The following is a 57,671-nucleotide window of genomic DNA, read 5'->3' as shown; positions in this document are numbered from 1 at the left end:
AAAAGGAGGAGAGTATAAATGGCGCGCTATACAGGTCCATTGTGCAGGCAGTGCAGGAGAGAGGGCGAAAAGCTCTTTTTGAAAGGAACCCGGTGCTACACCGAGAAGTGCGCGGTGGAGCGGAGGAAGTATCCTCCGGGACAGCACGGCCAGAACAGGGGCAAGCTCTCCGACTACGGCGTACAGCTCAGGGAAAAGCAGAAGGCGCGGAAGATCTACTCCATCATGGAGGATCAGTTCCGCCATTATTTCGAGAAGGCGTCGCGCATGAAGGGCATCACCGGTGAGGTCCTTCTGCAGCTGCTCGAGCGGCGGCTCGACAATGCGGTCTACCGCATGGGGTTCGCGCTCAACCGGCGCGAGGCGCGCCAGCTCGTCCGCCACGGGCATTTCCTCGTGAACGGAAGAAAGACGGACGTGCCGTCCTTCCTCCTGAGGCCGGGCGATACCGTCGAGGTCGGCGAAGGGAGCAAGCAGCTCCAGGCCATTGCAGACAGTCTCTCGATGGCCGAGCACCGGGGGTATCCCGAGTGGGTTGAGGTCGACCCCCAGGGCCTGAAAGGGAAGTTCATCAGGGTCCCGACGAGGGAGGAGATGCAGCTGCCGCTCCAGGAACAGCTTATCGTCGAGCTCTATTCGAAGTAGCCGGCGGACAGCTGTCGTATCGCGGGGCGAGGACTTCCCGGGATTCTCTAAAAGATAACAACAAATATAGAAAGACATAGGAGACCGTACTATGGATCTTGTAAAAAAGGGCTTCCAGTTGCCAAAGAAGATTAATTTCGACGAAGAGACCCTTACGAATACGTATGGAAAACTGATCGCTGAGCCCCTTGAGCGCGGATTCGGAACCACCATAGGCAACTCGCTCCGGAGAGTGTTGCTTTCATCGATAGAGGGCGCCGCGGTGACGGGTATCCGCATCCCCGGCGTGCTGCACGAGTTCTCCGCCATCAAATCGGTTAAAGAGGATGTCATCGACATCATCCTGAACATAAAGAAGCTGCGGTTCAAGGTGCACGGCGAGGGAGACAAGACCGTCACCGTAAAGGTCAAAGGCCCCCGGGTCGTCACCGGCGCCGACATCGAGAGCGACGCCAGCGTCGAGGTCCTCAACAAAGAGAGCTATATCGCGTCCGTCGATAACAACCAGACGCTCGAGATGGAGCTCTTCGTCAGGAAGGGGCGGAGCTACGCCCCGGCCGAGATGAACAAGGACGAGAACCAGCCGATCGACGTGATCGCCGTCGACTCGGTCTTCAGCCCGATCGTCAAGGTGAATTTCTGGGTCGAAAAGGCGCGGGTCGGGAGATCGACCGACTACGACCGGCTCATCATGGAGATCTGGACCGACGGCGGCATTTCGCCCGAGCAGGCGATCAGCGACGCCGCTTCGATTCTCATGGACCACCTCGACCTCTTCATCTTCGTCGAGGAGCCCCAGGCCGGCGAAGAGTCGCCCCGGACAGCGGCGGTGATCACGGCCAATCCCGCGATGAACGAGAACCTCCTGAAGAGCATCGACGAGCTCGAGCTCTCGGTGCGGGCGTACAACTGCCTGAAGAACGCGAACATCCGGACCATCGCCGACCTCGTGCAGAAGAGCGAGTACGAGATGCTCAAGACGAAGAACTTCGGCCGCAAGTCGCTGAACGAGATAAAGGACATCCTCCACTCGATGGGGTTGAGCTTCGGCATGAAAGTGGACATGAAAGAGATTGAGGGTGCATCGAAATAGTAGCGTAGAACGCTGAGGAGGGAAGGAGTACCATGCGTCATAGAGTAGCAGGAAGAAATTTCGGGAGGAGCGCGAACCAGAGGAAGGCGCTGCTGCGCGGCCTCGTCAGCTCGCTCTTCGAGCATCAGCGGATCGAGACCACCGTGGCGCGGGCGAAGGCGATCAAAGGCATCGCCGAGAAGCTCGTCACCTTCGGCAAGCGCGGCGACGTGCATGCGAAGCGGATGGTGATGTCCTATATCCCCAACCGGGCGGTCGTGGCCAAGCTCTTTTCCGAGATCGCCCCCCGGTTCGCGGACCGGAACGGCGGCTATCTCAGGATCGTGCAGACCCGCCAGCGCGTGAACGACCGCGCGCCCATGGCGATCATCGAGTTCATCGATTACGAGACCGTACGGACCACGAGCGCCGAAAAGCCTGCGAAACAGGAGAGCAAGGCCTAGCATGAACGACCTGCTGATCGGCGCGCTCATCCTCGTCGTCTGGATCGTCCTGCAGCGCTTCGTTTTGCCGCGGTTCGGCGTCCCCACCTGAGCGGCCCCGCGCAAAGGGTCGGGCGACTCGAAAAAATGTAAGTAAGCGTAACATCATAAAGAGAGCAAAGAAGAGGGATCCGCTAAAGCGGGTCCCTTTTTTATTGCTGCGGCACGGGCCGGAGAGTTTTCGCTCGTTACCTGTCCGTTCATCATGAAGGAGCTTCGGCGCATACTCTCAAAGAAATTCCGTCTTTCCCCTGAAGAGGTCGCTTCCGCACTGGACCCCATCAACGAGGCGGTCAGCCAGCATATCGAGCACACTCTCAAAATCAGGAATATCTGCCGTGACGCCGATGATGACCACGTCATCGCTTGTGCACTGGCGGCGAAGGCCGGTTATCTGGTGACGGGAGATGCCGGCCTGCTGGAGGGGCGGAGCTGCCAGGGCGTCAGGATCGTAAGCCCGAGGGATTTCGAAACATTATTCGTGTGAGGGGGGCTCAGACTTTTCTGCCCAGCTTATTAAGCTCCTGGTCGAACGAGAAGAGGCGGGCGCCGGCAGTCTTGGCCTTTGCAGAGAGGATACAATCGACAATATCAAGGGCTTGCTCCGAAAAGAGGGCGAGAGCGCTGATGAGCTCTTTCTGATCGTTGTTCGCAATACCTTTATAGTGCAGAATGTCCATAAGACTTGCCGCAGCCCTCTCTCTCGGTACCTTATATATTTTTGTCAGCACGTAAATACATTCGGCAACGACGCTTTCGAGGATAATCGCCTTTGCGCTGCCGTTCTTGACCTTATCAAAATAGCTCTTCGCTCTCTCGAAAAGAGGGAGATCATCTCTCACCAGATACCTCACGATTGCGTTGGTATCAGGAAGACTTCTTTCCGGTCTTTTCATGTACCGCTCCCTCCCATGCCCGTTCTTTCATCTGTTTCATGGACATGCCCGGCTTCACGTTCCCGGCGTATTCGCTGAGAGAGCCTGCGGCATCTCTCACCGGTTTCACCACGACAGCATCGTTGACGATTTCGAAATAGACCGTCATGGTCTTAAGCCGGTCCCGTATCTCCTTCGGGATGGTCACCTGCCCTTTCTTCGTAATTTTCACCGCTCCCGTCATCATCCGCTGGATCTCCTTACTTTCCTTACAGAGTATTACTAGTGACAATAGTAATACTTATAACAACCCTTGTCAATCCCCCCTGATGATTTTGCTGTTGCTAACCGGCACAACGGTATGGTATAAAAATCAGCACTGATTATTGTTTGCCGGCCGTACCGCGTCACCGGATGTCGATCACTCAAAGGGGGGCCTTGATGAGAGTACGGTTGCCGCATCCTGTCTGTGTCGTCCTCGGCTTTTTGCTTCTCTCGGCCGTTGCCGCTTCTGCCCAGGAGATCACCGTCTCGGGTGCCAAGGTATCCGACCCCACCAACACCGGCGCAGCAAGCGCGAGCATCCCCATAGAAGTTCCCCCCGGCAGGAATGGCATCGCTCCGCGCATATCGATTGACTACAACTCCAACAGGGGCAACGGCTGGCTCGGTGTCGGCTGGGAGCTGGAGGTGGGAGAAATCCAGCGCTCCACAAAGTTCGGCGTCAACTACGGCGCGAACGACTTCATCTATTTGAGCGGCGGCGCGTCCTCCGAGCTCGTGGCGAGACCCGAATGGGGAACCAACTATTACGGCGCCAAGATCGAAGGCGCCTTCTCGAAGCTCTATTTCAATTCCACTTCCGGCGGCTGGGAAGTCACGACCAAGGACGGCACGAAATACTTCTACGGAACTACCGCAGCTTCCCGACAGGACAACCAATATGGCGTGTTCAAATGGTGTCTCGACAGAGTGCAGGACACCAACGGCAACTACATGACCGTCTCCTACGTGAAAGACCAGGGAGAAATCTACCTCGACCGCATCGACTATACCGGCAACACCCAGGGTCTGAGCCCGACCAATTACGTAAAATTCTACCGCGAGAGCAGGACCGATGTGGCGCCGATGTATACCTCCAATGCAGAGGTGAAGACCGGCTATAGACTGAAGACTATCGAGGTTTACGGCAATGGTCAGTTGGCGAGGAAGTGCGATCTGAATTACACCTACAGCACCAGCACGAACCGTTCGATATTGGCCTCTGTTACGCACTATGGAAATGATGGGGCAACCTCACTTCCAGTAACCACGTTTACTTGGCGAGTCGGAGGAGACGGGTCCTTCGGGAGTTACCTATCGACGGGCGGACCTGGTAACTTTGCCGGGATGGCAGACGTCAATGGTGACGGGCGTGCCGATCTGATCAAGACGGACACGGGTGGAACGATCTATGTATTCCTTTCCAACGGCAATGGAACTTTCGGGAGTTACCTATCGACGGGCGGACCTGGTAACTTTGCGGGGATGGCAGATGTCAATGGTGACGGGCGTGCTGATCTGATAAAGGTCGATTCGGGAGGAACGGTCTACACCTTTTTGTCCCGGGGTGATGGGACATTTGCGAGTTATGTTTCTACCGGGGGTCCGGGCAACTTCGGCAGCATGGCCGATGTAAATGGGGATGGGCATGCAGACCTTATAAAATACACCTCGGATGGTTGGGTTTATGTTTTCTTATCGCAAGGGAACGGGACTTTCGGAAGCTCAGTTTCTACTGGCGGCCCTGGGACTCTCACCAGTATGGCCGATGTGAATGGGGATGGCCGGGCCGACTTGATAAAAACAGATTCAGGAGGGACTGTCTATACACTCCTGTCCCGAGGTGATGGAACATTCGGTAGCTATGTCCCAACCGGCGGGCCGGGAAGCTTTGCGGGTGTGGGGGATGTTAATGGCGATGGCTTTGCCGATCTGATAAAAGGAGATTCAGGAGGTAACGCTTATATCTTCCTATCCAAGGGTGACGGAGCATTTGGCAATTATCTGACTACTGGCGGACCAGGAGCTTCGCCGATAATCGCCGACGTGAATGGCGACGGACGCGCAGATCTGATAAAGAGGACTACGGATGGCTGGGTCTACGTATTTATCTCCAAAGGCGATGGGACATTCGGCAACTATATCTCGACCGGCGGGCCGGGAAACTTTGCAACAGTAGCAGATGTCTATGGTAGTGGGCGTGCTGACTTGATTAAAACAGATGCAGGGGGCACGGTCTATATGTTTCCGGCCAGCGGCAATGGGGCTCCCGATCTTCTCTCCACTGTCAACAACGGCATCGGTGGTACTACGACGATTACCTACACACCTTCTTCAGCTTATCCAAATCATCTGCTGCCGTTTGTAGTCCAGACCGTCTCCAGGATCGAGGTCAATGATGACAATGGAAACATCATGACTACGAACTACAGTTATTCGGGCGGCAGGTTTGATATGGCGGAGAGGGAGTTCAGGGGCTTCGAGCTGGTGCAGGCAAGGGTGAGGGCGACCGATACGGTGGACCTGCTCACCGAGACCTGGTACCGCCAGGATGCCCCCTTCCAGGGCCTGCCCGTTGACCAGATCGTAAAAGACTCGACCGGGAAGATTTATTCACGGGCGATCAATGCCTATCAATCATCGGTTCCCTTTACCGGCTCGTCATACCCCAGGCTCACCAAGAAGGACGACTACCTCTGCGATGGCGCTGCAACCGATCCGGCGCATCTCGAAGCGTGCAAGCATATAGTCAATGAGTTCGACTACGATGTTTACGGCAACATGACCCGAAAGCTCTTCTGGGGCGACCTGGAAGTTCCGGGCGATGGCAAGGACGAATACACCGTCTATGAGGCGGACCTCACCAAGTGGCAGTTCCGTCCGGTGCATTCCTATGTCTACGACAGCTACGATGTCGTAAAGGCCCAGGCCTGGCTCTCCTACGACAGCCGGGGCAACCTCGTCGCCAAAACAGCTTGGCTCGAAGGCGGCTCGAGCCCGGTCACCAGCTTCGACTACAACATTTACGGCAACCAGGTAGCGATCACCGACCCGATGAACAACACGAGCACCATCGAGTATGACCCTACCTACACCTACCCGGTAAAGACCACCAATCCCCTGGGCCATACTGCCTATGTTACCTATGACTACCGGACGGGCAAGCCGCTTACCAAGACCGACCCCAACGGCAATGTCGGCGCCCTCGAGTACGACGTGTTCGGCAGGCTCCTCGAGGCGGTCAGCCCCCACAACGGCGCATCGGCTGCTGCGTGGAAGGAGAGCTATTATGACGGCTTCGGCAGGGTGATCAAGACGAGGACCCCGGGGCCCGACGGCAAATACATCATCTCCGAGACCGTCTTCAACAACCGGGGCCAGGTCTTCAAGGCATCGCTACCCTATTTCGCCGATGCCTCGGGCAATGCGCTCGAGACCAGGCGGTGGACCACCTTCACCTACGATGTCCTGGGCAGGCCGGTACGGGTGGACAATCCCGACAACACCTATGTGCGTAAAGAGTACTTCCAGAACAGGACGACCCTGATCGATGCCAACGGGCATGTAAAGGTGGAGGAGAAGGATGTCTACGGCAAGCTGGTGAAGGTGGAGGAATACTCGGGCGTCTATCCCAACCACACTCTCTACGCCACCACGACCTACGAATACGACATCCTGGGCAATCTGCTGTACGTCACCGATGCCCTGGGCAACGAGACGATGGTGGTCTACGACAGCCTTTCACGCAAGATCGCCATGAACGACCCCGACATGGGCTTGTGGTCGTATCAATATGATGATAACGGCAATCTCGTATCCCAGACCGACGCGAAGAACCAGACCATCACCTTTACCTATGATGCCCTGAACAGGATCACCAAAAAGGACTACCCCGTCGAATCCACTATGGTCGATGTGGTTTATGAGTATGACAACCCCAATGTCCCGAACTCTACCGGCAGGCTTACGAAAGTTACCGATGCCTCGGGGACGGAAGAGTATTTCTATGACTCGTTAGGCCGGGCATCGAAGGTCAAAAAGACCGTCGATGGCGTGGCCTACACCACCGAGACCGCCTATGATGCGCTCGGCAGACCGGCGAGCATCAAATACCCCGACGGAGAGGTCATCAACTACACCTATGATGCGGCGGGCAACCTCACCGGCGTTCAGGGCTATGTGACGTACACCGACTTCAATGCCCTGGGACAGGCTGCCAACACCACCTATGCCAATGGCGTAACCACCGTCCAGCAATACTACGCGGACAACAACAGGCTCTACTCCATCACCACCAACAGCCCTGTAGCCGGAGGTCTCCAGAATGTCTCCTACGAGTATGACAGTGCAGGTAATATAGGGAAAATAAACGATCTCATAGACCCTAACCGTACCCAGACCTTCACCTATGACCATCTGAACAGACTCACCATGGCCGAGAGCGTCTCCTACGGGTCAACGCTCACCTACACCTACAACGAGATCGGCAATATGATGTACAACTCCCGTGTGGGCTCTTACTTCTACAGCCCCTCGAAGCCGCATGCAGTCACGCAGGCTGGGACGAATATTTACGAGTATGATGCCAACGGCAACATGACCCGCAGGCTCGGCCATACCTTTACCTATGACTATGACAACAGGGCGACACGGTTGATAGGAAATAATGGGACGGTCGATTCGGTCTATGACTACACCGGGCAGAGGGTAAAGAAAATAGTCGGGTCGAACACTACCATCTACATCGGAAAGATGTATGAGTGCAAGAACGGAAGCACCGACTGCACGAAATACATCTTTGCGGGAAGGACACGCATAGCGTCAAAGAGCACAGCGACCAGTGCTACCCGGTACTACCACGGTGACCATCTCGGAAGTACGTCGGTCATCACCGATGAGACGGGAGGTAAAGTAGCGGAATACCACTATTATCCGTTCGGCGAGACCATACCTGGCGGCTACGGCATAGCTAAGTACAAGTATACGGGCCAGGAAGAAGACCCTGAGACAGGGCTGTACTACTACAATGCAAGATACTACGATCCGGCGCTGGCGAGGTTTATTAGTGCGGATACCATAGTTGGTGATCCACGAGACCCACAGGATTTGAACCGATATTCCTATGTGAATAATAATCCTCTAAAATATACCGATCCGACTGGTCATCTTAAGCTTGGAAAGATTTTTAAGGCGGTTGTGAGTGTAGTTGTGGGTATTGTAGCTACTGTAGCAACTGCTGGCACATTGGGTCCTGTTGTAGCTGGTGCTTTAGGGGGGGCACTTGCAGGTGGAACCTCAGCAGCACTAAACGGCGGCAATATTGGGAAAGGAATGTTGTTGGGAGCGATAGCAGGGGCAGTGACAGGGGGAATATTTAGTCAAGCCGGCACGATTGCTGAGGGCTTTTCATCACTAGCAGCAAAAGCCGGGGTCCATACCGTAGCGGGAGCTATATCCGGTGGAATAAATAGTGCTATATATGGAGGAGACGTATGGCAGGGAATGATCACTGGTGCAATTTCTGCTGGAATAGCACGGTATGCCGGTGGATCACTCTATGGTGAAGGGAAGCTGCTTCCTGATAGTTTCGGTTACCAACTGGCAGGGAGAGCAGTGATCGGAGGAGTTGTGGGAGGAATTACTTCTCAAATTTACGGTGGCAATTTTGGAGAAGGATTTGTGCTTGGAGGAATAACAGCGGCAGCAGGCTTCATATTTAATGAGTGGTACCACGAAATGGCGAAAGGAGTAGCATTTGGTTTTGGGGCCGCCGGAATTGTAACGGCGGAAGTTGCTCTATTAACAGGAGAACATGCCATTCAGAATTTAGCAGGTTATAAGTTAGGGGAGCTCGGTTATGGAGTTGATAATCCTTTGTTAGAGCTCACAGTAGATAAGGCTGGCAAAGCACAGGAAATCCGAGAAGCCTTAAGTGGTAAATATGAAAAAGCAATGGAACGAATCCGTGACCGCAGTTCACGGCTGTATGAATCAGTATATGGGAGAAAACCAGCATGGGGGAAATAGTTGAATATGACTATTGGACTCGCATTGTACTTCCAAGTTTAGTTGTAATTCTTTTGCTTGCAGATACGCTGTTGTATTTTATCATTAAGGCTTATAAGCCGATGCTACCTAATAAATACTATCGCTATACGAGAGATAAGGGGTTTGTTAGACTTTTTGCATTTAAGCTAGCTTTTACAGCATTATTTTTTTATTCCATGCGAGCAGATGTACTTGGCTCAGGATATCTTCTATCTCCTGTTTTGCTCTACGGGATAGTAGTTATTCAATTATTAATTGACTTTATAAAGTGGAAATCAGGGGATAAATGGGACGGTTCTATTTAAGGGAATAAATGGGACGGTTCACACCAAGTAGGAAAAAGGGACGGTTCTATTTTTCGATAAGAAGAGAGGGGATTAAGAGATATTGAGATGCCGAGAGCCGCACGAGTAGCGCCGAATGAGTATGTGTATCATGTGCTGACGAGAGGCAACAATCGGCAGAATGTATTCAAGGGTGAAGAGGACTTTGAGCGATATGTCGAGATTGTTAAGAAGTATAAAGAGAAGTATGAGTTTAAGCTTTACCATTATGTGCTGATGTCGAATCACGTGCATCTGGTGCTTGAAACGACTGGTGACGGAGGCAGTTTGGCGGAAGTTATGAAGGGAATCAATCTCTCATATGCGCAGCATTATAAGAGAAAGTACAAGCATATCGGGCATTTCTGGCAGGACCGGTACAAGAGCATCATTGTATCGAAGGATGAATATCTGCTTGCCTGCGGCAGCTATGTGGAGCTGAATCCGGTAAGGGCAAGGATAGTCGATGATCCTAAAGAGTACCAGTGGAGCAGTTACGGAGCATATGCCTTTGGGAAGGGAGATTTGATCGTTGACGAGCATTCGATATATGAGCAGTTATCCGAGAGTGGGCCGGAACGGAGAAGGAAGTACAGGGAATTCGTGAAGGGGATGCTTATGGAACGAGAGGCGATGAGCGGTGAAATGGAAAGAAAGGTAGTGTATGGGAATGAGGATTTTGCAGCGAAGATGAAGAAGAGGTTCGCGCTCGAAGAGATAATACGGAAGAAGGGCAGGCCCAGAAAGGAAGAAAATGACGGAAAATAGAACCGTCCCCTTTTCTGGTCTAAAGAAGGTAAAAAAGATGCTCAAGGGAAAGCCTTTAGGCCTTGAAATAGTAGAGCGCAAGAGGCTGACGGAGCAAGTACTTCCGTCTGAAATAATCAGGAAAGTAGCCCGTGCGTTCGGGACTGAGGAGAGCACTATAAAAGAGAAGGGCATCAAGAGCAATAGCGCGCGAAAAGTATCGATTTATTTTGTCCAGAAATATGCGGGCTTGAATAATGAGGAGATAGGGCGGCTGTTCGGAGGCATCCATTTCAGCGCCGTAAGCAAGGCTTCGGCAGGAGTAAAGGAAGAAATAGCTCATGATAAGAGATTGGCAAAAATCGTCGAAGGGCTTGATTCAAATTTCAAGGCCTGACACCATGATTGATTACAGGTCTGTTTCAAGCTATGCCTCATCCTACATGGTACGATAACTGGCGCGACCCACGTAATGCAGGAGCGCGGGACTCAACCAGAGAGGCAACTATAAATTATTTAAGACGGTTTTTAGAGGTCATTAAAAAATAACATTATGTTAAAAAAGAGAGTTTTACTTCTTTCTGTGGGGCTAGTGGCAGGTTTCATGTTAGGTTTTTTGCTCAATGTACTGGAATTGCTTTTTCGCGTAATAATTTTGGGGTGGGGTGATAGCGCTCCGGATTGGTATGTAGAAATGTATAGTAAGATACAATATAGTGTGTTTATTTTTTCGATCATAATAGGGTTGATTGCCTCCCAATGGTATTATCACTATAAACAAAAGAGGGGGGATCATCGAGAAGAGGGGGGCCGAGAGGGTCAGACTTGAGGGGAGGGAAAAGGGGACGGTTCAGAAAAGGTAGAAAGAAAAGGGGGCGGTTCCAACAGTGTTCGGCATTGTACTTGCTATATCCAGCAGGAATGAAGCGCAGAGGATAACGAGAGCGGGAATTCATAATGACAGGGAAGAGATGAAATGATCGATAAGAGGGAACGACAAAAAATGGGCGCACCAATCCATCTACGCCTCAACAGATTGAGTGTCCCCTTACCCCACCGAAACGCTCTTCTTTGCTTCGGCCTCTTTGAGCTTCAAGAGGTAATGTTGGTGTCAGGCCTTGAAACTTGAATTAAGGGCTAAGTGGGGGGAGAGTTCATGGGAAGGCCGTTGAGGATAGAGTATCCGGGAGCGTTGTATCACATCACCAGCAGAGGGAATGAAAGGAAGGAGATATTCCTTGATGATGGGGATCGCATCAAGTTTCTTGAGATCATCGAAGAGTACTATGACCGATACGGGATACTGGTACACAGCTATGAGTGGGTAAAACGGGGTCAAACCTTCAAAAATCATTTAATGAGCGATAAAAATTTTGCAATGGAAGCGACAGTGATACCATATTGCGCCAAAAAGGATACCACCTTGTCATCAAACTTGATATCGTCGTCGCGGGAGATGAGATATGTCGCCTTCCCTTTGATGGCAGTCTCGATGACAAGGTTGTCGTCCTTGTCCCTGCAGATGGCGATATTCTCATCGAGCAGCACATGCTCCGACCGTTCTTCGATCAGAATGAGGAGTTCCTGGATATTGGTATCGGTGAGCCCGTATTTGTCCTTTATTCGGGGGCGGCTGAGGACATCGGCGAGCTCCGAGAGCATCGGCTCTGAGATAACGGCATGGAAAGCGCCTTTTGTGAAAGCCTCGCGTAATTGGGAGGGAAAGCCGAAGGGATTAAGGAGCGAGGATACCCAGATATTGGTATCGATAACAGCCTTAACGGCGGCCACGTTTTTCTTCCCTGACCTCTTCTATGGCCTGGGAAATATCCTGTTCGATCTCTTCAGAACCGTACTGAGCGGCTCTCTTGTGTATCTTCTCGATAATGCGGTTAAAGCGACTCTGCCACTCGTCAAGGGAGATTACCTTTATCGCAACCTTCTCGTGCTCTTTTACCTCTACAGCCTGGAGGGGCTTGAATACGCCGTCTTCAAAAACAGCATCTATTACCTTGGACATGGTTGGCTTGCCTCCTTTCTGAAGCACTGTCCTTTTGCACTCATGGATAAACTGTACCACATGCCTGATTTTTCTGTCAAAACAGGGGAGTATGCATGTGCCTGACTGATACGGAAGCAGTGAACTTTTATAAAATCTCCCCTCTTTGCCAAAGAGGGGAGTAAAAGAACTGTTGTCCCTCCCTTTGGGAAAGGGAAGCGAGGAGGGATTTTCAGGGCCGTTAAACTCATTACGCGTTGCGGATCGCGGATTACGATTTTTAAAGGAGGAAAGAGGGGGAGATGAAGAACAGGCTCGACTATAGACTACTCCTTGTGCTCATTACGGCGTTGGTTTTGATTCCTTCCATCAGCTCTTTTGCCGATACTACGCGGTACGAGTACAATGACTCGTCCCGCATGATGAAGGTGCAGACCGGCGGCGGGACGGCGATCATCACCGCCTCTGCAGGCCCCGGCGGCAGCATCTCCCCTGCCGGCACCATCGGCGTCAGGTACACCGACAGCCAGACCTTCACCATCACCCCTGATCCCCATTACCATATCACCGATGTCAAAGTTGACAATGTCCAGGTCGGCGCCGTATCGAGCTACACCTTCAGCAATGCCGGCGGCAACCATACGATACATGCCGAGTTTGCGAAAGATACCTATACGTTGAATGTCTCCCTGAACGATACTGCAGGCGGCATGGTCACCAGCGCTCCTGCAGGCGTCACTTGCGGCAGCGACTGCTCAGAAAGCTATGATTACGACAAGATCGTCACCCTTGCGGCCTCCCCCAATACCGGCTATGATTTCCTGGGCTGGACCGGCGCCTGCGGCGGCACGGGGACGTGCTCTCTCATAATGGACAGCAATAAGGAAGTCACCGCCAACTTCGCGATCAGGATGTACACTATAGCAGCAAGCGCAGGAGATGACGGCAAAGGCAGCATAACGCCTGCCGGCAATGTGACAGTAAACCACGGCAGCTCGCAAACGTTCGTCATTGCACCTAACGCGGGCTACAGCATTTCCGATGTGATGGTCGACGGCGTATCTCGGGGCGCAGAGGCGGCTTATACCTTCAGTGATGTTGTCTCGAGTCACACCATCACCGCCAGCTTCAGTTGCCCCAATGGCCCGGTGCGGATAAACAGCGCAACGCCGCAGTACTTCACTACCCTTCAGGCGGCGTATAATGCCGCAGTGGAAGGAGACCTTATCCAGGTGCATGGCATCACCTTCAACGAGAGCCTCATCATTAGTAAAGATATTGCCGTTGCGATCGACGGCGGGTACGCCTGCGATTATTCAACCAAAAGCGGTTTTACCACGCTCATCGGGTCGCTCCAGACCACTCTCGGTGGCGGTACACTCACGCTCAGGAACTTTCTCGTGACCGCCGGCACAACGGCAGTATCGACGACCGCAACTCCACCGGGCGGGACGTATAATATACCTCAGAACGTAACCCTGACCTGCACCGGTTCGTGCGCAGCTACCTATTACACCACCGACGGCTCGACGCCTGCGCCCTCATCGACTCAGTATACAGGGCCGATAGCGATATCCGAGAACGCTATACTGAAGTTCTTCTCCACCGACACTTCCGGCAGACGCGAGGCGGTACGGACCGAGTTCTACATTATCGACAGCTCGGCATCGCAAGGTATGGTGAAGATCAACAGCGACGCGGTTGCCACCAATAGCACCGGTGTAACCCTGAGCCTCACCTGCAACGACAGCGCGGGATGCTCGCAGATGCAGTTCAGCAATGACGGAAGCGCCTGGTCGGCTCCTGAAGTCTTTGCCTCTACCAAAGCATGGGCGCTCGCAGCAGGAAGCGATGGGATCAGGACCGTCTACGCCAAGTTCAAGGATTCCGCCGGTAACTGGTCATCCGCCTTTAGCGATACCATCGTGCTCGACACCATAGCGCCGGTGACGACCGCCTCTCTGCCCGCCGGTACGTATAACACTGCTATCGAGGTGGCGCTCAAATGCAGCGATTATGCGGGATCGGGCTGCGATAAAGTCTACTACACCACCGATGGCTCGACACCGGGCACCGCATCAGCGCAGTACACGGGAGCAATCGCCCTGAGCGCTACTGCCACCGTGAAGTACTTTGCCGTAGACCGGGCGGGCAACCAGGAAGCGGTGCAGAGCCGCACGTATACGCTCGATACTGCAGCGCCTGCAGGAACCGTTGTCATCAACGGCGGGGCGGCGGCAACCAACAGCAGGAGCGTTACCCTGACGCTCACCTGCACCGACAACGCGAGCTGCACACAGATGCATTTCAGCAACGACAACGCGGTCTGGTCCAAGCCCGAGACCTTCGCCGCCACCAAGGCCTGGACCCTGACCGCAGGCGACGAGGAGAAGACCGTCTATGCGCGATTCAAGGATTCGGCAGGCAACTGGTCGCCGCTCTCCCCCTCGATAAAGGATACTATCAGGCTCGACACCGGGGCGCCTACGACGACCGCAACACCGGCTGGAGGAGCATATTCCGCTACGGTGGATGTATCATTGACCTGTACGGAAGGCGGCAGCGGCGCAGGCTGCGACCGCACCTTCTACACCACCGACGGCTCGACGCCCACAACCTCTTCGCCGGTCTATTCCGCACCGATCGTCGTCCTTACAACGACGACTCTGAAGTTCTTCTCCATTGACTTCGCAGGCAACCAGGAGGCGGTGAAGAGCGAGACGTATGCGATCAGCCCGATACGGATTGCCAATACCGGCCACACGTACACCTCGCTCCAGGATGCTTATAATGCGGCAGCAGATAACGATACTATTCAAGTGCAGGGGACGTATCTCGTTCAGAACCTGAATGTGAACAGAAATATTGCGGTCACCCTCGACGGCGGCCACAGCAATGACTTCTCAACCAAGAGCGGCTTTACGACGCTCAAAGGCCAGGTGCAGACGTTTGCGGGAGGAGGGACGCTAACGCTGAAGAATTTCATGATCAGCTATTAAACGGTATAAATTGATATTGAAATGGAGGGAAGAGAGATGAGAAGATTGTTAGGATTATTGTTTGTCTTCATGCTTGTCGGAGTAAATGTGCATGCAGCAGATGGGGATTTGATTGTGAATGGGAAGGTGGGGGTGGGGACGACGAGTCCTGATAATGCCCTTAGCGTGGAAGGCAATGGCCGCATATCCCTCAATCATGCCACTGAGCCCAATGTTATCCTACGGACTGGTGGAACTAACAGGGCATTTATGGGAGTTGGACCTGGCATTATCAGCGGGATCGGTACTACTGAGATGGGTCTGCGCGGGGATGGCGGTATTACCTTGGGGGCGGGAAACGCAAGACATATTACGTTGACGGCGATAGGCAATGTCGGTATCGGGACGACGAATCCGATTTCACTTTTGCATGTTTCGGGTGCGGGGGCCTCTATCAGTCTCTCTGATACGAATGTATCAGGCGCCACATGGCGTATGTTCGCTCAGATCGCCAATACGACCAGGCTGTTTCGAATTCATGATGCATTTGCTGATGCAGACCGAATGGTTATTGATGCAACCGGTAAGGTCGGTATTGGGACGCTAAGCCCCTCCTACACCCTCCACGTCAACGGCTCCGCCTATTCCACCGGCGGCTGGGCAGGGTCCGATATTCGCTGGAAAGAGAATGTTCAGCCTCTAGAGAACTCTCTCGATAAGGTGCTTCAGCTTCAGGGGGTCTCTTATGAATGGCGGCAGGATATAGAGGGGAAGAACTTCGAGACAGGATCGCAGATCGGCTTTATTGCCCAGCAGGTGGAGGAGGTCATTCCCGAGCTGGTGAAGACCGATGCCGAGGGGTACAAGGCGGTCTCCTATGAGAAAATCACCGCAGTGCTGGTCGAAGCCCTCAAGGAGCAGCAGAGGCAGATCGAGGCTCTCGAAAAAGCGCTGGAAGAGATGATATCTAAGGGTAAATAGGCTGAAGCCTTGAGTGACACGGAGACGCGGGGACTCGGAGACATGGAGAAAAGAAAAAACTCCACATCACCGCGTCTCCGGCGCACCGTCTCCTGATCCCCTCCGTGCCTCTGTGGTTTTCTTTCTCGTCGAGACGGGCACTGTTCTACCCTTCGAGAAATACGTCTCGATATCCTGGCAGTGCGCCTCGTGTTCAGTCCTGAAGATATCGGGTAACTATTGCCGGGGCGTATCTCTCCATCCTGGCATTCCTGCCCTCAAAGAGCGCTGCCGGGCGCTTGTATGCCGGGATGGAAAAGGTGTCGGAGCATACCATGCCCTGTCCCGTTTCCCGTGCAATTCGTTTGTCATGTGCGCTGCATGCTCCTGCATGCATTCTGTGGTACAATAGAAGTAAACCATAGGGGGCAGGCCGAATCTTTTCGCCGGTCCCGCAGGCAGCATCTCTCGTAGCCCTCATCTTCCGCGCCACAGCCGAACCGCGTATCCGTGAAAGGGCCTTTCCATACGCCGGCAGCATCTGCACTCCGCTATAAAATTGACAAAGAGCCACCCGAAAGTTTAGACTAAACGATTGAAAATCAAGCACTAAATTATAGAGGAGGAAGAAGTGTTAAAGGCTCTCGAGGATGTGTCGGCAACAAAGAAACGGCTTAAGATAGAGATTCCCGCAGAGGCGATCGAGGCGGAGATACGGAAGGGGCTCAACGAGGCGCAGAGGAGGGCCAAGTTCCCGGGGTTCAGGCCGGGCAAGGCGCCGATGTCGCTCGTCGAGAAGAAGTTCGGCAGGGAGGTCGAGGCCGAAGTCCTCGAGCGGGTCATCCCCGATGAGTACAAGAAGGCGCTGAAAGAGGCGCAGCTGGTACCGGTGGCGCAGCCGTCCGTAGAGGAGTCCTTCGATTTCCAGAGGAACAGGCCGCTCTCGATGACCGTTACGGTAGAGGTGAGGCCCGCCGTCGAAAACCTGACGTATGAGAATATCCCGGTCAAAGAGGCGCCGGTGGAGGTGACCGAGGAAGAGGTCACTGCGGTGCTGAACAACATCGCCGAGGAGCGGGCCGCCTTCGAGGCGGTGGACGATGCGGTGCAGCAGGGAGACCTCGTCACCATCGATTATACGGCGAGGGTGAACGGTGAAGAGACCGTCGCCAAGGACGTGGTAGTCAAAATCGGCAGCGGCCCCTATCCCCAGGAGTTCTTCGACGGCCTGATCGGGAAGAAAAAGGACGGGCCTTTCGAGATCGAGGCGAGCTTCCCCGACGATTCTCCCTCGCCGTTTGCCGGCAAGCGGCCGAAGTTCGAGACGGTTGTCAAGGACATCAAGCGGCGCGTCGCCGTCTCCCTCGACGACGACTTTGCCAAGGACCTGGGCATGGAGAGTCTCGACCAGGTAAAGGCGAAGATCAGGGAGAACATCCTGGCAGCGAAGAACAGGGATGCGGACAGGGCGAAGCAGCGCGAAATCCTCGACAGGCTCCTCGAGACGCACCAGGTCGAGGCGCCCGAGAGTCTGCTTGCAGCGGAAGTGGAGGGGATGATCGCCGGCATCAGGGCCTCGGGCAAAGACGACCGCTCCGACGAGGCGCTGCGCCAGGAGCTCACGCCCCAGGCGGAAAAGAGCGTCAGGGCGACGATCCTGCTCGACCTGATCGGAGAGAAAGAGGGCGTGACGGTCTCGGAAGACGATCTGAAGGAGGAGATTATCAGCATCGCCCAGAAGTATTATATCTCCCCCGAAAATGTTATAAAATATTATGTGACGAGGGACGGCTCGCTCGAAGGTTTGAAGCACGCGGTCTTCGAGCGCAAGGTGCTTTCCCTTCTGCTGAGCAAGGCAAAACCGGAAAAAGGAGAGTAATGCATGAGCATCGTTCCCATTGTAATTGAGCAGACGGGGAGGACCGAGCGGGTTTACGATATCTACTCGCGGCTCCTTAAAGACCGGATCATTTTTCTCGGGACGCCCATTGACGATAATGTGGCGAATGTGGTGATCGCGCAGCTGCTCTTCCTCCAGACGGAAGACCCCGAGAAGGACATCCATATTTACGTCAATTCCCCGGGCGGCGTGGTTTCGGCGGGGCTCGCGATCTACGACACGATGCAGTACGTAAAGCCCGATATCGCCACCTACTGCATCGGCCAGGCGGCGAGCATGGGCGCCCTGCTGCTCGGCGCCGGGACGAAAGGGAAGCGGTTTGCGCTGCCGCACTCCCGCGTCATGATCCACCAGCCGATCGGCGGCTTCTACGGGCAGGCCTCGGACGTCGAGATCCATGCCCGGGAGATACTGAAGATGAAAGAGACGCTGAACCATATCCTCCAGCGGCATACGGGACAGCCGATCGAGAAGATACAGGTCGATACCGAGCGCGACTACTTCATGTCCGGAGAGGATGCGAAGGCCTACGGTATCGTGGACGACGTCATTGCGTCGGTCAAGGAAGCGAAGAAGAAATAATCATTACCGGGGTTGTGCAGGAGAGCGTTGCGCGGGCGTTTGCCGATGAGCTGCATATCCTGTATGCGCCGTGCTCTTGTCGGTGCGCCGGACGTGATAAGCGGTGGAGGTTCCTATGGCGAGAAAGGCGAATGATACCATACTGAAGTGCTCATTCTGCGGCAAAGGGCAGGATGAGGTCAAAAAGCTTATTGCAGGGCCCATGGTCTATATCTGCGATGAGTGCGTCGGTCTCTGCAACGAGATCATAGATGAAGAGCTGCATGTGGCCGACAAGGATTTCTCCCGGAGACTTCCCGCGCCGGTCGAGATCCACAAATTCCTCGACGATTACGTGATCGGCCAGGAGCGGGCGAAGAAGATCCTGTCCGTGGCCGTCCATAACCATTACAAGCGGATATTCCGGGGCTCCCGCTCGGAAGTCGAGCTGCAGAAGAGCAACATCCTCCTCATCGGCCCGACCGGCACCGGCAAGACGCTGCTGGCGCAGATACTGGCGCGGTTCCTCGACGTGCCCTTTACGATAGCCGACGCGACCACGCTCACCGAGGCGGGGTACGTGGGAGAGGATGTCGAGAACGTCCTGCTGAAGCTGCTGCAGGCCGCCGACTACGATGTCGAGAAGGCGCAGCGGGGGATCATCTATATCGACGAGATCGACAAGATCAGCAGGAAGGCGGACAGCCCCTCGATCACCAGGGATGTTTCGGGCGAGGGCGTGCAGCAGGCGCTGCTCAAGATCATCGAGGGGACCGTCGCGAACATCCCGCCGCAGGGCGGCAGGAAGCACCCCCAGCAGGAGTACATCCAGCTCGATACGACGAACATCCTCTTCATCTGCGGCGGCGCCTTCGTGGGGCTCGACTCGATCATCGAGCGGCGGGTCGGCAAGCGGAGCATCGGGTTTGCTACCGAGCTCGCCGCTGCACGGGACAAGAGGCCTGAAGACATCCTGGGCCTCGCCGAGCCGGGAGACCTGATCAAGTACGGCCTGATCCCCGAGTTCGTGGGGCGTCTCCCCGTGGTAGCGACGCTCGAGGAGCTCGACCAGCAGGCGCTCATACGGATCCTGACCGAGCCGAAGAACGCGCTGATAAAGCAGTACCAGAAGCTGCTCGCCCTCGACAACGTCCAGCTGAAGTTCACCGAGGGCGCGCTTTCGGCCATTGCCAAGAAGGCGATCGAGCGGAAGACCGGGGCCCGGGGGCTGCGGGCTATCCTCGAGGACGTGATGCTCGAGGTGATGTACGAGATCCCGTCGCAGAAAGGCGTCACGGAGTGCCTCATCAACGAAGATGCCATCGAGAAGCGGGAGCGCTCGATACTCGTCTACGAGGAGAAGGCGGAATCCGCGTAAACGCGTTAAGCGTAAAGCGCCACAGGATAGAACAAGAGAGGCGGAAGCGCACGGGGTTTGCAGCCACCGGCACTTCCGCCTCGTTCATTTCGAGCCGGGAACCCCGTTATCGCTGCGGACGCCGCGGGCGGCTGAGCGCTTTTTCCATGGCCCTCGCGAGCGTTTCCCGCAGCTCTTCATCAGCAATCGATGCGATGGTCTGTTCTATCCAGGTCCGGTCGGCGTCATCGAGAGGGCGGGACGGAAGGGCGGGGGGCGATGACTGTGGCGCTGTATGCCCCGGCCCGCGCCGGCGGGAGGCATAGATGCTGCCGTGCCTGAACCGGATGGTGCGGACGCCAAAGGACTGAAGACGCTTGAGCATCTCCTCCTTGAAGAATTTGAGCTGCTGCAGCCAGAGGGGGGAATCGACGGTGACGAGCAGTTCTCCCTCTTTCAGGCCGGACGGACAGGTATGGAGCGAGAGCGGCTCGCCGAAGAGCGCGGACCATTCGCGCTGGAGGGTATCGACCCTGTACCGGTCCTCGAGGCCGAGCTCCCGGAGAAGGGAGAGGAAGAGCGGACTGCCGCGGTGCATAGGATGGGCGCGGTGAGCGTTATAGCGTTGAGCGCCGGGCGCTGAACGCTATAACCCCTCGAGCGCGGTCAGACCGCTTTGACGACTTTCTTGGACCGAATGCAGCGGGTGCAGACGTAGGCGCGCTTCGTGCCGTGGTCGGTCGAGATCCTGATCCTCTGGACGTTCGGCACCAGGATGCGCTTCGTTTTATTGTTCGCGTGGCTGACGTTGTTGCCGACCGTCTTCGTCTTGCCGCAGATAGAGCAGCTCGCCATACTTTTCCTCCTTTCGAAACCCTTTGTTCGTTGCAATAAAAAGTCTTTTATGATAACATTTCATGAGTAATGTTACAAGTAAATTTGGTAAGAAGTAAGAGGTGGGAAGTAATCCATACTTCCTACCTCTTACTTCTTACTTCCCGCGAAGCGGTACGCAGCGGAAGATAGGGAGGAGAGAGAGCAGAATGTCGAGTGAAGAAATCAAGAGCACCGAACTGGCGAGAGAGCTCGGAGTAAAAGCGACGGATGTCGTGAAGGCGGCGGGAGAGCTCCGGAACATCGATTACAAGAAGGGGACGACCAATGTCAAGCTCAGCGCCGATGAGGTGGAGAAGATACGGGCGATCCTCGGGGTGCAGCAGGCCCCGCCCAGGCGCGCGCCTGCTGCTCCGGCGCCGGTAAAGCGGGCTGCCAAAGAGGAGCCTGCCAGAAAAGAGCAGAAAGAAGCGCCTGCCCGGAAGCCGGAAGTCTCCCCTGCGGGCCAGCCCGAAAAGCGGATAGCCGACAAGCAGAAGGTCGAGAGGCCGGCGGCCGAAAAACCGGCGCCTGCCGCCGAAAGACACAAAGAGCGTCCTGCCGTGATAAAGCCGCTCGAGCCGATTCCCGTTCCTGCGGAAGAGGAGGCTGCACCGTCCGGTGTGACGGCTGCTGCTGCTCCGGCTACCGCGTACGAGGAGGCCGAGCTCAAGGTCCCTGACCGCTTCAAGAAGGATATCGAGGTCGAGAAGGTCGAGAAGATCAAGGTCAAGCCGACCATGCAGAAGGCCTTCCAGGCGATTAAGAAGATAGAGCCCAAGAAGTGGGCCGACCAGAAGTCGGGCAAAAGGTATAAGGACCGGTTCACCAGGAAGTTCGACCAGCCTGCCGCGCCGCCGCCCATCACCGCTCCCCGGAGGAAGTCGATAAAGCTGGAGGAGGGGACGACGGTCAAGGTCTTCGCGGAGATGATCGGCCAGAAGATCCCCGATGTGATCAAGAAGCTGATGGAGCTGGGCTACATGGCGACGGTCAACCAGCCCGTCGATATGGACGCGGCGCTTCTCGTCGCGGAGAGCTACGGCATCAAGGTCGAGTCCGTCACCGCAGAGCAGGTCGATATCATCGAAGAGGTCGCGGAAGACCAGGCCAAGCTCTCGTGGAGGCCGCCGGTGGTCACGATCATGGGCCATGTCGACCACGGCAAGACATCGCTCCTCGACGCGATACGGAAGACGAAGGTGACCGAAACTGAAGCGGGCGGCATCACGCAGCATATCGGCGCGTACAAGATATCGCTCCAGGGGAAGGACATCACCTTCCTCGACACGCCCGGCCACGAGGCGTTTACCGCCCTCCGGGCGCGCGGCGCAAAGGTGACCGACATCGTGGTCCTCGTGGTGGCGGCCGATGACGGGGTGATGCCCCAGACTATCGAGGCGATCGACCATTCGAAGGCGGCCAATGTCCCCATCGTCGTGGCGGTCAACAAGATCGACAAGCCCGAGGCGAACCCCTCACGGGTGAAGAACGAGCTCGCCGAGCACGGCGTGGTATCCGAGGAGTGGGGCGGCCAGACCATCTTCGTGGAGGTCTCGGCAAAGCAGCGGATCGGCATCGAGCATCTCCTCGAGATGATCCTGCTCCAGGCCGAGGTCATGGAGCTGAAGGCGAATCCCAACCGCCAGGCCCGGGGCACGATCATCGAGGCGAAGCTCGACCGGGGCCGCGGCCCTGTGGCGACGGTGCTCATTCAGGCCGGTACGCTCAGGATCGGCGACGCTTTTGTGGCCGGGACGACCTCGGGCCGCGTCAGGGCGCTGATCGACGATACGGGAAGAAAGATCACCGAGGCCGGGCCGTCGACGCCGGTGGAGGTGATCGGCTTCGCCGAGGTGCCCACTGCGGGCGATGTGTTCACGAGCGTGGACGACGAGCGGAAGGCGCGGCAGATCGCCCTCGCACGCCTCCAGAAGCAGCGGCTCGCCGAGATCGCGAAGCACCGGAAGCTGACCCTCGACGAGCTCTATGCGAAGATCAAGGACGGCCAGCTCAGGGAGCTCAATCTCGTCATCAAGGGAGACGTGCAGGGCTCGGTCGAGGCGATCAAGAAGGCCCTCGAGGGAATCACCCACCACGAGGTTAAGGTGCGGGTCATCCATGCCTCGGTGGGCGGCATCAACGAGTCCGACGTGATGCTGGCGGCGGCGTCGAACGCGATCATCATCGGCTTCAATGTCCGGCCCGAGCTGAAGGCCTCCCAGCTCGCCGAGCGGGAGGGCGTCGATATCCGGCTGTACAACATCATCTACGACGCCATCGAGGATGTGAAGAAGGCGCTCGAGGGACTGCTCGAGCCGACCCTCAAGGAGAAGGTGCTCGGCAGGGCCGAGGTGCGCCAGCTCTTCCATGTATCGAGGATCGGCACGATTGCGGGTTGCTACGTGATCGACGGCGTGATACAGCGGGCCAGCGACGGCATCAGGGTGATCAGGGACAACATTGTCGTCTACGAGGGCAAGATCGCCTCTCTCAAACGCTTCAAAGAGGACATACGGGAAGCACAGACAGGATACGAGTGCGGTATCACCGTCGAGAACTTCAACGACCTCAAGATCGGCGATATCCTCGAGAACTACGTCATAGAGAAAATAGCCGCAAAACTGTAGCGTCCGTCGCGTTCAGCGTTTATAGCGTTATAGCGTTTGTCGCGCAAGAGTACGTTGGTATCGGGTCAGTTGTCGTGAAGCGGTCAGCTCCGAAAGACTCCCTTATGGTCTTTTAGCGTTGCTATAATAACCATGAATAACCATCACTATAACATGCTTTTACGCTATAAACGCGATGAACGCTATAACGCTATAGCGCTATAAACGCTGAACGCGACAAACGCTATAACGCTATAAACGCTTATGCATCCATACAAACGATCACAGCGACTGAATATCCTCCTCCGCGAAGAGATAGCCGACATCATCATGAAGAAGGTGAAGGACCCGCGGCTCGGGTTCGTCACGGTTACGGATGTCGAGCTGTCGGACGATCTGAAGATCGCGCGGGTCTTCATCAGCACGCTCAAGGACGAAGAGAGGGCCGCGGCCGTCGAGATCCTCAATGCGGCGAAGGGGCTCATCCGGAGCGAGGTGGCGAAGCGGGTGAGGGTCAAGGTGATCCCCTCCCTCGAATTCAGGATCGATACCTCCATAGCGCGCGGCGACCGCATCGACCGTCTGCTCCGGGAGATCCAGGAGAAGACGTCGCCCGAAGAGCATGACGAGGAGCGCGATGACCGGGAGCGGAAGGGCGGGGGCGATGAATCCTCCTGAAGAGCTGCTCGCTTTCCTGAAGAAGGAAGACAAGTTCCTCATAGTAACGCACCTGAACCCCGACGGCGATGCCCTCGGGTCTGCCGCTGCACTGGCGCTGGCGCTCCGGCAGATGGGCAAGGACGCCCTTCTCCTCTGCCGGGACCGCGTGCCCGAGCAGTATGAGTTCCTCCCCGAGCAGGAGCTCTTCCTGACCTTCGAGGCGGCGCGCTCGCTCCCCCTCGACCTCGCGCAGTTCAAGAACCTCATCCTCGTCGATTGCAACGAGATCAGGCGCACCGGCATGGAGAAGTCCCCGCTCGCAGGGCTCACGTTCACGACGACCGCGGTCATCGACCACCACGAGACCGAGCGGACCTTCGGCGATATCCGGTGGGTGGTGCCGCCCGTTGCAGCGACCGGCATGATGATCCACTATCTTGTCAGAGCGCTCGGGCTCACCCTGACCGAAGCGGTCGCCGTCAATCTCTACACGGCCATAGTCGTCGATACCGGCAACTTCCGGTATGAGAATACGTCCGCCGAGGTGCTCGCCGTCGCCGCAGCGCTCGCCGGGGCAGGGGCGCAGCCCCATCTCATCAACAGGGCCATCAACGAGACCTGGTCCGAGGGGCGCTTCAAGCTCTTCACGAGAATGATGAGCGAGCTCGAGCTCGTCGACGGCATCGCGATCTCCCTGGTGACGAGACGGCTGCTTGCGGAGACGGGGACCACCCCCGACGATACCGAGAGCTTCGTCTCGTTTCCGAACGTGATGCGTACGGTGAGGATGTCGATCCTCCTGAGAGAGATCGACGACCGTTATTACAAGGTGAGCCTCAGATCCCGCGGCAGCGTGAATGTCGCCCGCATCGCCGAATCCTTCGGCGGCGGCGGACACAAGAATGCCGCAGGGTGCACGATAGAGGGAGACCTCGATGCGGTAAAGGCCGAGCTCCTCAAAAAACTGGAGCAGACGGCCTCCAGCGCAGTGTAGGGCGCACTGCCGCGGCTAGAGCGCTGCGCGTTTGTCGCGCAGGTCGGCGAGCAGCGCTTCGTAGAGCTCTTCGGGGGTGATGATCGCGCCGCCGGGCCTGCCGTGGAACCGTACTTCCGCTTTCCCGTTGACAGCGAGCCGCACATCCTCGACCATCTGCCCTGCATTCAGCTCGACAGTGACAAAGACCCTCTTGCTGTCCGCCAGCCGGGAGATCGCCTGTTCCGGGAAGGGGAAGAGCGTTATCGGCCTGAGGAGGCCGACAGGATACCCCTCGCTCCGCAGCCGCTTGACCGCAGCCTGGGAGATGCGGGCGGCGATGCCGAAGGCCACGATGATCAGCTCCGCATCGTCCGTATGGCAGAGCTCGAAGCGGACCTCGCGCTCCCGTATCCTCCTGTATTTCTCCTGGAGATGGTAATTTCTCTTTTCCAGCTCCCCCTCCCCCATGAAGAGCGATTTCACCATCGAGGGCGGCCGGCCCTTGCATCCGGTGAGTGCCCAGGTCTTCTCCGGCAGCTCCGGCCTCGTGTACGGCGAGGGGAAAAAGGGCTCCATCATCTGGCCGAGAATGCCGTCTCCCAGGAGCATCACCGGGGTGCGATATTCGTCGGCCTTGTCGAAGGCGAGCATGGTGAGATCCCAGAGCTCCTGCAGGTTGTACGGCGCATAGACGAGGAGGCGGTAGTCGCCGTGGCCCCCTCCTTTGACGGTCTGGAAATAGTCGGCCTGACTTGCCGATATGTTCCCCAGGCCGGGCCCCCCCCGCTGCATGTTCACAATAACGGCGGGAAGCTCCGCTCCCGCGAGGAACGAAATCCCCTCCTGCTTCAGGCTCATCCCGGGACCGCTCGACGAAGTCATGGCCCGGGCCCCGCAGGCCGAGGCGCCGAAGACCATGTTGATGGCCGCCAGCTCGCTCTCCGCCTGGATGAAGACGCCGCCTGCCTGGGGAAGACGCCACGAGAGGTACTCCGGTATCTCGTTCTGCGGCGTTATGGGATAACCCGCATAAAAGGTGCAGCCGGCCTGCACCGCCGCCTCCGCAATCGCCTCGTTGCCTCTCATAAGGATGCGTTTCATGGTATCGATGATTATACCATTAGCAGCGCTATCGGGGAGTAACTCTTACCAGGGTGTTCATAAGTAATGGACGCGACACCTGTCATTCCGGTCGCAGCAGCTCCTCGCGGAGGTCCGGGATGACGGGGAAAGGCCTTTTTCATGATATACCCACAGGCATGCCGGAGGACCTTGAATTAATATAAACATATAAATCAGTATCTTATGGTGTCATGAGGCTGTGCGGGGGCGGGGAGTCATTGCTTTTTCGCTAAGGGGTTCTGCTATAATCATTCAACTTCAGGGCGGGGGGTAAAAATTGCTTTGGGGGGTATCTTGCGGAACCGGGTAAAAATCTTCTCAGCCCTCATAGCGCTTGGCTGTGCTGTTTTTCCTCCTTTTCCCTCGCCGGCGTCCGCCCAGTCCGAGGAGGAGCGGAACTTTCTCCTCATGTATTTCAAGGAAGAGGAGCTCATCGTCGAATCCCCCACCCGAAGCCCCAAGCCGATCAGCCAGACTGCCGAGAACGTCACGGTTATCACCGCAGAGGCGATCGAGCTCATGAACGCCCACACCCTGGGCGAGGTGTTGAATACTATACCGGGGGTCCAGGTGTTCACTACCGGCGCTCCGGGGAGCAGTGCGCCGGTGCATATCCAGGGCTCGGAGCAGCGGCATGTGACGGTCTTTCTCGACGGAGTTAATATGGGGCTGGTCTCCGACAATGTCGCCGATACCGGGGCCATACCGGTGCAGCACATCGAACGTATAGAAATTATCAAGGGACCTGCCTCTTCGGCATGGGGGTCGTCGCTCGGCGGCATTATCAATGTGATCACGAAGTCGCCGAAGAGCGACAGGGCGCTCAGCGGTACCCTCTCGGGATCGTACGGCGAGCGGGAGACCATGGATTACAGGGCAGAGCTGTCCGGCACCAGCGGGAAGGCGGGATATTACCTTTATGCCGGGAGGCTGAGCTCCGACGGGTTCAGGGCCAACAACGATATAGCGAATAACCATATATATACAAAGCTAACTTATGATATCGAACGGCATACCGCAGTCACCTTTACCCTGGGCTACGATAAGGGAGACCGGGGCGAGACCGAGTTTGGCGGGGTCGAGGTCGATAACGATTTCAGGAATCTCTTCTCGACGCTCTCGTTCCACCATGCTTTCAATGATGAAACGAATATGCTCGTATCCCTCAGGGCATCTCGTCTCGTCTTTAACAGGTTTTCGGACAGCCGGGAGGATAATTACAGGGATAAGGGGTACGGCGCGAGTATAAAGCTTACCTGGAAGCCGGATAGTCATAACGTTGTTGTCGGGATGGATTTCGACGACAGGACATTGAAATCGAATACGGTAGCTGGGGGCGAGCAAGAGCTGGAGAAGTGGGCGCTCTTTGCGAATGATACGATCACCTGGGGAAGGCTCTCCCTGACTCCGGGTGTCCGGTATGACCATACGAACACTAACGGTGACTTTTTCAGCCCGAGCCTCGGCCTCACCTACAGCTTGATGAAGAAGACTCTCCTGAGGGCTTACGTTGCGCGGGGATTTCATATCCCTCCTCTCTCCTATACGTATGCGAACACTTCCTTTTTTACACCCAATCCCGACCTCGAGGTCGAGAAGGTATGGTCCTACCAGGTCGGCGCGGAGACCGTGCTTCTTGATTCTATGTGGGTGAAGCTTTCTCTTTTCCGGCATGACATAAAAGACTTCATCACCGGACAATCGATCGCTCCTTCCCTGTTTACCTATAAAAACAGCGAGCGGAGAAGGAGGCAGGGGGTAGAGTTCGAGGTGAAGACCGTCCCAGTCTATAATACCTCTCTCTCCGCCGGCTTCACCTTTATCGCTTCGGAAGACCGAGACACCGGCGAGACGGTCCGGAATACCCCCCGTTATACATATGACTTCAGCGTGCAATACGATGACAAGAAATCAATCACTGCGTTCATGAAAGGGCATTATATATGGTGGGATTCAGCTGGAGTAGCTACACCGTCGGGACCAGTGATAGGGAACTACTCTTCATTTATTGTCGACCTTACTGTTACGAAAATACTCTATCGGCGAGAAGATCAGAGTGCTGAGCTGTTTGCGAGTGCGAATAACATTTTTAATGGCTCACAGTATTTTATAGGGTTTTATAAGAATCCAGGACGGTGGTTCGAGGGAGGGATACGCTATAAGTTCTAGGAACCATCAGGACCCTTCAGGGTCCTCATTTTGTGGAGAAAGGAGCATGACGAACATGCAGAATCGCATCGTGGTGCTCGATAAGGGAATGGACAGAGAAAGGATAACCGCGGAAAGTGCTTGCTGTGTCGGCGCTTACGTCTTTATCTATTGGTTTTAACCGAATTGTAACCATTTATCGGAGGGGGAGCATCGCCTCCCCCTACTATCTTTTCCTGATGGGGGGAAAGTAGATGATGAGAGCGGATTCTCGTGTTGTGGACAGCGGGAGAAGACGCTCCTCGTTGAATGACTGATGAAGGTATCACGATATTGTCTCACGTTTCCGTATAAGGCAGACAGCGATCTCTCGCTGTTCTTTTCGTCGAAGAAATCTTCGGCTCTCCTCGTGCCTGCCGCTGTAATCGACGATATCGCTCGCGGTGCCCTCTCGGATGAGGAGAGCGATACGCTCAAGGAGCTCGGTATTATTGCCGAGCACGATGAGCAGGCCGAGCTGCTCGGGTTCATCGAAGATATCAACGCCCTTCGCAAACGTCTCGATCTCATCGTAGTGATGAACCTCGACTGCAATCTCGCCTGTACCTACTGTTTCGAGGGCACGAGAAAGGGGCGGCTCTTCCTGTCCGCCGATACGGCGGACGCCCTTATCGCTTTCATAGAGAATTCCCTCGACGGCAAGGAAGAGCTGCGTATCACGTTTTACGGCGGCGAGCCGCTGCTCAGCCTGGAGCAGATCGTCTCGATAGCCGAACGGGTGAAGGCGCTCGCCCGGGCCAGGAACGTCAAGTTCATCCTCTCGCTCGTGACCAACGGGACGCTCCTCACCCGGAGCGTCGTCGAAAAGCTCAAACCGCTCGGGCTGAACAGCGCAAAAGTGACCCTCGACGGTCCGCGGGAGGTGCATGATGCATTCCGGCCGTTCAAGTCCGGCAGGGGGTCGTTCGACAGCATCATCCGCACTATCCATGAAATCTGCGATCTGACGAATATACAGATAGGGGGCAACTACACGAGGGATTCGTATCCCGGATTTCCCCGCCTCCTCGACTATCTCATTGAGGAGGGCCTGACCCCCGATAAGATACGCGCGGTAAAGTTCGACCCGGTCGCGCAGGAGAGCAGCGAGTATGCGCTGCCCGATTTCAACGACGGCTGCGCGTCGCTGAACGAGCCGTGGCTCTTCGAGGCGAGCGTGTTCCTGCGCAACGAGATCATGAAGAGGGGATACCGCACCCCCCGGATCATGCCTTCTCCCTGTATGATCGAGCTGAACAGCAGCTTCGTCGTCCATTACGACGGGAGCCTGTACAAATGCCCCGGGCTGATAGGCAGGCGGCAGTATTGCGTCGGGCATATAGCGGACAAAGTGGAAGAGTACCGGCAGTCCCATCATCTCGACAACTGGAAGAACGAGCAGTGCCTCGCCTGTGCGTATCTGCCCTTGTGCTTCGGCGGCTGCCGGTATATGCGGCTGGTGCGCGAGGGGAGCATGGAGGGCGTCGAGTGCAGGAAGCCCTATTTCGATGCGGTGCTGGGCGAGCTGGTGCACCAGGACGCGGAGCGGGAAAGCGGCGCCGGAACATGAGGAGAAACAGGGGGAACATGCGTTACGAGAGAGGCTCTTGTCATTGTACGGCCGGCTGCGGCAGCGCCGTCAGGACAGTGGCGCATGCCTCCGCCGTGGAGATGCTGCGGCCCTCCCGGAGTCCGGGGGCTGTCTTTCTTGACGTCCTCATCATCCTGCTGTTCTTTTCTCCGCTCTCTCTCGCCCATGCCCTCGATATCGTCGTGGTGAAGAGCGCCGGCATCAAACCCTATAACGATGCGCTGGAGGGGTTCAAGAGCGCCTGTAAATGCACGGTCATCGAGATCAATCTTTCCAAAACGGAGAAACAGGACATTGCCCGGAGAATCCTCGCCCTCTCCCCTGACGCGGTGCTCGCCATCGGCACCGACGCCTTCAGGCAGGTCAGAACGATCAGGGAGGTGCCGGTATTCTACTCCATGGTCCTTCCTTCGGAATCGCTCGACGACGCGCCGGGCAACATATCGGGGGTGAGCATGCAGATCCCTCCGGAGCTTTACCTCGGCTCCCTGCTCGAGCTCTTCCCCCATGCCCGGCGGCTCGGCATCGTTTATGATCCGAACAGTACGGGCTCTTTCGTGCGCGAGGCAGCGAGGGTCGCCCGCGATAAAGGAGTCGAGCTGGTGCTGCGCGAGGCCGGCGCACCGCGCGAGGTGCCTTCGCTCGTCGAGGGCATGAGAGACAAGATCGACCTCTTCTGGATGCTGCCCGACGCCACGGTCGTCAACTCCGAGACGGTGAACGCCATGCTGCTCTTTTCGTTCCAGCACAACATCCCGCTCTTCTCGTTCTCGGACAAATATGTCGAGATGGGGGCGCTTGCGGCATTGACGATCAGCCCGTATGACCTCGGCGTCCAGACCGGGGAGATTGCGCGGGCGGTGCTGAGCGGCCAGGCCGGGAGAGGCCCTCTCCGCGTCAATGCACGGAAAACGGTCCTCTCGGTCAACAGGAAGATAGCGAGGAAGCTCGGGATAGCGATCAGGGAGGAGGCGGTGACGCGCGGCGGGGGGCGGTTCGTGCCATGAGACGCTTTCCCGGGCTCTCTTCATTCGACGAGCTGAGAAAGAGCTTCGGGGTCAAGATCGTGAGCGCCTTTATCGCGGTCATCGCGGCGGTGCTCTCGACCTTTACCGTCCTCCTGGTCCATCACCAGAGCAGGGAGGTGAGGGATGCCCTGATCAAGGAGGGGAGAATGCTGGCGAGCCTGCTGGCGCATAATGCGAGGACAGGAGTCTTCGCCGAGAATGTCGAGGTCCTCAGGGATCTCGCTCAGGGCATGATGAACCAGAGGGACGTCGTGTCGGTCTCGATCTCGACTGCCGAGGGCCGGCATCTCTTTACCGCGGCTAAATCGCTGACTTCCGTCGAGCCGCAGGCGGCCCGCGTCGAGGGAGGCCCTGACTCAGGCATTCACGCCTCCCCGGTGCACGAGTTTGCCGAAACAGCATCAGGGCTGGTCTTCGTGCGCCCGGTAATGCTGGAGGTGTTCGACCACGCGATAGAGTCGCTCTATTTCAGCGAGGCGAATCAGGCAAAGACCGAGAGGGTTATCGGGTATGTCACGATCGTGATGGACAAGCGCACCATGAACAAGGCCATGGAGTCCATCCTGGTGCAGCATTCCACGATCGCCGTGCTGTTCATCATTTCCGGGTCACTCATCATCCTGATCACGGTGCGAAAGGTCACCCGCCCCCTGGGCAAGCTGACCGAGCAGGTGAGGCTGCTGGGGAAAGGGGAAGCGGTGCGGCAGGTGCCGATCGAGTCGGATGACGAGATCGGCAGGCTGGCCGGGGCGTTCAATACCATGTCCGAGGACCTTCGCAAGCGCGAGGAGGAGAAGGCGCTCCTCGAGAAGCAGCTTGCACAGTCCAGAAAGCTCGAGGCGGTCGGTACCCTGGCAAAAGGAATCGCCCATGACTTCAACAACCTCCTCACCACGGTCAAGGGCTCGGTGTACCTCTTGCAGAAAAGGCTCGACCGCAGCAGCCCGCTCCTCGAATATACGGGGAAGATGCAGGACTCCCTGCATAAAGCGCAGGACCTCATCCAGAGCCTGCTCATCTTCAGCAAAGGGCAGGCGGTTCAGCCGAAACCCCTCGAGCTCAACACGCTCGTCGCGCAGATGCAGACGACCCTCGTGAGCCTGGCCGGCGAACAGGTCGAGTGCAGTTTCTCCTTGTGCCCCGGGGCGATCGTGGTAATGGCCGACCGGGTCCAGATAGAGCAGGTGCTCATGAACCTCGTTACCAACGCCCGAGACGCCATGCCCGAAGGAGGAGCGGTGTCGGTCAGGACCGATGCAGTGGAGGTCCGGGCGGAAAGAGGGTATAATCATGTGCAACTGAAGCCGGGGTACTATGCGGTAATCTGCGTAGCGGACGGAGGAGCCGGTATCGACGAGCAGGTCCGGGATCGGATCTTCGAACCCTTCTTCACCACGAAAGAGGTCGGCAAAGGCGTCGGTCTCGGCCTCTCGATCGTGTACGGCATTGTCGAGCACTACAAGGGCACTATCGAGGTGAAGACCGGAGAGGGCAGGGGAACCGCCTTCACCATTTATCTACCCCTTGCCGAGACGAACCGGAAATCCGGTCGTGCCGGGGAAGAGGCGGAATGATAGAGCAGCGTGGGAGCAGCATGGCGGAGAGGGTGAAGCAGACGTGAAGAGAGTGCTTATTGTCGACGACGACGAGAACCTGAGGTCCATCGTCAGGGATGTCCTTAACGACGAGGGATTCCGGACCGAAGAGGCGCCCAACGGATTGCGCGCTCTCGCGGCCTTCAAGAGAGAGCTTCCCGATGTGGTGCTCCTCGACCTGAATATGCCTCAGATGAGCGGCATCGAAACGCTGCAGGAGCTCAGGAAAATCAACAGCCGCGTGCCGGTCATTATCCTCACCGCCTACAGCGATATCCCTACCGTCGTCGACGCCATGCGGGGCGGGGCCTACGACTTCACGGTGAAGCCTCCCGATTTCGACAGGCTCATCATTACGCTCAGGCGCGCCGTGGAAAAGCGGGACCTCGAGCTGGAGGTGCAGCGGGCGACCGCGGCGCTCGAGCTTTCCCTGGAGCAGACGTTCGGCAGAAGCGCCGCTGTCAGAAACGTCATCAACCAGATCAATCAGGTGGCCCAGACCGACTTCGCCGTCATCATCCAGGGGGAGACGGGAGCAGGGAAGTCCCTGGTAGCGAACGTTATCCACAACATGAGCAAGCGCGCCGAGGGGCCCTTCGTGCATGTCGATATCGGGCTGATCCCGGATACCCTTGTCGAGAGCGAGCTCTTCGGCTACCGGAAGGGGGCTTTTACCGGAGCGGACAGGAACAAGGTGGGCTATTTCGAGACGGCGAGCAGCGGTACGATCTTCATCGACGAGCTGGAGAACATGTCCGCCCATGTGCAGAGCAGGCTCCTCAGCGTCATCGAGCGGAAGCGGGTCTATCCTCTCGGCAGCACGGACCCTGTAGCAGTGGACGTCCGCATCATCGCCGCGACCAACAAGGACATCAAACAATGTGTCAACAGCAAGGAGTTCAGGGAAGACCTCTTCTACCGGCTCGGCGAGTTCGTGATCACCGTCCCTCCCCTCAGGGAGCGGCGCGACGATATCCCGTTTTTCATTCACAAGTTCCTGCTCGAGGCCTGCACCGAGCTTAACAAGCAGATACGGGGCGTGAGCGACGACGCCCTTGCCCTGCTCAGGGAGCACTCCTGGCCGGGCAATATAAGGGAGCTGAAAAACGTCATGAGGAGGGCGGCGCTTGCGGCGCACGGGGATACCATTACCCCTGACCATATAGCCCTCATGATCAAGCCCGAGCATCCGCATGCCCCTGCCGCCCCCCTGCTCTCTCTCAAGGAGGAGATGAGGATGCTCGAGAAGCAGCGGATACAGGAGGCCCTGGTCAAGACGGGAGGCAACAAGACGAAGGCGGCCGAGCTCCTCAAGATCAGCTATACCAATATCTGTGAAAAGATAAAAGAGTACGGTATCGGGTGACACCTCCTTCCCCGGCTATACAGAAAGTGTATAGCACTATACACTTTCTGTATAGCCGGGGATAGTCGTTTGCGGTAATAACAGTTAAAATCATTAATAAAACAATTCATAACTATTTAGCCTATCCCTGGCATCTTCCTTGCAAATACTCCAGCAGTACAGCCGCAGCCCCGTTAAACGGGAGGACCTTTTTTGAAAAGGTGCCGGTGTGCCCGGAGACTGTCTGCAGCAGGCGGTCTCCTCCGGTAATGCAGGCCTGCTCTCGAAGATGTCGAGAGGGGGGAGACTCAGGTGCCGCAGCGACGATTATTCGTCCTTGAGGTTGCCGCATCTCAGTGAGCAGGCCTGCGCTACCCCCCTTGCAGGGCATACGGGGCAAAGAGCGGGAATGGAGGAGCAATGAAGTTGCGTGGAGCGGTCATCGAGAGACCGGGAGTACACTTCGCTATCGCAGCAGTGAAAAGGTCGGTGATCGACAATAGATTCGAAGCAGGCATGACGCTGCAGCATCTGAACACGGTGTTCCCCGGTATGCATGTTGTCCTCGTGTCCCAGGACAGCCCGGAAGCGCCTGCCTACTACGGGCGGAGCGACCTCGTACAACTCATGAATGAGGTCTCATCTGACCGGATCGAGTGGCAGGAGTATACGATCGAATAATAGAAAGTACCGGGGACCGCTCGGTGAAATGGGGGGAGCGGGACGGTCCGATTTTTAACGTGCTCATACGAGCGGGGGGGGAAGTTAAAAAAGAACCGTCCCTCTCAACTATACCTCCTTGTACCGGGTATGTCAATGGTACTGCCGGCCTTGCCGCCGGATCGGGCATGTGTGTCAGGCCTGCTGCAGCAGGGATGAACAGGATGAAATAGAGGATGCCTCCCCAAGGCGAGGGGCTGTTCTGCCCGCAGGCTCAACGAGCTCAGGGCGGAACAGCCCCTTTTTTTCCCCTTTCCGTGCCGCTTCCTGATACCAGCTCGATGATCGTCACCTCCGGCGGCGCAAGGAACCGTATCGGCGGGCCCCAGGTGCCCGATCCCCTGCTCACATAGAGGCGGGAGCCGCCCGGCAGCGGAGAATAGCCGCTATGGACCGGGTAGTACAAATAGGTCAGGATACTGAAAGGAAATATCTGCCCCTTATGGACGTGGCCCGAGAGCTGCAGGTCGAACAGCCCTCTGCTCTCTTTGTCCAGGACGGGCCGGTGTTTGAGAAAGAGGGTGAACCTGTCCCGGGGGAGCCCGGCCAGGAGGCCGCTCTCCGAAACGGGACGGTATCCGCTGAACGCCTTCCCTGCGCTGTCGTCCACTCCTGCAACAGTGATAACCCCTGCTGCCGCCTCTCCTCTCAGCAGGGTGAATCCCGCCCGCTCGGTAAAAGCGATCGCCTGGTCGAGACCTGCGTAATACTCGTGGTTCCCGAGGATGGCGAACTTGCCGTACCGGGGCGTAACCGCGCCGATCATCTCAGCGAGACCGTTGAGCCGCGCGAGTTGGCCGTCCACGAGGTCCCCGGTCGATACGAAGATGTCGGGGTCTGCCTCTTTCACGAGGGCGAGTATTTTTTTCAGCCGCTCCTCCCTGACGACAAGCCCGAGGTGGACATCAGAAATCTGGACAATGGTGAGCTTTTCGACTCCCGGGGGGAGCTTTGGGGTGGTAATGACCAGACGCTCGGCGCGGATATCTTTCGCTTCGAAATAACCGTAAAGGGCGATCAGCAGCGAGAGCGACAGCGGCACGACGAGCGCGACCCTTGCCGAAGGGATGAGCAGCGAGAGGTTCTTCCTCATGATGAGCTCTTCCGCATGGATGACCAGCCGGTAGAGATCGATCGCCGCCGATACCGAACAGAAGAGGAAGAGCACCCCCATCCAGGTATAGCCGACATGTGCCATTATGCGCGCGAAGGTCTCGTATCCATGGTTTTCCGAGACACGGATGATGACCGGGGCAGCGGTCATGACCAGCATGAAGAGTGCAAGGGCAGCGGCGCCGAACACATTCAGGACAGCGGCGGCCCTCACCTTGGAGAAGGCATAGAGATGGAGCCCCCCGTAAACGACGAAGAAGACGATGAGGAAGAGTCTCATCGCGCTGCCTCGCGCGCAAGGGCGCATATCCGCTCATAGTCCTCCCTCGTGTCCATATCGAGGATGACGCCGGGGTCCTGAACGGCAACGCAGTGCACTCTTCCGGGGGCCTTACGAATGATATCTCTCAAGGTCATCTCTGTATATATCTCTTTCAGCGCGTGATACGGAAAGAGCGCCGGGTGGCCTCTCCTCTCTTCATGAACGGGAATGATGATGGAACCGGGGTGTTCGCCATGCCGCGCCACGAGCGTTCGGATGGTTGCGGGGGAGACGAGAGGATGGTCCGCCAGCGACAAGAGCACTCCCGAGCACTGATCGCTTACCGCGGCGAGGCCTGCGCGGACCGAGCCGGCCATGTCGCTCCCGGGCTGCTCATTGAGTACTATGGTCACCGGAAGGCCGCCGAGTACCCCGGCGATCTCCCCGCTCCTCGCGCCGAGCACGACGACGATGCTCTCGAGTCCTGCTTCGCGGAGCGTATCAAGACACCGCCGGATAATCGGTTTCCCTTGCAGCGGCATGAGCTGCTTCGCCTGTCCCATCCTCGTGGATGAGCCTGCTGCAAGAAGAACGGCTGCCACCTGCCGGTGCATGCTCCCTCCTGGTCTCTCTTCTCTTCTGGATTATCTGTGCCATGATGCTGACGGCGATCTCCTCGGGCGTCGTCGAGCCGATGGGAAGTCCGACGGGAATAACGACACGGTCACGCTGTTCGGGCCCGAATCCCGCCTCGTCGAGGGTCTTGAAGAGGAGCGCCCGCTTCCGCTTGCTGCCGAGGAGCCCGATATAGCCTGCCTCGGTCCCGAGCGACGCCTTCACCGCATCGATATCGTGGAGATGTCCGCGCGTGGCGATCACGATGAAGGCGGAGCGGTCGACGAGCAGCTGCGAAAATACCGTTCCGAAGTCGCTGACGACGACGGCATGCGCATCGGGGAGCCGCTCACGGTTCGCATACTCTTCCCGGTCGTCGACGACCGTAGTCCTGAAGCCCGCAAAGCGCGCGAGGTGGGAAAGCGCCTTGCCGACATGCCCTGCCCCGAGAATGACGAGGTGCGGTTCGGGAATGACCGGCTCGATGTAGACGAGGATAGTGCCGCCGCAGACGAGACCGCCGCTCTTCTCGGTGAGATCGAAAGCGACCGTCCTCGGCGAGCCGTCTGCCAGCGCCATCAATGCCGCCTGAATGACTTCCGCCTCGATGCAGCCGCCGCCCAGGGTGCCCATGATCGAGCCGTCGTCCCTGACGAGCATCTTTGCGCCCTGCTTCTGCGGCGACGAGCCGACGCACTCGACGATGGTCGCAAGGGCCGAAGGCCGGTCGTCCCGCCTGAGCCTCACTATCTCTTCATAGATGTCCATAACGACTCCCTCTCTACTATAACAAAACAGAATGTTGAACGTGGTCGTGAGGGGAGGCAGAAGGGACTGGAGCGAATAGCGGAGGTCCCTTCTGCCTCCCCTCGGCTATCGTTTGCATAGTGAAAGAGGCGGGGAGGGTAAATTTCGGAGCTTTCCAGCGATACCTTGAAGTATTAGCTAACCACGATTATAGCCTTACTGGAAAACCACCTCTGCATCTTTAGCAATAAACCTTCCAAGCCAGTGATGGTATCCCATCGCTTTGAAAGATTCGAAATTTACCCTCCCCGCCTCTGACCACCCCTGTATCTCCATGTCGTTGCTGTTCTGTTTTCGTAGCTCGTCATGTTTGTTTCATCGCCGCTTTAACGACCTCCGGCCTCATGGGCAGGCGGCGCACCCGCGCTCCTGTCGCGGCAAAGACTGCGTTTGCCACCGCCGGCGCTATCGGGGGCACTCCCGGCTCGCCGATGCCGCCCGGCTTTTCCTTGCTCCGCACGATATGCACGACGACCTTCGGCATCTCGTCCATGCGCAGCAGCGGATAGTCGTGGAAGTTGCTCTGCTCCACCCGTCCGTCCTTCAGGGTGATGGCGCCGTGCAGAGCCGCCGAGAGCCCGAAAACTATGGCAGACTCCATCTGGGCCTCGATGGTGTCGGGATTCACCGTTCTGCCGCAGTCGACGGCGCAGACGACCCTGTGCACGCGTATCTCCCCTGCCGGGCTGACCGAGGCCTCGGCAACCTGGGCGATGAAGCTGCCGAACGATTCGACAGCGGCAATGCCGAGTCCGCGGCCCTTGGGCAGCGGCGCGCCCCAGCCCGCCTTCTGCGCCGCGAGCTCGAGAACGCCTTTCAGCCGCGGGTGTTTGCCGAGCAGCGCCCTCCTGAACTCGAAAGGGTCTTTGCCTGCAGCGTGGGCAGCCTCGTCGATGAAGCTCTCGACCACGAAGCCCGTATGGGAGTGGCCGACAGAGCGCCACCAGAGCACCGGCACGCCGAGACGGGGACTGTGCAGGTCGACGAGGATAGCGGGGACCGGGTAGGGCATGTCATGGGCCCCTTCAACGGAAGTTCCGTCTATGCCGTTCTTGACCATCCCCTGCTCGAAAGGCGTTCCCGCTGCAATGGATTGTCCCACGATTGTATGATGCCAGGCGACGAGAGCTCCCTTTTTATCGATCCCTGCGGCAATCCTGTCGTACCACAACGGACGATAGTAGCCGCCCTTGATATCGTCCTCGCGCGTCCAGACCACTTTGACCGGCTTCTTCACCGCCTTTGCGACATGCACCGCCTCGCTCACGAAGTCGGAGCTGGGCGTCGCCCTCCTGCCGAAGCCGCCTCCCAGAAGCGTAGTATGGAGCATCACCTGCTCGGGCTTGAGCCCCGCTATCCGCGCAGCGGCATCCCGGTCTGCGGTCTGGAACTGGGTGCCGGTCCATAGCTCGCAGCGGTCGTCGCGCAGGTCGACGACGCAGTTCAGCGTCTCCATGGGAGCATGGGCGAGATACGGCACTTCGTACTCGGCCCGCAGCACCGTGGCGGCCTTTGCGAGCGCCTGTTCGGGGTCGCCCTCCTTCTTTGCCGCCAACCCCGGCGTCTTTGCCGTTTCGGCATACTCTGCGCGCAGCGCTTCGGTAGATACGCCTGCTCCGCTGCCCTCGTTCCAGGCGATAGCCAGGGCATCGCGCCCCTGGAGCGCGGACCAGAAATCCGCCGCGACTACCGCTACGCCCGACGGTATCTGCACCACCTCCTTTACGCCGCGTACCGCTTTCGCTTTTTCGCTGTCGAGACTTTTTACCGTACCGCCGAAGACAGGGGGGCGGGCGATTACGGCGGTGAGCATCCCGGGGATTGTTACATCGATGCCGAAAACCGCCCTGCCGGCAGCCTTGTCCGGGGTATCGAGACGCTTGGCAGGCCTGCCGATGAGCCTGAAGTTTTTCGGGTCTTTCAGGGCTGCCTTCTGGGGCGGGGTCATTCCTGCAGCCGGCTCAGCCAACGTCCCGTACGAGAATCTCCGGCCTGTCGGCGCATGGACGACAAAGCCCCTCCGCGCACGGCAGCTGGCGGGAGAGACCTTCCACATCCGGGCTGCGGCGGCAATGAGCATGGTCCGCGCCACGGCCCCTGCGGTGCGCAGCCGGTCCCACTCGCTCCAGATACTCGTGCTCCCCCCGGTCATCTGGATGCCGAAGGCGGTATGGTTGTAAGCAGGGTCCACGGGTGCGGGCTCGATGCGGACCTTTTTCCAGTCGCACTCCAGCTCCTCTGCCACCAGCATCGGCAGAGAGGTGTACACCCCCTGTCCCATTTCGGAGTGGTTGACGATAATGGTCACCGTCTCATCGCTGCCGATGCGGATAAAGGCGTTCGGTACAAAAGTCTTCCCGGAAGATGCTGCTGCGCCGGCCTCGGTGCGGGAGGGGAGCGAGAAGCCGAGGAGCAGCCCGCCGCCGACAGCGGCCCCGATCCTGAGAAAGTCGCGCCGGCTTATGGTAACGGTATCGCTCATCGCTTACCTCTCTTAGCCTCGGCTCTGGCGCGGGCCATCGCTTTTGGCGCCCCCTTCGAAGCCTTTGCAGCCTGGTGTATGGCGCGGCGGATCCGCTGGTAGGTCCCGCAGCGGCAGAGTATGCCCGACATGGCGGTGTCGATATCGCTGTTGGTGGGCCGGGGATTCGCTTCGAGCAGGGCCACGGCGGCCATCACCTGCCCGGACTGGCAGTAGCCGCATTGAGGGACATCGTCGTTGATCCATGCCCTGACCACCGGGTGCGACTCGGAAATGCCTTCGATGGTGGTGATCTTTTTCCCGGTAGCCTCTTTGACCGGTATCCGGCATGACCGTTCGGGCTTGCCGTCGATATGGACCGTACAGGCGCCGCACCGGGCGATCCCGCAGCCGTATTTGGTCCCGGTAAGCCCCAGGTGCTCCCTGAGTACCCAGAGCAGCGGCGTTTCGGGATCAACGTCCACCGTGTGCTTCGTCCCGTTCACCACGAGAGAGATCATTCCCGCCTCCTTGCGCTCCATTCGGATTTCGAACCGTTTTCCAGGATAACTGCAAGCACTATGCACATTCTATCGCCTGAAAGGAAGGGTGTCAATGTACTCATGACAGGGCGTTCCCGGCGGGGTGGCGTCCGTGCTCTATGGTAAAATACTGCATGGGCACGATAGCCGTTCTTCCGGAGCATCTCCGCAATAAAATAGCTGCCGGCGAAGTCGTCGAGCGGCCTGCGTCGGTCGTCAAGGAGCTCGTCGAGAATGCGATCGATGCCGGCAGTACCAGGATCTCGGTCGATATCACGCGCGCCGGCAGAGGGATGATCAAGGTCGCCGACAACGGGGCGGGCATGGACCGCGAGGACGCGCTGCTCGCCTTCGAGCGGTACGCGACGAGCAAGATACGCTCCGAGGACGATCTCTTCGCCCTGGCCACGATGGGGTTCCGCGGCGAGGCGCTCTCGTCCATCGCCTCGGTCTCGCGGATGAGGCTGGTCACCGGGACCAGGAGGAGCGCGGACGGCGCCGGTGTCTGCATCGAAAGCGCCGGCGGAGAGCTCGGCGCGATGAGGGACTGTCCTGCATCAGGCGCCACGGTCGAGGTGAAGGACCTCTTCTTCAATACGCCTGCCCGCCGCAAATTTCTCAAATCGGACACCACGGAGCGTTTCCATATCATCGATACGGTGACCAGGGCGGCGATCGCGCACCACGCGGTCGGCTTTATCCTCCGCATGGAGGGTAGCGAGGTGCTGCAGCTTCCCGCCGCCTCGTCGCTGCGGGAGCGGCTCCTCCAGATATTCGGTAAAGAGCTCCTCGACAGTCTCGCCGAGGCGGAGCGCCTTCACGAGCAGGTGCGGGTGAGGGCCTTTGTCAGTGCTCCTGCCGCCCTGAAGAGCAATAAGAGCAGCCAGTATCTCTTCGTAAACCGGCGGCCGATCAAAGATCAGGCGGTCACCTCCGCCGTTTACCGGGCGTACGGCGAGGCGATCCCGAAAGAGAAGCATCCCGCGTTCTTCCTTTTTCTCGAGGTCGATCCCGCTGTCGTCGATTTCAATGTCCATCCGGCGAAGCGCGAGGTGCGCTTCGAGAACAAGAGCGGCATTTTCAACGTGGTGTATCAGACGGTGCGGGCGGCGATAGGGATAGGACAGGCCGGGGAGCGCATCCCGATGCAGAGGGAGGATTGCTCCAATGGTACTGCCACTGGTGATATCGCGGGCGCCGGCAGGCCGGCGTACCGCCAGGAGCCTATCGAGGCCTCTCCACCGGCCTCAGCTCAGTCGGTCTCCGAAGAGCCGTCGTTCTATGTTGCAGACGCTGCGCCGCTTCCTTCCTTCCTCTATCTCGGCGATACGCTTGTCGCTCTGGCAGGCAGGGAGGGACTCACGGTCGTCGATTACCATGCCGCCCATGAACGGGTCAACTATGAGCGCTTTCTCAAGAGGATGGCGGGCCATTCCCTGCCGCTGCTTTTTCCCCGGCAGGTAGCCCTCCAGAGCGGAGAGTGCCGCGTAGTGCTGGAGCACCGGGAGCTGCTCCGGGAGCTCGGGCTCGACCTCGACGACTTCGGCCGCAACACGATCATTGTGCGGAGCCTGCCGGAAGTGCTCAGGGACGCGGATTTGGACGCTTTGATCGGAGATATCGCTGCGGCATTGATCGAGAAGGAGCCCGGCTCTCTCTCCGGAGAAAAGGGTGAGGATATCGATCCTCTCGACGCGGTGCGGAAGGCGCTCGCCGCCCGGTTAGCCTGCCACACCTCGATCAGGGGCAAGGAGGCGCCCGACGGCGCACGGCTTGCGCGCTTGCTGCAAGACCTCGATGCCGCGGATAACCCGCATACCTGTCCCCATGGACGGCCCACGAGGGTCGTCATTTCTTCGGCCGAGCTGAGAAGGATGTTCAGGAAGTGACCCGCTCGACCTCGGCGCCGATCTTCTTCAGTTTCTCGTCCATCCGCTCATAGCCCCTGTCGAGGTGGTAGATACGATGGATAGTGCTCTCGCCCCGCGCGCAGAGCGCGGCGACGATGAGCGACGCCGACGCCCTCAGGTCGGTCGCCATGACCGGCGCGCCTTTGAGTCCCTCCACTCCCCTTATGGTCGCCGTGCCGCCGTCGATGGCGATATCGGCCCCCATCCTCAGGAGCTCCGCCACATGCATGAAGCGGTTTTCGAAGATGGTCTCCTTGATAACGCTCGTGCCCTTCGCTATGGACATCAGCGCCATGAACTGGGCCTGCATATCGGTGGGGAATCCCGGGTAGGGAATGGTCGTGACGTCCTGGGCAATGGGGCGCTCAGGGCCGATCACCCTCACTCCCCGCTTCGTCTCCTTGAACGCCAGCCCGGTATCTTTCAGCTTCATGACCACCGCATCGAGGTGTTCGGCCCGGCAGTTCTTGAGGAGGATATCGCCCCCGCAGGCCCCGGCAATCGCCATGAAGGTCCCGGTCTCTATGCGGTCGGGAATGACCTCGTAATTGCTGATCGGCCTCAGCTCGGATACGCCCTCGATCTCGATGATGCTGTCGCCGGCGCCCTTGATCCTGGCGCCCATCGAGATGAGGCAGTTCGCGAGGTCGGTCACTTCGGGCTCGCGGGCGGCGTTCTCGAGGATTGTGGTCCCCTTCGCGAGCACCGCGGCCATCATGATATTTTCCGTGCCGGTGACCGTTACGGTATCGAAGTAGATCGAGGCGCCCTTGAGGCGGCTCGCCTTGGCGATGACGTATCCCTCCTCGAGCCGGATCTTCGCCCCCATCTTTTCGAGCGCCATGAGGTGAAGATTGATGGGGCGGGCGCCTATGGCGCAGCCGCCGGGGAGCGAGACCTTTGCCCTGCCGTACCGGGCCAGGAGCGGCCCGAGGACGAGCACCGACGCGCGCATCGTCTTCACCAGCTCGTACGGCGCTTCGAACTTGGTCAGCTTCGCGGTATCGAGGGTCGCGACGCCCTTCTTGTACTCATAGCCGGCGCCCATGTGGGAGAGGAGCTTCCCGAGCGTGGCGACATCCCGCAGGTCGGGGACGCGGGAGATGCTGTTCGTTCCCTTTGCGAGGATCGCCGCCGTGATGATCGGCAGGGCCGCGTTCTTCGCCCCGCTGATCGCGACCTCGCCCTTCAGGGGTTTCCCCCCCCGTATAATCAGTTTGTCCATAGCTCAAATCCTGCGTTCTCTAGTCGAAATCCTGGATACGTTCCGCCCAAGGCCCTCTTATCTTAGCACAATGGCTTAACGTAATGAGGAAGAGTTATAATCAGGTATGATTACCTTCGCTACGGTGCTGCAGAAGATCGTTGCCTACAACCCGAAAGCGGATGTCGAGCTCCTGAAAAAGGCGTACATCTTCTCCCGGGAGGCGCACTGCAGCCAGAAGAGGGTGGAGGGATCGCCGTACATAAACCATCCGCTCGCCGTGGCCGATATCCTCGCCGATATGAAGCTCGATACCGCGACGATCGCCGCCGGCTTTCTCCATGACACGGTCGAGGACACCGGGACCTCAACGGAGGACATCCGGGACATGTTCGGCACCGAGATAGCCTTCCTCGTCGATGCCCTTACGAAGCTCGCCAAGGTGGAGTTCCAGACCAAGGAGGACGCCCAGGCGGAGAACTTCAGGAAGATGCTCCTCGCCATGTCGAAAGACGTGCGGGTCATCCTGATCAAGTTCGCCGACCGGCTGCACAATATGCGGACCCTCGAGCACCTCCCCGAAATGAAGCAGCGCCGCGTCGCCAAGGAGACCCTCGAGATCTACGCCCCCCTCGCAAACCGGCTCGGCATGGGATGGCTGAGGACCGAGTTCGAGGACCTGAGCTTCAAGATCCTCATGCCCGATCTCTTTGCCGACCTCCAGCAGAAGGTGAAGAAGCGCAAGGAGGAGCAGGAGAAGTACATTACCGAGATCAAGAAGATCATCCTCGAGAAGCTCGACGCCGCGGGGATCCCGGCCAAGATCAAGGGAAGGGCGAAGCACTACTACGGCATCTACCAGAAGATGGGCAAGCAGAAGATCACCTTCGAGCAGGTGCACGACGTCATCGGCCTGCGAATCATTACGGATACGACCGGCCACTGCTACGACATCCTCGGCATCCTCCATTCCCTCTGGCCGCTGGTCCCCGGCAGGTTCAAGGACTTCATCAGCCTCCCCAAGTCGAACATGTACCAGTCGCTCCATACCACGGTGGTGGGGCCGGGCGGCGACCGTGTCGAGTTCCAGATACGGACAGCGGACATGAACGAAATCGCCGAAGAGGGCATCGCCGCCCATTGGCGGTATAAGGAAAAGGACAGCATCGACAAGAAGAACGCCCGGTTCATCGCATGGCTCAGGGAGCTGGTCAAGGACATCTCCGATGCGAAGGAGTTCCTCGAGGCGGTAAAGGGAGAGGTCGTCCCCGATACCGTTTACGTCTTTACTCCCAAAGGGGATATCAAGGAGCTCCCGGTCGATTCGACGCCCATCGACTTCGCCTACAGCATCCATACCCAGGTGGGGCATAAGTGCATCGGTGCGAAGGTCAACGGGAAGATCGTCCCGCTCAGGTATAAACTGAACAGCGGCGACGTCGTCGAGGTCATTACCTCGCCCGCGCACGGCCCGAGCAAGGACTGGCTGAAGTTCGTGGTCACGCAGCGGGCCAAGAGCAGGATCAAGCAGTGGATCAAGACCGAGGAGCGCAAAAAGAGCATCGAGCTGGGGACAAAGCTCCTGGAAGACGAGATGCGGCGCCACGGCCTGCCCCTGGCCACCCTGAAGTCGGAGAAGATGGACGAGATCCTGAAGACGATGAGCCTCGTCTCACTCGAGGACCTGCATGTCTCGATCGGGTACGGCAAGATCTCGGCCCATCAGGTGGTGAACAAGTTCGGGCCTGAAAAAGCGGAAGAGGCGGCGCCTCCCAAAGTGGCGAAACAGCACAAGGACGGCAGGAGCGTCATCAGCATCACCGGGATCGATAACGTGATGTACCATATCGCCAAGTGCTGTTTTCCGGTCCCCGGCGACAAGATCGCGGGATTCATCACCAAGGGCAAGGGCGTCACCATCCACCGCCGGGAATGCCCCAATCTCGAGCGGCTGGCATCCGACCACGAACGGCTGATAGAGGTGGAATGGAGCCAGAACGGCGACTTCACCTCATTGGTGAAGATCTATGTCGAGAGCATGGACAAGCCGGGCATACTCGCGAATCTCACCGCCCTCATATCGGCCGCCGATATGAACATCAACCAGCTGAAGGCGACGGCGACCCATGACAAGCGGGCGCTCCTCGAGTTCACCCTCGAGGTGAAGAGCCGCTCCCAGGTGACCGCGCTGGTCAATAAAATCTCCCAGGTGGACGGCATCCTCGGCGTACGGCGCTGACGGCGGCGTGAAGGGGAGAGGTTAGACGAACTCGATGCCGGCCCGATACAGGTCGCGGTCGAGCGCGACCGTATTCTTGACTACGCCTGCAATGCTGTTGATGCCGTCACCGATAACGGGGAAGCGGATTACGCTGCCGGGGTCGAGGGGATAGTCTGTCCGTATCCCCATGCCGGCGGCGCTGATATCGACGATCTCTGCATCGAGGTCGACCATCTTGGGCTTGAGGACATCGAAGCTGCTGACGGAGTAGGTGATGCTCCTGGCAAAGGGCCTCCGCTCGAAGCGCCGCCGCTCCATGAAGGTCTTGTCCCCATCATCCACCTCGGCGCGCTGCTGTTCGCATTCCTCCAAGAGCTGCTTGACGAGCGACCGTATGCGGGGGAGATCGAAGGGCTTTGCTATGAAGACGTACGCCTCCTTGTCGAGGATGTCCCTCGTCTCCTCGCTGATCGGGGAGCTCGACATGACCATGACCTTGCTCATCGGGTACGTCTCTTTTATGCGCTTGAGGATGTCGATGCCGTAGCTGTCGGGGAGCCAGAGATCGAGAAAGCAGATATCGTAAAAGCATGCGTTGATCTCGACGAGCGCCTCCGCGCCGTTCTTTGCGGCCTTGACCTCTACGTTGTAGTTTTTGAGGAGCTTCTCCAGAGAGTAACGAATCAGCGGCTCGCCGTCGACAATCAGTATGCGCTTCATTCGAGAGGTGGTCCCCCAATGATTGGATGGTCTGTCGGCTGACTCAAGGTGGAAACCACCGGTCATCATGCCCCCTTCTGCACCCCTTGCCGGGGCACCTTCCAGTATGCCTCATACGGCGTCCCGCCGTCCAGAGAAAAATTATGCTGTCCCTCAATAGCAAGCAAATTTTGGTCCACATATATAAGTTATTGGTACTAAATGTTTCAGACCTGCCAGAAGTGCAAGGTTTTTCGACACTCTGTCGGAAAAGCTTACACTTCTGATCGGAATAGAACAAGAATATCCAGTATTATCAATGGACATCAAGGAGGATATGCGATGCTCACCGATTCAGAGGGGGAAGACGATAAAGCTATTGAATTAAAAAGGAGTCATGGCGGGAGCGTGTGGGAATCGAACCCATGGAAGCTGGCTCCAGCATTGGGTTTGCCGGCACCGTGGCGGCTGTTTGGTGGCGGTCTTCAGTTCCACCACCTTGTTTTCCCGCTCCTGGACCTCACGGAAAGCATCCACCACTTCCCGTTTTGCATAATTTCTTCAATCGTTTTGCAACAAGCCTGTATATCTCTTTCTTATCACGTTTGCCGATACCGACTATCTCGATCACTTCTATCTGCTCACCAAACAGCCGGTAGACGATGCGATATTTCTTTCTCGCAAAGTAGAGCTTGTAAAGCCCTGTCAGGTTTATTCCGAATTTGTTTCCGAGCGGGGCGCCTAAAAAAGGGTTTTCCGAAAGAGCGTCGATCTTTTTCGTCGCTTCTTTTTTTATCGATTTATCGAGGGAATTGAAGTCTTCTGCAGCATCGGGGATGAATTCAATCCTATGCGCCATGCCTCTTCTTCAGCTTCTCCCAAGGGATATTCTTAGACCGATCATGACCCTTCAACCTCTTTTCAACCGTTTCGGCGATCTCAAAGTGCTCAAGAATCTCCTCTGCCTGCTTCAGCATTTCGTATTCCTCAGCAGAGAGTATCACTGCCGCCATTTCATTGTTCCTGAGCACATAGAGAGGCTCGCCTGTCTCGGATACTTCCCTGAGCTTCCGGGTAAGCTCTTTCTGCAATTTTGTTACCGGGATCATTTTTTCCGTTTCAACCAACATGCAGCACCTCTCACTATTGATACGTAATTATATACATAGTATTCTATGTATTTCAACATAAATCTTTCTGCCGTGTCAAGCCAAAATAGAAATGTCCTATTTTTACCAAAATAGAAATGTCCGGTTTTATGCAGCTGCTTTCTGAGGTCGTTTCCTCAACTTCTGGCGCTCAGAGCTGGTCTGGAAAAATTAGACAGGGACATAAGTGATAAAGCTGCTCTACAATAAGAGGACTAAAAGGAGCAGCGACAATGGCAAGAAGACCGAGAAGGAATCACGGAGCAGGATTCAAAGCAAAAGTAGCGCTGGAAGCACTCAAAGGGGAACAAACCCTTTCGGAGTTGGCCCAGCGGTTTGATGTGCATCCGAATCAGATCACGGAATGGAAGAAGCAGATGCTGGAGCAAGCAGAGGAAGTGTTTGCCAATGGCAAGAAGGACGAGATCGGCCCCGACGTTAAGGCCTTGCACGCCAAGATAGGGCAGTTGACGATTGAACAACCCCCTGGACATATCCGGGACATAGAGTTGAAATTAATGAACCACTTGAATTATAAGGCAGGAGTGGCGGGAGCGTGTGGGAATCGAACCCACCCTGCCGGATTGTGGCCGGCAACACTGGATTTGAAGTCCAGGAGGGACACCAGAACCCTATGCACTCCCAGTTGCAAGGATGTTGATTGAGCGGAAAGATTCAAAAGATTCAAATGTATAGTATCACGAAGGGTCCGCACGAGTCAAAAACAGCTGAGCCCGGGAGCTGCGCCTGATCGGTTCAGCGGAGCGCAAAGGCTGCGGGCGGCGCCTATGCTATACTAAAAAATAGTACTGGCAACGACACGGAGCAGACGGGCGATGCATGAAATGTCGATAACGCTGAGCATGCTCGATATTGTGAAAGAGCATATGGCGCGGCATGGGGTTGAACGCCTCAGGCAGGTGCGGGTGAGAATAGGGGAGATGTCCGCTGTCGAGCCCGAGTCGCTGCGGTTCTGCTTCGAGGCCTCGATCAAGGATACCCCGCTGGACGGCGCGGTCCTCGAGATCGAGGAGGTCCCGCTTACCGGCAGATGCAGGGAGTGCGGGAGGGAATTTCGCATCGAAGGGTATCTTTCGCGGTGTCCTGCATGCAGCAGCCTCTCCATCGACCACGTCGCCGGGCATGAGCTCGATATCATATCCATGGAGGGAGAGCAGTTCGATGCATGATATTACGATAGACGAGAAGATACTCGGCAGGAACGATGCCCTGGCGCAGGAGAACCGGAAGGCCCTCAAAGAGCGGGGCATCTATACGATCAATATGGTGAGCTCGCCGGGGTCGGGGAAGACCACTCTCATCGAGCGCACGGTCGAGCGCCTGCGCGAACGCTTCGGGCTGGCGGTGATCGAAGGGGACCTCCAGACCGACCTCGATGCGCAGCGTCTCCTTCGCTATAACATACCGGTAAAGCAGATCACCACCGGCAAGGCCTGCCATCTCGACGCCCATATGATCCACCATACCCTGCCCTGGCTCTTCGAACAGGGCGCGGTGCGGCTCCTCATTCTCGAAAATGTCGGCAACATGGTCTGCCCGGCCGAGTACGACCTCGGCGAGGACATGAAGGTGGCTGTCATGAGCGTCACCGAAGGCGACGACAAGCCGCTCAAGTATCCCGCGCTCTTCCATGCCGCGAGGGTGCTCATCATCAATAAGATCGACCTCGCTCCCTATACCAACTTCGACCTCCGGCGGGCGGAAGAGAACGCGCTTTCGATAAATCATCACCTGAAGATATTTAAAACGTCCTGTACGGACGGCGCCGGCATCAGGGAATGGAGCGACTTTCTCGCGGAAAAAGCAGCAGGGTGAGAGCGATCGTCCAGGTGACCGGAGTCGTTCAGGGCGTCGGATTCCGTCCTTTTGTCTACCATCTCGCCCTCAAGCACCGCCTCAAAGGATTCTGCCGGAACGTTACCCGGGGAGTGCTCATCGAGGTCGAGAGCGACGATGCCGCGGGCTCGCGCGGTGAAGAGGCGATCGAGGCATTCGTGCATGAGCTCCGTACCGCACCGCCGCCGCTGTCGCGCATCGATACCCTCTCCGTAGAACGCCTCGCCGGCGGAGGCCGTTACCGCGATTTTTCGATACGGGAGAGCCATGCCGAAGAAGGGAGCTTTACCCTGATATCGCCGGATATCGCGGTATGCCCCGATTGTCTGAAAGAGCTGCAGGACCCGCATGACCGGCGCTACCGTTATCCCTTCATCAACTGCACCAGTTGCGGGCCGCGCTATTCGATCGTGCGCGATATCCCCTATGACCGGGCGAAGACGACCATGGCGGCATTCCCTCTCTGTGCTGCATGCGCCCGTGAATACCACGACCCCGGAGACCGCCGCTTCCATGCCCAGCCGAACGCCTGCCCCGCATGCGGACCGAACGTAGAGCTCATAGCTCATGGCGCTCGTTCCTCAGCGGAGGACCCGATACAGGCTGTCGTGGAACTGCTGAAGCAGGGGGCCATTGTCGCTGTCAAAGGGCTCGGCGGTTTCCATCTCTGCTGCGATGCGACGAACGAAGGGGCGGTGGGGAGATTGCGGGAGCGGAAGAGAAAGTCGAACAAACCCTTCGCCCTGATGGTTCCCGATGCCGCGGCAGCCGGGATGGTGTGCTTCCTTTCGGATGAGGAGCGGCGGCTTCTCGAGAGCAGGATACGGCCGATAGTGCTGCTCCGGAAACGCCTCCCCTCGCCCCTTGCGGCCCCGGTGGCCCCGGGGAACGACAGCCTCGGCGTCATGCTTCCGTACACGCCGCTCCACTGCCTGCTTTTCCTCGATCCTCCGTCATCAGGGAGTCCTCTTACCGCGCTCGTCATGACGAGCGGCAACAGGACGGAAGAGCCTATCGTGATCACCAACGAGGAGGCGCTCGAAAAGCTCTCACCCCTGGCCGACGCTTTTCTTCTGCACAACCGGGATATTTATATGAGGGTGGATGATTCGATAGTGCACGTGCTAAGGCAGCAGTCAGCAGTCGGCAATCAGCAGTCAGCTCCTGAAATTACCATAGTACGGAGGGCTCGCGGCTTTGTGCCCGAGACGATCGAGATCGGTGAGGAGTGCGGAGCAGAGGTGCTCGCCTGCGGCGCCGATCTCAAGAATACCTTCTGCCTGACGAAGGGCACGAAGGCGATCGTCAGCCAGCATATCGGCGATCTCGAGCACTACGCGGCCCAGGGTTTTTTCAGGGAAACGCTGAAGAACCTGAAGAACACCTTCAGGGTCGAGCCCGCTGTGATCGCCCATGACCTCCACCCCGATTATTTCAGTACGAAACTCGCCCTCGCGTATGCCGAGCAGCACGGCATTCCGTCCGGGCAGCGGACCGCGGTGCAGCACCATCACGCGCATATCGCGGCCTGCATGGCCGAGCACGGCCTGACCGGTGCGGTCATCGGCATCGCCTTCGACGGCGCCGGATACGGCGACGACGGCGCTGTATGGGGCGGTGAGGTGCTGCGCGCCGACAGGGCGTCGTTCGAGCGGGTGGCCCATCTCGGGTATGTTCCGCTCCCCGGCGGCGACCGCGCGGCGAGAGAGCCGTGGCGCTGCGCGGCTGCCTATCTGTACGAGACCTTCGGCGAGGACGCCCTGGCAGCGCTTCCTTCCTTCGCGGAGCGCTTCGACCGCAGGGAGCGCGACCTCGTCATGACGATGATCAGGAACAGGATCAATACGCCGCTCACCTCGAGCGCGGGACGGCTCTTCGATGCAGCAGCATCGCTGCTGGGAATACGGGACCGCATCACCTATGAGGGAGAGGCTGCCGTCGGCCTCGAAATGGCCGCCCATGCCTGCAAAGAGGAAATCAGGGAGCCGTACCCGTATAATAAAAAAGATATCTCCCCCGGCCGGTGCGGCGATATCGATGTGCGGCCGATGATCCGGAGCATCGTCGGGGATATCAAGCGCGGTGTTGCACCGCCGGTAATCGCCCGCCGCTTTCATCATACGCTCGCGGCTGTCATCGTCGACGCCGCGGTGGAGGCGCGCAGCGCCTATGGCATCCATGACGTGGTGCTGAGCGGCGGCGTTTTTCAGAACAGGCTGCTCTACGGCAGTGCAGCAGCGGCATTGAGGGAAGCGGGATTCACGGTCCGGCTCCACCGGAAGGTCCCGGTCAATGACGGCTGCATCTCATTGGGCCAGGCGATCGTCGCCTGCGAACGCGCGAAGCGAGGAGTGTAGCGGATATGTGCATAGCAATACCCGGCAGGGTCATAGAGATTACGGATGCCATGGCGAAGGTGGATGTGGCGGGCGCCAGGAAAGAGGCGAGCCTGATGCTCATGGACGACGTGAAGGTGGGCGATTATGTCATCGTCCATGCGGGGTTCGCCATTCAGAAGGTGGATGATGCGGAGGCGCAGGAGACGCTCCGGCTCCTGAGCGAATTCCTCCGAGAGGACCCCGGAGATCATGAAGTGCGGTGATGAGGTGCGGTCGTGAAGTACGTTGACGAATACCGGCAGAAGGATATTGCGCAGGGCATACTGGCCAGTATCCGCGCGCTTTCTACCAAGAGGGCGGCGATCATGGAGATATGCGGAAGCCATACCCACAGCATCTCGAAATACGGCATCAGGGATGTCCTGCCTCAGACGATCCGTCTCATCTCGGGGCCCGGCTGCCCGGTCTGCGTGACGTCGGCGGGCGACCTGAACCGCATCATCGATTTCATCAGGAGGGAGAGGAATATCATCACGGCGACCTTCGGCGACATGATGCGGGTGCCGGGCTCGGCCTCGTCCCTGCAGGAGGAGAAGGCTCGGGGAAGCGATGTCAGGGTCGTCTATTCTCCGATGGATACGCTCGCCCTGGCAGCGACGCACCCCGGGAAAGAGGTGCTCTTCATCGCGGTCGGCTTCGAGACGACCGCTCCGACCGTTGCCGCGACGATGATCATGGCGAGGGACCGGGGGATAAAGAATCTCTCTTTCCTCTCGCTGCATAAGCTCACTCCGCCGGCGATGCGGGCGCTCCTCGACAGCGGCGAGGTCGAGCTGAACGGCTTCCTCTGTCCCGGCCATGTGACTGCCGTGATCGGCGCCGGCGCCTACCGGTTCATTGCCGACGATTACCACGCGCCCTGTATCATCGCGGGCTTCGAGCCGCTCGATGTGCTCCAGGGGATCCATATGCTCGCTGCGCAGATCGAAGCCGGCCGCGCTGCGATAGAGATCCAGTACACACGAGTCGTGACAGAGGAGGGCAACAGGAAGGCGCAGGAGGTCGTGCAGCAGGTCTTCGGGACGGCCGATGCCTCGTGGCGGGGGATAGGGATGATCCCCTCGAGCGGTCTGAAGATCAGGGAGTCCTTCGGCGCCTTCGACGCCGAGCAGCGGTTCGCTCTCGGCGCAGGGAGCGATGAGGAGCCGCCGGGATGTTCCTGCGGCGACATCATCAAGGGCGTGATGAGCCCCTACGAATGCCCGCTCTTCGGGAGCTCCTGCCTGCCGGAGTCCCCGCAGGGGCCGTGCATGGTATCGTCTGAAGGAACCTGTTCAGCGTACTATAAATACGGGAGAAACAAACAATAAGCACGAAATACGAAATCCGAAACTCGAAGGCTGCGGTTTTCAATCGTGATTTTTGACCTTGTTTCGAATTTCGTGCTTGGAATTTCGAATGTAATGTGCGCTGTGTTTTCTACAGCGTAATTCTGAGGAGCAAGGATCGGAAGCATGAGCGATAGGTGTATTCTTTTGAGCCACGGCAGCGGCGGCAAGCTGAGCCACCAGCTTATCGGCGAGCTCTTCCTGAAGGCGTTCGACAACGAGCTCCTCGCCCCGCTCAATGACCAGGCCGTCTTCAGTATCGCCTCGTCAGAGACGCCTGCACCGCGGCTCGCCTTTACCACCGATTCCTATGTCGTGAGCCCGATCTTTTTTCCCGGCGGCGACATCGGCACGCTCGCGGTATGCGGAACCATCAACGACCTCGCCATGGGCGGCGCCGAGCCGCTCTACCTGAGCGCCTCGTTCATCATCGAGGAGGGGCTGGGGATGGATGAGCTCGAGAGGATCGTGCACTCGATGGCGCGCACGGCGGAGCAGGCGGGAGTGAAGATCGTCACGGGCGATACGAAAGTGGTGGAACGCGGCAAGGGAGACAAGATCTTCATCAACACCGCAGGCATCGGCATAGTGAGGGGCGGCGTTACGCTCTCCCCGGCGCGGTGTTCGCCGGGGGACCTCATCATCGTCTCGGGCTATGTAGGCGACCACGGCATCGCCGTCATGGCGCAGCGCGAAGGCATACAGATGGAGGTCCCCGTCGCGAGCGACTGCGCTCCGCTCCACGCCCTTGTCAGGGAGATGCTCTCGATCGAAGGGGCGGTAAAGGCGCTGCGCGACCCCACCAGGGGCGGCCTGGCAACGACGCTCAACGAATTCGCGGCGTCCTCGGGACACGGGATGATCGTCAGGGAAGAGGCTGTCCCGGTCCGGGAGGAGGTGCGGGGCGCCTGCGAGCTTCTCGGGCTCGACCCCCTGTATCTCGCCAATGAGGGAAAGCTCGTCGCGGTGGTGGCACGGGATTCGGCAACTCATGTCCTTGATGCGATGAGGAAAAATCACCTCGGCCGGCAGTCGGCCATCGTTGGAGAAGTCCTTGCCGAGCCGCAGCGGCGGGTCCTCCTCGAGACCGCTGTCGGCAATACGAGAGTCCTTGATATGCTGACCGGAGAGCAGCTCCCCAGAATCTGCTGAACTTTTTGATACTAAAAGAGAAAGCATCCCCCTCATTGTTTCCTTGACATGTACTGTTAGTAACAGTATATTCTAATGAATGGATACTCAGGAGAAAAACGAGCCGCTCTATACTCTCGATGAAATAATCGGCATTCTTTCCGAAGACGACTACAAGCTCACCAAGCGGACCTTCCAGTTCTATGTCCAGACCGGGCTTCTCCCCAAGGGGATACGGAAAGGGCAGGAGACGGGCGGCGTAAAGTTCTATTATCCCTGCAGCGTTGTCGATACGATCAAGTGGATATTCGCCCTGAAGAGCAAGGGGTACAACCTTACCGAAATCAAAGAGACCTTCCTCATATACCAGGAGGATGAAGCGCCCTCCCCGTTTTCGAAGGGGCCGGGAGGCGTGGACGAAGGAGCCGCCGGTCCGTTCAGGAGCAAGGGCGGGCGTTCGGCGGTTCTGCCGCACAGGGAGGACCGCACCTTTATGCAGGAAGTTATCGCCGCAACGCCTGAAGGCGCTCTGCTGCCCCACTGCCTCCAGTGCGGCACCTGCGGCGGCTCCTGTCCTTCGGCTGCGGATATGGATTATACGCCGCGCCACCTCTTCGCCCTGATGCAGGCAGGGCTCAGGCACGAGGTCCTCTCGAGCAATACCCCGTGGTTCTGCGTGTCCTGCTACTACTGCACGGTCCGCTGTCCGCAGCAGATACCGATCACCGATATCATGTACACGCTGAAACAGATGGCGGTGCGCGAGGGCATTGTGATGATCACGGACGCCTACGACTTCTCGAAGACCTTCGTCACCCTCGTCGAGCGCTACGGCCGGAGCTTCGATTTCGGGCTCGCCATGCGCTACCGGCTCACCCATAATGCCGCCGACCGCCACTCCTGGGGCTCGCTGGCCCTGAAGCTCTACAAGAAAGAGCGCATCGTGCTCGGTCCCTCGAGGATACAGGGCATTGAACAGCTTCGCCGCATCGTGGAAAAGGCCAAGAAGATAGGAGGTAACGTATGACGTATGCTCTCTACCCCTGCTGCTCCTCCGAGCACATGGCTTTAGCATATGCACAGTCGGCGAAAGCGGTGATGGATGTGTTCGACATAACGCTTACCGACATCCCCGACTGGAACTGCTGCGGAGCGACCGAGTATCTCTCCCTTAACCGGCTGGCGCACTATGCGCTCTCTGCGCGCAATCTGGCGCTGGTTCCCGAGGGCTGTTCCCAGGTGATCACGTCGTGCAGCCTGTGCTACCTCAATTTGAGAAGGGCCGATGAGGTGATGCTCAAGAACCCGGGGATAAAGGAGTCGGTGAATGCGGCGCTTGCGGAGGGCGGCGTGCATTACGAGCCCGGGGGGCTGAGGATACGGCATCTGCTCGATATCTTCTTCAACGATATAGGACTGGAAGTCATTACAAGCAAAGTGACGAGCCCGCTGGCCCACGTGCGCGTGGCGCCTTTCTACGGCTGCATGTTGACCAGGCCGAGGGGCGGGTTTGACCATCCGGAATACCCGACCTCGATGGACCGCCTGCTCTCTGCGCTCGGCGCAACCGTAGTCGATTTCACTATGAAGGCGAGCTGCTGCGGGGGGCATATGCCGCACATCAAAACAACGACTGCATATGAGCTCCTCCGGAGGATACTCAAAGACGCTGCTGCATGCAAGGCGGATATCATTGCCGTGTCGTGCCCGGTCTGCCAGATGAACCTCGATGCCTACCAGGAGGATGTGAACAGCTGCTTTTCGACCTCGTTCTCGATCCCGGTGCTCTTTTTCCCGCAGCTCATCGGGCTCGCCTTCGGCATCGACCCGCTTGCGCTCGGCATCGGTAAAGAGATCGTCTCGGCAGAGCCGGTGCTCTCCCGCAGAAGAGGCGGATCGCCGGGAGCAGGGAGGACCGGGACGAGACGCGACAGCGGGACCGCGCTCCCTATGCCCAGGCCATGGCCAGGAGATGCGCGGTGAGCGAGAAGATCGGCGTCTATATCTGCCAATGCGGCGCCAACATCGCCGAGGCGGTCGATGTCGAGACGGTCGCTGCCTTCGCCTCGTCGATCGAGGACGTTGCCGTGGCGCGGACCGATATGTTCCTGTGCTCCGGCTCCGGCCAGGAGACGATAAAGCGGGACCGGCAGGAGAAGGGCATTACCCGCGTCGTCATCGCCGCCTGCTCTCCCCATATGCACGAGGCGACTTTCAGGGCCGCCTGCGAGCGGGCCGGGCTGAATCCCTTCCTCCTCGAGATAACGAACATCAGGGAGCAGGATGCCTGGGTCACGGGTGATATCGCACAGGCCACGGAAAAGGCCAAGGCCCTCGTCGCTGCAGCGGTCAGCAGGGTGCGCCTCCACGAGCCGCTGCAGCCGATGAGAGTCCCGATCAACCCCGAAACGCTGGTGGTAGGAGGGGGCATTGCCGGGATCACCGCAGCGCTCGAGATCGCCAACGCCGGCAGACGGGTCTATCTCGTAGAGCGCCGGCCGAGTATCGGCGGCCATATGGCCCAGCTCGACAAGACCTTTCCGACCTTCGACTGCTCGGCCTGCATGCTCCACCCCCGGATGGCTGCGGTGAAACAGCATCCCCACATTACGCTTCTGACCTGGAGCGGGGTGGAAGCAGTGAAGGGATATATCGGCAACTTTACGGTGACCGTGAGGAAGAGGGCGCGCTCCATCGATGAAAGCCGCTGCACGGGGTGCGGCATCTGCGTGCAGAAGTGCCCCCGGAAAGTGATCGATACCGATTTCGAGGAGGGGCTCGGGTACCGGCATGCGTGCTACAAGCCCTTTGCGGGTGCGGTCCCCGATCTCCCGGTGATCGACCGCGAGCACTGCAGCTTCTTCGAAACAGGGCAGTGCATGGTCTGCGAAAAGGAGTGCCCTGCCGGGGCGATCGACTACAACCAGGAAGACGCGCTCTTCGACCTCAGCGTAGGAAGCATCGTCCTCGCCACCGGCTTCGATCTCTTCGATCCGCGGCAGGTGCCGCAGTACGGCTACGGACGATATGCCGACGTCTTTTCGAGCATCGAGTTCGAGCGGATGCTCAGCAGCGCGGGCCCTACCGGCGGCAAGATCGTGCTCCGCGACGGCGCTACCGAGCCCGCGAGCGTCGCCATCATCCATTGCGTCGGGAGCCGCGACAAGAACTACCGCGAGTACTGCTCCCGGATCTGCTGCCTCTACTCGCTGAAGTTCGCCCATCTGATCAAAGAGCGGACCCGCGCCGAGGTCTACA

49 protein-coding genes, 1 tRNA gene and 2 pseudogenes (2 of these 52 cut by a window edge) are annotated in these 57,671 nt (G+C 58.0%); 35 read left to right on the top strand and 17 right to left on the bottom strand.

The window, feature by feature from the left end; genetic code table 11:
* From rpsK to AB1805_04625, 5 genes and pseudogenes are all read left to right on the top strand, one after another.
* On the top strand, nt 1–18 hold the end of the coding sequence (rpsK, locus tag AB1805_04645) for a 30S ribosomal protein S11 (protein MEW5744713.1). 369 nt of this gene lie to the left of the window's left edge; the window shows 18 of its 387 coding nt (coding positions 370–387); the start codon falls outside the window, past its left edge; it ends in the stop codon at nt 16–18.
* Nucleotides 19–645, top strand: a complete 627-nt coding sequence (rpsD, locus tag AB1805_04640) for a 30S ribosomal protein S4 (protein MEW5744712.1) — start codon at nt 19–21, stop codon at nt 643–645.
* Between the two features lie 91 nt (nt 646–736).
* Complete coding sequence (locus tag AB1805_04635; GenBank protein ID MEW5744711.1) at nt 737–1,738, top strand: DNA-directed RNA polymerase subunit alpha; 1,002 nt, start codon at nt 737–739, stop codon at nt 1,736–1,738.
* Between the two features lie 32 nt (nt 1,739–1,770).
* On the top strand, nt 1,771–2,181 hold the full coding sequence (rplQ, locus tag AB1805_04630) for a 50S ribosomal protein L17 (protein MEW5744710.1): 411 nt from the start codon (nt 1,771–1,773) through the stop codon (nt 2,179–2,181).
* A 187-nt stretch (nt 2,182–2,368) separates the two neighbouring features.
* Nucleotides 2,369–2,707: pseudogene (locus AB1805_04625) on the top strand (putative toxin-antitoxin system toxin component, PIN family).
* A gap of 7 nt (nt 2,708–2,714) precedes the next feature.
* Here AB1805_04625 and AB1805_04620 read toward each other — a convergent pair.
* Nucleotides 2,715–3,116: a PIN domain-containing protein gene (locus AB1805_04620; GenBank protein MEW5744709.1), complete on the bottom strand. Its 402-nt coding sequence runs from the start codon at nt 3,114–3,116 to the stop codon at nt 2,715–2,717.
* On the bottom strand, nt 3,088–3,342 hold the full coding sequence (locus AB1805_04615) for an AbrB/MazE/SpoVT family DNA-binding domain-containing protein (GenBank protein MEW5744708.1): 255 nt from the start codon (nt 3,340–3,342) through the stop codon (nt 3,088–3,090). Before AB1805_04615 ends, AB1805_04620 begins: the two co-directional genes overlap by 29 nt.
* Before the next feature lie 194 nt (nt 3,343–3,536).
* On the opposite strand from AB1805_04615, the gene AB1805_04610 reads away from it, so the two are divergent.
* The 4 genes from AB1805_04610 to AB1805_04595 all read left to right on the top strand — a co-directional run bounded on the left by AB1805_04610 (nt 3,537) and on the right by AB1805_04595 (nt 10,652).
* Complete coding sequence (locus AB1805_04610) at nt 3,537–9,164, top strand: FG-GAP-like repeat-containing protein (GenBank protein ID MEW5744707.1); 5,628 nt, start codon at nt 3,537–3,539, stop codon at nt 9,162–9,164.
* On the top strand, nt 9,152–9,490 hold the full coding sequence (locus AB1805_04605; GenBank protein MEW5744706.1) for a hypothetical protein: 339 nt from the start codon (nt 9,152–9,154) through the stop codon (nt 9,488–9,490). Before AB1805_04610 ends, AB1805_04605 begins: the two co-directional genes overlap by 13 nt.
* A gap of 87 nt (nt 9,491–9,577) precedes the next feature.
* Nucleotides 9,578–10,276 carry a transposase gene (locus AB1805_04600; GenBank protein MEW5744705.1) on the top strand — a complete coding sequence of 233 codons (699 nt, stop codon included), beginning with the start codon at nt 9,578–9,580 and terminating at the stop codon, nt 10,274–10,276.
* A complete protein-coding gene (locus AB1805_04595) occupies nt 10,263–10,652 on the top strand; it encodes a helix-turn-helix domain-containing protein (GenBank protein MEW5744704.1) in 390 nt (129 codons plus the stop codon). Before AB1805_04600 ends, AB1805_04595 begins: the two co-directional genes overlap by 14 nt.
* A 953-nt stretch (nt 10,653–11,605) precedes the next feature.
* On the opposite strand, the gene AB1805_04590 is transcribed toward AB1805_04595, so the two are convergent.
* The gene (locus AB1805_04590; GenBank protein ID MEW5744703.1) at nt 11,606–12,046 is read right to left on the bottom strand and encodes a putative toxin-antitoxin system toxin component, PIN family; all 441 of its coding nucleotides are present in this window, start codon (nt 12,044–12,046) and stop codon (nt 11,606–11,608) included.
* The gene (locus tag AB1805_04585) at nt 12,033–12,275 is read right to left on the bottom strand and encodes an antitoxin family protein (GenBank protein MEW5744702.1); all 243 of its coding nucleotides are present in this window, start codon (nt 12,273–12,275) and stop codon (nt 12,033–12,035) included. The genes AB1805_04590 and AB1805_04585 overlap by 14 nt, the downstream gene beginning before the upstream one ends.
* A 281-nt stretch (nt 12,276–12,556) precedes the next feature.
* Between AB1805_04585 and AB1805_04580 the strand changes: the two genes are divergently transcribed.
* The 5 genes from AB1805_04580 to clpX all read left to right on the top strand — a co-directional run bounded on the left by AB1805_04580 (nt 12,557) and on the right by clpX (nt 20,031).
* Nucleotides 12,557–15,253 carry a chitobiase/beta-hexosaminidase C-terminal domain-containing protein gene (locus AB1805_04580; GenBank protein MEW5744701.1) on the top strand — a complete coding sequence of 899 codons (2,697 nt, stop codon included), beginning with the start codon at nt 12,557–12,559 and terminating at the stop codon, nt 15,251–15,253.
* 36 nt (nt 15,254–15,289) lie between these two features.
* Nucleotides 15,290–16,213 carry a tail fiber domain-containing protein gene (locus tag AB1805_04575; GenBank protein MEW5744700.1) on the top strand — a complete coding sequence of 308 codons (924 nt, stop codon included), beginning with the start codon at nt 15,290–15,292 and terminating at the stop codon, nt 16,211–16,213.
* A 610-nt stretch (nt 16,214–16,823) separates the two neighbouring features.
* The gene (gene tig, locus AB1805_04570; protein MEW5744699.1) at nt 16,824–18,071 is read left to right on the top strand and encodes a trigger factor; all 1,248 of its coding nucleotides are present in this window, start codon (nt 16,824–16,826) and stop codon (nt 18,069–18,071) included.
* A gap of 3 nt (nt 18,072–18,074) precedes the next feature.
* A complete protein-coding gene (gene clpP / locus AB1805_04565) occupies nt 18,075–18,674 on the top strand; it encodes an ATP-dependent Clp endopeptidase proteolytic subunit ClpP (GenBank protein MEW5744698.1) in 600 nt (199 codons plus the stop codon).
* 115 nt (nt 18,675–18,789) lie between these two features.
* The gene (gene clpX / locus AB1805_04560; protein ID MEW5744697.1) at nt 18,790–20,031 is read left to right on the top strand and encodes an ATP-dependent Clp protease ATP-binding subunit ClpX; all 1,242 of its coding nucleotides are present in this window, start codon (nt 18,790–18,792) and stop codon (nt 20,029–20,031) included.
* 106 nt (nt 20,032–20,137) lie between these two features.
* On the opposite strand, the gene AB1805_04555 is transcribed toward clpX, so the two are convergent.
* Both AB1805_04555 and rpmB read right to left on the bottom strand, forming a co-directional pair.
* A complete protein-coding gene (locus tag AB1805_04555) occupies nt 20,138–20,608 on the bottom strand; it encodes a DUF721 domain-containing protein (GenBank protein MEW5744696.1) in 471 nt (156 codons plus the stop codon).
* A gap of 68 nt (nt 20,609–20,676) precedes the next feature.
* Nucleotides 20,677–20,865: a 50S ribosomal protein L28 gene (rpmB, locus tag AB1805_04550; protein MEW5744695.1), complete on the bottom strand. Its 189-nt coding sequence runs from the start codon at nt 20,863–20,865 to the stop codon at nt 20,677–20,679.
* Between the two features lie 188 nt (nt 20,866–21,053).
* Between rpmB and infB the strand changes: the two genes are divergently transcribed.
* The 3 genes from infB to AB1805_04535 all read left to right on the top strand — a co-directional run bounded on the left by infB (nt 21,054) and on the right by AB1805_04535 (nt 25,146).
* Nucleotides 21,054–23,513 carry a translation initiation factor IF-2 gene (gene infB, locus AB1805_04545; protein MEW5744694.1) on the top strand — a complete coding sequence of 820 codons (2,460 nt, stop codon included), beginning with the start codon at nt 21,054–21,056 and terminating at the stop codon, nt 23,511–23,513.
* Between the two features lie 243 nt (nt 23,514–23,756).
* On the top strand, nt 23,757–24,170 hold the full coding sequence (gene rbfA, locus AB1805_04540) for a 30S ribosome-binding factor RbfA (GenBank protein MEW5744693.1): 414 nt from the start codon (nt 23,757–23,759) through the stop codon (nt 24,168–24,170).
* Nucleotides 24,130–25,146 (top strand): bifunctional oligoribonuclease/PAP phosphatase NrnA, encoded by a 1,017-nt coding sequence (locus AB1805_04535; GenBank protein ID MEW5744692.1) that lies wholly within the window; start codon nt 24,130–24,132, stop codon nt 25,144–25,146. Before rbfA ends, AB1805_04535 begins: the two co-directional genes overlap by 41 nt.
* A gap of 15 nt (nt 25,147–25,161) precedes the next feature.
* Here the strand turns inward: AB1805_04535 and AB1805_04530 are convergent, their stop codons facing one another.
* Nucleotides 25,162–26,229 (bottom strand): 3-methyl-2-oxobutanoate dehydrogenase subunit VorB, encoded by a 1,068-nt coding sequence (locus AB1805_04530; protein ID MEW5744691.1) that lies wholly within the window; start codon nt 26,227–26,229, stop codon nt 25,162–25,164.
* Between the two features lie 429 nt (nt 26,230–26,658).
* Here AB1805_04530 and AB1805_04525 point away from each other — a divergent pair, with 429 nt between their 5' ends.
* The 6 genes from AB1805_04525 (at nt 26,659) to AB1805_04500 (ending at nt 34,677) form a co-directional block, all read left to right on the top strand.
* Entirely contained in the window at nt 26,659–28,419 is a 1,761-nt protein-coding gene (locus AB1805_04525) for a TonB-dependent receptor (protein MEW5744690.1), read from the top strand.
* A 295-nt stretch (nt 28,420–28,714) separates the two neighbouring features.
* Entirely contained in the window at nt 28,715–30,007 is a 1,293-nt protein-coding gene (gene gptM, locus AB1805_04520) for a geopeptide radical SAM maturase (GenBank protein ID MEW5744689.1), read from the top strand.
* Nucleotides 30,008–30,024: 17 nt separating this feature from the next.
* Nucleotides 30,025–31,035, top strand: coding sequence for an ABC transporter substrate binding protein (locus AB1805_04515; protein MEW5744688.1), 1,011 nt, complete (start codon nt 30,025–30,027; stop codon nt 31,033–31,035).
* Nucleotides 31,032–32,630: an ATP-binding protein gene (locus tag AB1805_04510; protein ID MEW5744687.1), complete on the top strand. Its 1,599-nt coding sequence runs from the start codon at nt 31,032–31,034 to the stop codon at nt 32,628–32,630. Before AB1805_04515 ends, AB1805_04510 begins: the two co-directional genes overlap by 4 nt.
* Before the next feature lie 43 nt (nt 32,631–32,673).
* Nucleotides 32,674–34,017, top strand: coding sequence for a sigma-54 dependent transcriptional regulator (locus tag AB1805_04505; protein ID MEW5744686.1), 1,344 nt, complete (start codon nt 32,674–32,676; stop codon nt 34,015–34,017).
* A 399-nt stretch (nt 34,018–34,416) separates the two neighbouring features.
* The gene (locus tag AB1805_04500) at nt 34,417–34,677 is read left to right on the top strand and encodes a hypothetical protein (GenBank protein MEW5744685.1); all 261 of its coding nucleotides are present in this window, start codon (nt 34,417–34,419) and stop codon (nt 34,675–34,677) included.
* Nucleotides 34,678–34,939: 262 nt separating this feature from the next.
* On the opposite strand, the gene AB1805_04495 is transcribed toward AB1805_04500, so the two are convergent.
* From AB1805_04495 to AB1805_04475, 5 genes are all read right to left on the bottom strand, one after another.
* On the bottom strand, nt 34,940–36,109 hold the full coding sequence (locus AB1805_04495) for a metallophosphoesterase (GenBank protein ID MEW5744684.1): 1,170 nt from the start codon (nt 36,107–36,109) through the stop codon (nt 34,940–34,942).
* Nucleotides 36,106–36,654, bottom strand: coding sequence for a nucleotidyltransferase family protein (locus AB1805_04490; protein ID MEW5744683.1), 549 nt, complete (start codon nt 36,652–36,654; stop codon nt 36,106–36,108). The genes AB1805_04495 and AB1805_04490 overlap by 4 nt, the downstream gene beginning before the upstream one ends.
* Nucleotides 36,593–37,474: an XdhC/CoxI family protein gene (locus tag AB1805_04485; protein ID MEW5744682.1), complete on the bottom strand. Its 882-nt coding sequence runs from the start codon at nt 37,472–37,474 to the stop codon at nt 36,593–36,595. Before AB1805_04485 ends, AB1805_04490 begins: the two co-directional genes overlap by 62 nt.
* A gap of 343 nt (nt 37,475–37,817) precedes the next feature.
* Nucleotides 37,818–39,995 carry a xanthine dehydrogenase family protein molybdopterin-binding subunit gene (locus tag AB1805_04480; GenBank protein ID MEW5744681.1) on the bottom strand — a complete coding sequence of 726 codons (2,178 nt, stop codon included), beginning with the start codon at nt 39,993–39,995 and terminating at the stop codon, nt 37,818–37,820.
* On the bottom strand, nt 39,992–40,495 hold the full coding sequence (locus tag AB1805_04475; GenBank protein ID MEW5744680.1) for a (2Fe-2S)-binding protein: 504 nt from the start codon (nt 40,493–40,495) through the stop codon (nt 39,992–39,994). The genes AB1805_04480 and AB1805_04475 overlap by 4 nt, the downstream gene beginning before the upstream one ends.
* A 140-nt stretch (nt 40,496–40,635) precedes the next feature.
* Between AB1805_04475 and mutL the strand changes: the two genes are divergently transcribed.
* A complete protein-coding gene (gene mutL / locus AB1805_04470; GenBank protein MEW5744679.1) occupies nt 40,636–42,405 on the top strand; it encodes a DNA mismatch repair endonuclease MutL in 1,770 nt (589 codons plus the stop codon).
* Here mutL and murA read toward each other — a convergent pair.
* On the bottom strand, nt 42,395–43,651 hold the full coding sequence (gene murA, locus AB1805_04465; protein ID MEW5744678.1) for a UDP-N-acetylglucosamine 1-carboxyvinyltransferase: 1,257 nt from the start codon (nt 43,649–43,651) through the stop codon (nt 42,395–42,397). The two genes, mutL and murA, sit on opposite strands and share 11 nt — an antisense overlap.
* Before the next feature lie 106 nt (nt 43,652–43,757).
* On the opposite strand from murA, the gene AB1805_04460 reads away from it, so the two are divergent.
* Nucleotides 43,758–45,869: a bifunctional (p)ppGpp synthetase/guanosine-3',5'-bis(diphosphate) 3'-pyrophosphohydrolase gene (locus AB1805_04460; protein MEW5744677.1), complete on the top strand. Its 2,112-nt coding sequence runs from the start codon at nt 43,758–43,760 to the stop codon at nt 45,867–45,869.
* A 21-nt stretch (nt 45,870–45,890) separates the two neighbouring features.
* Here the strand turns inward: AB1805_04460 and AB1805_04455 are convergent, their stop codons facing one another.
* From AB1805_04455 to AB1805_04445, 3 genes are all read right to left on the bottom strand, one after another.
* Entirely contained in the window at nt 45,891–46,571 is a 681-nt protein-coding gene (locus AB1805_04455) for a response regulator (protein MEW5744676.1), read from the bottom strand.
* 499 nt (nt 46,572–47,070) lie between these two features.
* On the bottom strand, nt 47,071–47,409 hold the full coding sequence (locus AB1805_04450) for a type II toxin-antitoxin system RelE/ParE family toxin (protein ID MEW5744675.1): 339 nt from the start codon (nt 47,407–47,409) through the stop codon (nt 47,071–47,073).
* Nucleotides 47,399–47,680 carry a type II toxin-antitoxin system Phd/YefM family antitoxin gene (locus AB1805_04445; protein MEW5744674.1) on the bottom strand — a complete coding sequence of 94 codons (282 nt, stop codon included), beginning with the start codon at nt 47,678–47,680 and terminating at the stop codon, nt 47,399–47,401. Before AB1805_04445 ends, AB1805_04450 begins: the two co-directional genes overlap by 11 nt.
* Nucleotides 47,681–47,931: 251 nt before the next feature.
* Here AB1805_04445 and AB1805_04440 point away from each other — a divergent pair.
* Nucleotides 47,932–48,177 (top strand): annotated as a pseudogene (locus tag AB1805_04440) (transposase).
* A gap of 67 nt (nt 48,178–48,244) precedes the next feature.
* Here AB1805_04440 and AB1805_04435 read toward each other — a convergent pair.
* Nucleotides 48,245–48,342 (bottom strand) — tRNA-Sec (locus tag AB1805_04435).
* 192 nt (nt 48,343–48,534) lie between these two features.
* On the opposite strand from AB1805_04435, the gene hypA reads away from it, so the two are divergent.
* The 9 genes from hypA to AB1805_04390 form a co-directional block, all read left to right on the top strand.
* Nucleotides 48,535–48,888 carry a hydrogenase maturation nickel metallochaperone HypA gene (gene hypA / locus AB1805_04430; protein ID MEW5744673.1) on the top strand — a complete coding sequence of 118 codons (354 nt, stop codon included), beginning with the start codon at nt 48,535–48,537 and terminating at the stop codon, nt 48,886–48,888.
* The gene (gene hypB, locus AB1805_04425; protein MEW5744672.1) at nt 48,881–49,534 is read left to right on the top strand and encodes a hydrogenase nickel incorporation protein HypB; all 654 of its coding nucleotides are present in this window, start codon (nt 48,881–48,883) and stop codon (nt 49,532–49,534) included. Before hypA ends, hypB begins: the two co-directional genes overlap by 8 nt.
* Nucleotides 49,531–51,912 carry a carbamoyltransferase HypF gene (gene hypF, locus AB1805_04420; protein MEW5744671.1) on the top strand — a complete coding sequence of 794 codons (2,382 nt, stop codon included), beginning with the start codon at nt 49,531–49,533 and terminating at the stop codon, nt 51,910–51,912. The genes hypB and hypF overlap by 4 nt, the downstream gene beginning before the upstream one ends.
* A 5-nt stretch (nt 51,913–51,917) precedes the next feature.
* Nucleotides 51,918–52,157 (top strand): HypC/HybG/HupF family hydrogenase formation chaperone, encoded by a 240-nt coding sequence (locus tag AB1805_04415; protein MEW5744670.1) that lies wholly within the window; start codon nt 51,918–51,920, stop codon nt 52,155–52,157.
* A gap of 12 nt (nt 52,158–52,169) precedes the next feature.
* Nucleotides 52,170–53,264, top strand: coding sequence for a hydrogenase formation protein HypD (gene hypD, locus AB1805_04410; GenBank protein ID MEW5744669.1), 1,095 nt, complete (start codon nt 52,170–52,172; stop codon nt 53,262–53,264).
* A gap of 144 nt (nt 53,265–53,408) precedes the next feature.
* The gene (gene hypE / locus AB1805_04405) at nt 53,409–54,434 is read left to right on the top strand and encodes a hydrogenase expression/formation protein HypE (protein MEW5744668.1); all 1,026 of its coding nucleotides are present in this window, start codon (nt 53,409–53,411) and stop codon (nt 54,432–54,434) included.
* A gap of 79 nt (nt 54,435–54,513) precedes the next feature.
* Nucleotides 54,514–55,440 carry a 4Fe-4S dicluster domain-containing protein gene (locus tag AB1805_04400; GenBank protein MEW5744667.1) on the top strand — a complete coding sequence of 309 codons (927 nt, stop codon included), beginning with the start codon at nt 54,514–54,516 and terminating at the stop codon, nt 55,438–55,440.
* The gene (locus AB1805_04395; GenBank protein ID MEW5744666.1) at nt 55,437–56,396 is read left to right on the top strand and encodes a CoB--CoM heterodisulfide reductase iron-sulfur subunit B family protein; all 960 of its coding nucleotides are present in this window, start codon (nt 55,437–55,439) and stop codon (nt 56,394–56,396) included. Before AB1805_04400 ends, AB1805_04395 begins: the two co-directional genes overlap by 4 nt.
* A protein-coding gene (locus AB1805_04390) for a CoB--CoM heterodisulfide reductase iron-sulfur subunit A family protein (GenBank protein ID MEW5744665.1) crosses the window boundary here: on the top strand, nt 56,393–57,671 show its 5' portion. The gene runs 707 nt beyond the window's last position; 1,279 of the gene's 1,986 nt are visible here — the first part of the coding sequence; its start codon is at nt 56,393–56,395; its stop codon lies off the right edge, out of view. Before AB1805_04395 ends, AB1805_04390 begins: the two co-directional genes overlap by 4 nt.

This window comes from Nitrospirota bacterium (genome assembly GCA_040752355.1).
Taxonomy (GTDB): Bacteria; Nitrospirota; Thermodesulfovibrionia; order Thermodesulfovibrionales; family Dissulfurispiraceae; genus JBFMCP01.
Note: the sequence above shows the minus strand (reverse complement) of the source record. Positions and strands in the feature narration are given on the sequence as shown.

Coding starts and splice junctions, on each gene's coding strand:
- rpsD (MEW5744712.1), top strand. CDS start 19: ATGGCGCGCTATACAGGTCCATTGTGCAGGCAGTGCAGGAGAGAGGGC.
- AB1805_04635 (MEW5744711.1), top strand. CDS start 737: ATGGATCTTGTAAAAAAGGGCTTCCAGTTGCCAAAGAAGATTAATTTC.
- rplQ (MEW5744710.1), top strand. CDS start 1,771: ATGCGTCATAGAGTAGCAGGAAGAAATTTCGGGAGGAGCGCGAACCAG.
- AB1805_04620 (MEW5744709.1), bottom strand. CDS start 3,116: ATGAAAAGACCGGAAAGAAGTCTTCCTGATACCAACGCAATCGTGAGG.
- AB1805_04615 (MEW5744708.1), bottom strand. CDS start 3,342: ATGATGACGGGAGCGGTGAAAATTACGAAGAAAGGGCAGGTGACCATC.
- AB1805_04610 (MEW5744707.1), top strand. CDS start 3,537: ATGAGAGTACGGTTGCCGCATCCTGTCTGTGTCGTCCTCGGCTTTTTG.
- AB1805_04605 (MEW5744706.1), top strand. CDS start 9,152: ATGGGGGAAATAGTTGAATATGACTATTGGACTCGCATTGTACTTCCA.
- AB1805_04600 (MEW5744705.1), top strand. CDS start 9,578: ATGCCGAGAGCCGCACGAGTAGCGCCGAATGAGTATGTGTATCATGTG.
- AB1805_04595 (MEW5744704.1), top strand. CDS start 10,263: ATGACGGAAAATAGAACCGTCCCCTTTTCTGGTCTAAAGAAGGTAAAA.
- AB1805_04585 (MEW5744702.1), bottom strand. CDS start 12,275: ATGTCCAAGGTAATAGATGCTGTTTTTGAAGACGGCGTATTCAAGCCC.
- AB1805_04580 (MEW5744701.1), top strand. CDS start 12,557: ATGAAGAACAGGCTCGACTATAGACTACTCCTTGTGCTCATTACGGCG.
- AB1805_04575 (MEW5744700.1), top strand. CDS start 15,290: ATGAGAAGATTGTTAGGATTATTGTTTGTCTTCATGCTTGTCGGAGTA.
- clpP (MEW5744698.1), top strand. CDS start 18,075: ATGAGCATCGTTCCCATTGTAATTGAGCAGACGGGGAGGACCGAGCGG.
- clpX (MEW5744697.1), top strand. CDS start 18,790: ATGGCGAGAAAGGCGAATGATACCATACTGAAGTGCTCATTCTGCGGC.
- AB1805_04555 (MEW5744696.1), bottom strand. CDS start 20,608: ATGCACCGCGGCAGTCCGCTCTTCCTCTCCCTTCTCCGGGAGCTCGGC.
- rpmB (MEW5744695.1), bottom strand. CDS start 20,865: ATGGCGAGCTGCTCTATCTGCGGCAAGACGAAGACGGTCGGCAACAAC.
- infB (MEW5744694.1), top strand. CDS start 21,054: ATGTCGAGTGAAGAAATCAAGAGCACCGAACTGGCGAGAGAGCTCGGA.
- rbfA (MEW5744693.1), top strand. CDS start 23,757: ATGCATCCATACAAACGATCACAGCGACTGAATATCCTCCTCCGCGAA.
- AB1805_04535 (MEW5744692.1), top strand. CDS start 24,130: ATGACCGGGAGCGGAAGGGCGGGGGCGATGAATCCTCCTGAAGAGCTG.
- AB1805_04530 (MEW5744691.1), bottom strand. CDS start 26,229: ATGAAACGCATCCTTATGAGAGGCAACGAGGCGATTGCGGAGGCGGCG.
- AB1805_04525 (MEW5744690.1), top strand. CDS start 26,659: ATGTATTTCAAGGAAGAGGAGCTCATCGTCGAATCCCCCACCCGAAGC.
- gptM (MEW5744689.1), top strand. CDS start 28,715: ATGAAGGTATCACGATATTGTCTCACGTTTCCGTATAAGGCAGACAGC.
- AB1805_04515 (MEW5744688.1), top strand. CDS start 30,025: ATGCGTTACGAGAGAGGCTCTTGTCATTGTACGGCCGGCTGCGGCAGC.
- AB1805_04510 (MEW5744687.1), top strand. CDS start 31,032: ATGAGACGCTTTCCCGGGCTCTCTTCATTCGACGAGCTGAGAAAGAGC.
- AB1805_04500 (MEW5744685.1), top strand. CDS start 34,417: ATGAAGTTGCGTGGAGCGGTCATCGAGAGACCGGGAGTACACTTCGCT.
- AB1805_04495 (MEW5744684.1), bottom strand. CDS start 36,109: ATGAGACTCTTCCTCATCGTCTTCTTCGTCGTTTACGGGGGGCTCCAT.
- AB1805_04490 (MEW5744683.1), bottom strand. CDS start 36,654: ATGGGACAGGCGAAGCAGCTCATGCCGCTGCAAGGGAAACCGATTATC.
- AB1805_04485 (MEW5744682.1), bottom strand. CDS start 37,474: ATGGACATCTATGAAGAGATAGTGAGGCTCAGGCGGGACGACCGGCCT.
- AB1805_04480 (MEW5744681.1), bottom strand. CDS start 39,995: ATGAGCGATACCGTTACCATAAGCCGGCGCGACTTTCTCAGGATCGGG.
- AB1805_04475 (MEW5744680.1), bottom strand. CDS start 40,495: ATGATCTCTCTCGTGGTGAACGGGACGAAGCACACGGTGGACGTTGAT.
- mutL (MEW5744679.1), top strand. CDS start 40,636: ATGGTAAAATACTGCATGGGCACGATAGCCGTTCTTCCGGAGCATCTC.
- murA (MEW5744678.1), bottom strand. CDS start 43,651: ATGGACAAACTGATTATACGGGGGGGGAAACCCCTGAAGGGCGAGGTC.
- AB1805_04460 (MEW5744677.1), top strand. CDS start 43,758: ATGATTACCTTCGCTACGGTGCTGCAGAAGATCGTTGCCTACAACCCG.
- AB1805_04455 (MEW5744676.1), bottom strand. CDS start 46,571: ATGAAGCGCATACTGATTGTCGACGGCGAGCCGCTGATTCGTTACTCT.
- AB1805_04450 (MEW5744675.1), bottom strand. CDS start 47,409: ATGGCGCATAGGATTGAATTCATCCCCGATGCTGCAGAAGACTTCAAT.
- AB1805_04445 (MEW5744674.1), bottom strand. CDS start 47,680: ATGTTGGTTGAAACGGAAAAAATGATCCCGGTAACAAAATTGCAGAAA.
- hypA (MEW5744673.1), top strand. CDS start 48,535: ATGCATGAAATGTCGATAACGCTGAGCATGCTCGATATTGTGAAAGAG.
- hypB (MEW5744672.1), top strand. CDS start 48,881: ATGCATGATATTACGATAGACGAGAAGATACTCGGCAGGAACGATGCC.
- AB1805_04415 (MEW5744670.1), top strand. CDS start 51,918: ATGTGCATAGCAATACCCGGCAGGGTCATAGAGATTACGGATGCCATG.
- hypE (MEW5744668.1), top strand. CDS start 53,409: ATGAGCGATAGGTGTATTCTTTTGAGCCACGGCAGCGGCGGCAAGCTG.
- AB1805_04400 (MEW5744667.1), top strand. CDS start 54,514: ATGGATACTCAGGAGAAAAACGAGCCGCTCTATACTCTCGATGAAATA.
- AB1805_04395 (MEW5744666.1), top strand. CDS start 55,437: ATGACGTATGCTCTCTACCCCTGCTGCTCCTCCGAGCACATGGCTTTA.